This window comes from Malikia spinosa (assembly GCF_002980625.1).
GTDB classification, from domain to species: domain Bacteria; phylum Pseudomonadota; class Gammaproteobacteria; order Burkholderiales; family Burkholderiaceae_C; genus Malikia; species Malikia spinosa.
This window is the reverse complement of the sequence record NZ_PVLR01000028.1, coordinates 1-50,560: the sequence shown is the minus strand read 5'-3', so window position 1 is coordinate 50,560 and position 50,560 is coordinate 1. Positions and strand designations below refer to the sequence as shown.

Genomic DNA, 50,560 nt, shown 5'->3' with positions numbered 1-50,560 from the left:
TTCGAATTTCTCTTTTGCCATTGCTCAGCTCCGAATATGGAAATTGACTAAATTACAACGCACCGAATGATGGTGCCCATGGGCAGGATCGAACTGCCGACCTCCCCCTTACCAAGGGGGTGCTCTACCACTGAGCCACATGGGCATAATAGCCTGACGACTACTAAAAGATCACTCTACCGATACCGCACACATCATTGGAGCGGGAGACGGGAATCGAACCCGCGTCATCAGCTTGGAAGGCTGGGGTTCTACCATTGAACTACTCCCGCAACACGGCGACTGAGTTTTCACGCAGTCGCCGGTCAACAAGTATTTGGTGGAGGAGGCTGGATTCGAACCAGCGTAGGCGTAAGCCAACAGATTTACAGTCTGCCCCCTTTAGCCACTCGGGCACCCCTCCGTCAAGACCTGTATTATGCCCAACTTTCGTTGGTTCTTACAACCAGTGCAAATTTTTTTGCGCTTTTTTTTCGAGCCATTGCCGGGCCTGGCCGAAATGGCCGCAACCGATGAAGGGCCGGGGTGGCCGGCGCGCCGACAAGGGCGAGGGATGGTTGGCCTGCAGCACCAGATGGCGGCTGGCATCGATCAGGCCGAGCTTGGATTGCGCATGCGCGCCCCAGAGCAGGAACACCTTGGGCGACTCGTGGGCGCTGCAAGCGGCAATCAGCGCATCGGTCAACGTCTCCCAGCCCTGCTTGGCATGGCTGGCCGGGCTTCCCTGCTCCACCGTCAGGCAGGTGTTGAGCAGCAGCACGCCCTGTTGCGCCCAGCCCTGCAGGCTGCCACTGGCGGGCAGCACACCGCCGAGGTCGCGCGTGAGTTCCTGGAAGATGTTGCGCAGCGACGGCGGCAGCCTGACGCCGGCCGGCACCGAGAACGCCAGCCCCTCGGCCTGACCGGGGCCATGGTAGGGGTCCTGGCCCAGGATCACGACGCTGACTTCGGCCAGCGGCGTCAGTTCGAGCGCGCGCAGCGGTTGCGCCGGGTAGATCTCGGCGCCGGCCTGCAGGCGGGCCTGGACGAAGCGCGCCAGGCCCTGGCCGGCCGCGCTGGCCCAGAACGGCTGCAGCACGGGCTGCCAGTCGGCAGCTGCCGGCCAGCGCTCGGGCGCCCACTCGCGCAGCGCATTCATCAGGCCGGCAGCCCGAACAGCTCGGCCAGCGCCGCGCCCGGCTCCTTGGCGCGCATGAAGGCCTCGCCGACCAGGAAGGCGTTGACACCGTGGTCGCGCATCTTCTTGACATCGTCGCTGTTCAGGATACCGCTCTCGGTCACCAGCAGGCGATCGGCCGGCACATCGGCCAGCATGCCGAGCGTGGTGTCGAGGCTGACCTCGAAGCTGCGCAGGTTGCGGTTGTTGATGCCGACCAGCGGCGTCTTCAATTTCAGCGCACGCTCAAGCTCGGCCCGGTCATGCACCTCGACCAGCACCGCCATGTTCAGGCCGCGCGCGATTGCCTCGAGTTCGGCCATGCGGGCGTCGTCCAGGCAGGCAGCGATCAGCAGGATGCAGTCGGCGCCCATGGCACGGGCTTCGTAGACCTGGTACGGGTCGATCATGAAGTCCTTGCGCAGCACCGGCAGGTCGCAGGAGGCGCGCGCCTGCTTGAGGTAGTCGGAGCTGCCCTGGAAATACTGGCGATCGGTCAGCACCGACAGGCAGGCGGCGCCGTATTCGGCATAGCTCTGCGCGATGTCGGCCGGGATGAAGTCGGCACGGATCACGCCCTTGGACGGGCTGGCCTTCTTGACCTCGGCGATCACGGCCGGCAGGCCAGCGGCGATCTTGCGCCGCAGCGCGCCCTCGAAGTCGCGCGTCAGCAGGCGGCTTTCGGCGTCCTCGCGCATGACGGCCAGCGGGGTCTTCTGGAGTGCCAGCGCGATCTCCTCGCGTTTGGTCGCTACGATCTGGTTCAGGATGTCGCTCATGGAATGCTTTCGGTTCAGGCCGCGCTCAGCGCATGGGCCACGGTAACAAGTTGGCCGAGCTTGGCCTTGGCAGCACCCGAATCGATGGCCTGGCGCGCGCGCTCGATGCCGTCGGCGATGCTGGCTGCCACGTCAGCCGCATAGAGCGCGGCGCCGGCATTGAGCAGCACGATGTCGCGCGCCGGGCCGGTCTGGCCGTCGAGCACGCCCAGCAGCATGGCGCGCGAAGCCTCGGGGTTCTCGACCTGCAGCGCGCGGGTGCCGACCATCTGGAAGCCGAAGTCCTCGGGGTGGATCTCGTACTCGCGGATCACGCCGTCCTTCAATTCACCGACCAGGGTGGCGGCACCCAGGCTGATCTCGTCGAGGCCGTCCTTGCCATAGACCACCAGCGCATGCTCGGCGCCTAGGCTCTGCAGCGCGCGCACCAGGATGCCGACCAGGTCGGGATGGAACACGCCGAGCAGGATGTTGGGCGCGCCGGCCGGGTTGGTCAGCGGTCCCAGGATGTTGAAGAGGGTGCGCACGCCGAGCTCACGCCGCACCGGCGCGACGTTCTTCATCGCCGGGTGGTGGTTCGGCGCGAACATGAAGCCGATGCCGGTCTGCGCGATGCAGTCGGCGATCTGCGCCGGCTTGAGGTCGAGGTGGATGCCGAGCGCCTCGACCGCATCGGCGCTGCCCGACTTGCTGCTGACGCTGCGCCCGCCATGCTTGCTGACCTTGGCGCCCGCCGCCGCGGCCACGAACATGGCGCAGGTCGAGATGTTGAAGGTGTGCGCACCGTCACCGCCGGTACCGACGATGTCGACCAGGTGGGTCCGGTCGGCGACCTCGACCTTGACCGAGAACTCGCGCATGACCTGGGCCGCGGCGGTGATCTCGCCGATGGTTTCCTTCTTGGTGCGCAGGCCGGCGATCAGCGCGGCGGTCATGATCGGCGACAGCTCGCCGCTCATGATCAGGCGCATCAGGTGCAGCATCTCGTCCTGGAAGATCTCGCGGTGTTCGATGACGCGCTGCAGGGCTTGCTGGGGAGTGATGGACATGGTGTGACTCCTGTGTAAGGGGACTGGCTCGGTCGGTGCGGGATCAGTGGACGCCAGCGCTCGGCAGGGTCCGGACGAGCCGGCCGTGCGCGTGCCGGGCCAGGAAATCGCGCGTGCAGGCGATCGCGTGGTCGATGCCGGCCGCATCGACATCGAGGTGGGTCACGAAGCGCAGGCCGATCAGGCCAGTGGCGAGCACGCCGCAGGCCTGGAGATGGTCGAGCAGCGCCGGACCCTGGCCATCGGCCACGTCGACGAAGACGATATTGGTCTGCGCCGAGCGCACCGTGAGCCCTTCGATGCCAGCCAGCCCTTGCGCCAGACGCTGCGCCAGCGCGTGGTCGTCGGCCAGGCGCTCGACATGGTGGTCCAGCGCGTGCAGTGCCGCCGCTGCCAGCAGGCCGGCCTGGCGCAGGCCGCCACCGGCCATCTTGCGCACGCGCCTCGCCGCCGCGATCAGCTCGCCCGAGCCGCACAGCGCCGAGCCGACCGGCGCGCCCAGCCCCTTGCTGAAGCAGACCGACAAGCTGTCGAAGTGGTCGGCGATCTCGCGCAGGCGCGCCAGCGCCCCCTGCCCCGGCGCCGCGCTGGCGACCGCCGCGTTGAACACGCGCGCGCCGTCCAGGTGCGTGGCCAGACCGCGCAAGCGCGCCAGCGCAGTCGCTTCGGCCAGATAGGCCTCGGGCATGACATGGCCGTTCCAGGTGTTTTCCAGGCACAGCAGGCGCGAACGGGCGAAATGCGGATCGTCGGGCTTGATCGCTGCCGCGATGTCGGCGATTGCCATCCGCCCGGTCGCATCCTGGAGCAAGGGCTGCGGCTGCACGCTGCCAAACACGGCCGCGCCGCCGCCTTCATAGCGGTAGGTGTGGGCCAGCTGGCCGACGATGTACTCGTCGCCGCGCCCGCAATGCGCCAGGATGCCGCACAGATTGCTCTGCGTGCCCGAGGGCATGAAGAGCGCGGCCTCCTTGCCGGTCAGCTCGGCGATGCGCTGCTGCAGCGCGTTGACGGTCGGGTCGTCGCCGAAGACATCGTCGCCCAGCGGCGCTGCCAGCATCGCCTCGCGCATGGCCGGCGTCGGCCGGGTGACGGTGTCGCTGCGCAGGTCGACGGTCGTCATGCCTGGTCGAGGTAGTTCTTGAGCATGGCGTGGCCGTGCTCAGTCAGGATCGATTCGGGGTGGAACTGCACGCCCTGGATCGCGAGCTCGCGGTGGCGTACGCCCATGATCTCGCCGTCGTCGGTCCAGGCCGTGATCTCCAGGCAATCCGGGCAGCTGGCGCGCTCGATCGCCAGCGAGTGGTAGCGGTTGACCGTGAACTGTTTCGGCAGGTTCGCAAAGACGCCCTGCTGGGTGGTCGTGATCAGCGAAGTCTTGCCGTGCATGAGCTGCTGCGCACGCACGATCCTGCCGCCGAAGGCGGCGCCTATGCTCTGGTGCCCGAGGCAGACGCCCAGGATCGGTAGCTGGCCGGCGAAATGCTGGATCGCGGCGACCGAGATGCCGGCTTCGGCCGGCGAGCAGGGGCCGGGCGAGATCACGAGCCGGTCGGGATTGCGCGCGGCAATGCCTTCGAGCGTGATCTCGTCATTGCGGTAGACCTCGACCTCGGCACCGAGTTCGCCGAAATACTGCACGATGTTGTAGGTGAACGAATCGTAGTTGTCCACCATCAGGAGCTTGATGCGGCTCATTGCAGGCCCTCCTCGACCAGTTCGCTCGCGCGCAGGACGGCGCGGGCCTTGTGTTCGGTTTCCTTCCACTCGAGCTCGGGCACCGAGTCGGCGACTACGCCAGCGGCAGCGGCCACATGCAGCAGGCCGTCCTTGACCACGCCGGTGCGGATCGCGATCGCGACATCCATGTCGCCGGCATAGCTCAGGTAACCGCAGGCGCCGCCATAGACGCCGCGCTTGCTTAGCTCGAGCTGGTCGATCAGTTCCATCGCGTGCACCTTGGGCGCACCGCTCAGCGTGCCGGCCGGGAAGGCGGCCCTGAGCACGTCCATGCTCGACATGCCGTCCTTCAGCAGGCCCTCGACGTTGGAGACGATGTGCATCACATGGCTGTAACGCTCGATCTGGAACGCCTCGGTGACCTTGACGCTGCCGGTCTGGGCGATGCGGCCAATGTCGTTGCGCGCCAGGTCGATCAGCATCACATGCTCGGCGCGCTCCTTCGGGTCGGCCAGCAGGTCCTGCTCGGCGGCCTGATCGAGCTCGATCGTCGCGCCACGCGGACGGGTGCCGGCCAGCGGGCGGATCGTGACCTTGGTGCCCTCGGCCGTGCGCTCCTGGCGCACCAGGATCTCGGGCGAGGAACCCACCACCTGGGCGTCGTCCAGATGGTAGTAATACATATAGGGGCTCGGGTTGAGCGTGCGCAGCGCGCGGTACAGGCTCAGCGGGCTCTGGGTGTAGGGCTTGCTGATGCGCTGGCCCATCACGATCTGCATGAAGTCGCCACCCCGGATCAGGCCCTGGGCGCGCTCGACCGCGGCCAGGAAGTCGGCCTTGGCGTAGGGGCGGATCTCGGTGGCGTGCGGCTGGACCTGCACCGGCGGCACCTGGACCGGCACGTTGAGCCGCTCCTTGAGCTCGGCCAGGCGGGCCTGGGCACGGGCGTAGGCCTCGGGTTCGGCCGGATCGGCATAGACCATCAGGTGCAGCTTGCCGCTCAGGTTGTCGATCACCGCCAGCTCTTCGCAGTGCAGCAGGTGGATGTCGGGCATGCCGAGCGCGTCGGGTGGGCAGCTGCGCTCGAGCTTCTTCTCGATATGGCGCACCGTGTCGTAGCCGAAGTAGCCGGCCAGGCCGCCGCAGAAGCGCGGCATGCCGGGGCGCAACGCGACCTTGAAGCGGCGCTGATAGGCCTCGATGAAGTCGAGCGGGTTGCCGGGGGCAGTCTCGACCACGGCGCCATCGCACCAGACCTCGGTCTTGGCGTCGGCGCCAAAGCCGGTCGCCTTGAGCGCGACGCGCGCCGGCAGGCCGATGAAGCTGTAGCGGCCGAAGCGCTCGCCGCCAACGACGGATTCGAGCAGGAAGCTGTTGCGCCCCCCGTCCTGCACCGCCGCGAGCTTGAGGTAGAGCGAGAGCGGGGTCTCGAGGTCGGCAAAGGCTTGCGCCGTCAAGGGGATGCGGTTGTAGCCTTGCCGGGCCAGGTCCTGGAATTCGGTTTCGGTGATCACGATTGAGCCTCCTGCAGCCCAGTTCCCGCGCGGTGCGGGACGTTCATTCATGCCAGTGCCCTGTTTGGGGCGCGAGAGCGCGGCAGCCAGCTGGCCACGCGGTCGAGGGTGTAACGCGCAACTTATGGCTTGCGCCAAGGCCAAGCCCCCTGACCCGCTTGCGGGGCCAGGCAAGCGATGCTGCCGTTGCGAGGAATGAACATGATGAAAGCTAGTGTAGCAAACCCCCGTTTTGTTCCGGTGCGACCCGTGCAACAGCCCTGACTGGACTCGGGCAGCGGCACGCGCCTATCATGGCGGGTTGCCTGTGCCGGGCCTTGCCGCCCTCAGATTCGTGAACGATACCCAGCCCCGCCCCCTCTCCGACGCCGAATCCGCCACCGACCAGCCTGGCGCCTACCTGCGCGACGCCTGGCGCCGGCCCATGCTGAGCGTGCGCGGCGCACGTACCCACAACCTCAAGAACGTCGACCTCGACATCCCCAAGCATGCGCTGGTCGTGATCACCGGCCTGTCGGGCTCGGGCAAGTCGAGCCTGGCCTTCGACACGCTGTACGCCGAGGGACAGCGCCGCTATGTCGAGAGCCTGTCGGCCTACGCGCGCCAGTTCCTGCAACTGATGGACAAGCCCGATGTCGACCTGATCGAGGGCCTGAGCCCGGCGATCAGCATCGAGCAGAAGGCGACCAGCCACAACCCGCGCTCGACCGTCGGGACCGTGACCGAGATCCACGACTACCTGCGGCTGCTGTTCGCGCGCGCCGGCACGCCGCACTGCCCCGAGCATGGCCTGGCGCTGCAGGCGCAGACCGTCAGCCAGATGGTCGATCATGTGCTGAGGCTGCCCGAGGACAGCAAGCTGATGGTGCTGGCGCCGATCGCGCGCGAGCGCAAGGGCGAATTCGCCGACCAGCTGGCGGCAATGCAGGCGCAGGGCTATGTGCGCTTCCGGCTCAACGGCCAGGTGCTCGATGCCGAGGCCATGCCGGCACTGGCACGCCACGAGAAGCATGACCTCGATGTCGTGATCGACCGGCTCAAGGTGCGCGCCGATGCCCAGCAACGGCTGGCCGAGAGCTTCGAGGCCGCGTTGCGGCTGGCCGACGGCAAGGCGATCGCGCTCGAGATGGACAGCGGGGTCGAGCACCTGTTCAGCGCCCGCTTCGCCTGCCCGCTGTGCAGCTACGCGCTCAGCGAGATGGAGCCGCGGCTGTTCTCGTTCAACTCGCCGGTTGGCGCCTGCCCGTCCTGCGACGGCCTGGGCCAGAGCGATGTGTTCGATCCGGCGCGCGTGGTCGCCTTCCCGAGCTTGAGCCTGGCCAGCGGCGCGATCAAGGGCTGGGACCGGCGCAACGGCCAGTATTTCGCGCTGATCGAGAGCCTGGCGGCCCACTACGGCTTCGATGCCGAGTCGCCCTGGGAGAACCTGCCCGCTCCGGTGCAGCAGACCCTGCTGTATGGCTCGGGCACGGAGGAAATCGCCTTCCAGTACGCCATGGACGGCGGCCGCAAGATAGTCAAGCGCCATCCCTTCGAGGGCATCGTGCGCAACTTCGAGCGCCGCTGGCGCGAGACCGACAGCGCGACGGTACGCGAGGAGCTGGCGCGTTACCGCGCGACCCAATCCTGCCCCGCCTGCGAGGGTGCGCGCCTGCGCAAGGAGGCGCGCCATGTGCTGCTCGGCGAAGGCGATCAGCAGCGCAGCATCCACCAGATCGGACACGCGACGCTGGGCGAGGCGCTGGGCTATTTCAAGACCTTGCAGCTGCGCGGCGCCAAGGCCGAGATCGCCGACAAGGTGGTGCGCGAGATCGCCGCGCGGCTCAAGTTTCTCAACGATGTCGGGCTCAACTACCTGAGCCTGGACCGCAGCGCCGAGACGCTGTCGGGCGGCGAGGCGCAGCGCATCCGGCTGGCGTCGCAGATCGGCTCCGGGCTGACCGGGGTGATGTATGTGCTCGACGAGCCCAGCATCGGCCTGCACCAGCGCGACAACGACCGCCTGATCGAGACCCTGAAGCACCTGCGCGACCTCGGCAACAGCGTGCTGGTGGTCGAGCATGACGAGGACATGATCCGCGCCGCCGACCATGTGATCGACATGGGACCGGGCGCCGGCGTGCATGGCGGGCGCGTGGTGGCGCAGGGAACTTGCGCCGAGGTGCTGGCGAACCCGGACTCGCTGACCGGCCAGTATCTGACCGGCGTGCGCCAGATTGCGGTGCCGGCGCGGCGCACGCCCTGGCTGCCGGAAAAAGCCCCGGCAGCACCAGCCACAGCCAAGAAAGGCGCCAAGGCCAATGCCTGGACCCCGCGCGCCCAGCCGGCGCCCAGCGCCAGCGGCCTGCAGACGCTGCGCGTGGTCAAGGCCAGCGGCCACAGCCTGCGCGATGTGACGGTGGATTTCCCGGTCGGCCTGCTGACCTGCGTGACCGGCGTCAGCGGCTCGGGCAAGTCGACCCTGGTCAACGACACGCTGTACGCGGCGGTGGCACGGCATCTGTACCGCTCGCACGACGAACCCGAACCGCACGAGGCGATCGAGGGCATCGAGCATTTCGACAAGGTCATCAACGTCGACCAGAGCCCGATCGGGCGCACGCCGCGCAGCAACCCGGCGACCTACACCGGACTGTTCACCGGCATCCGCGAGCTGATGGCCGAGGTGCCGGCGGCGCGCGAACGCGGCTACGGGGCGGGACGGTTCTCGTTCAACGTCTCGTCAGCGGCCGGTGGCGGACGCTGCGAGGCCTGCCAGGGCGACGGCGTGGTCAAGGTCGAGATGCATTTCCTGCCCGATGTCTACGTGCCCTGCGACATCTGCAAGGGCCAGCGCTACAACCGCGAGACGCTGGAAGTGCTCTACAAGGGGCTCAACATCGCGCAGATCCTGGAGCTGACGGTCGAGCAGGCCTACGGCTTCTTCCAGGCCGTGCCGACGCTGCAGCGCAAGCTGCAGACCCTGCTCGACGTGGGCCTGAGCTATATCCGGCTCGGCCAGAGCGCGACCACGCTGTCGGGCGGCGAGGCGCAGCGGGTCAAGCTGGCGCAGGAGCTGTCCAAGCGCGACACCGGCCGCACGCTCTACATCCTCGACGAGCCGACCACCGGCCTGCATTTCGGCGACATCGAGCTGCTGCTGAAGGTGCTGCACCAGCTGCGCGACGCCGGCAACACGATTGTCGTGATCGAGCACAACCTCGACGTGATCAAGACCGCCGACTGGCTGATCGACATGGGGCCCGAGGGCGGCTCGGGCGGCGGCCAGGTGGTGGCAACCGGTACGCCCGAGGCGGTGGCGGCCAATCCGGCCAGCCACACCGGGCGCTACCTGGCCCGGCTGCTGGCCTGAAGCGGCGCGCTCAATAGCGGTAGGCGACACCCACGCTGGCGCCCCAGAGCTGGCGCTGCCCGACCACCGGGCTGCGCGCGGCATCGCCCAGCAGCCGCGACAGGCTCAGGCCGGCATAGCCGACCCAGTTGTGGTTGAGCGCCGTCGTGTAGCCCAGGCCCAGGCTCACGCCCTCGATGCCGCCGTCGAGCTGGTAGGGGGCGCGCAGCGTCGAGGCGGGAATGCCGTAATGACTGCGCATGTAGTCACGGTTGCCCCAGTTCGCCGAGAACGAGGTATCCCAGTAGGAGCGCTCGGACAGCGGCTGGCGGTAGCCCAGCGAGGCGGAATAGCGCCCACCCCCCTCATGCCCGAGCAGGTCATGGCTGCTGCTCAAGCCGAGCGACCAGCGCGGCGCGAAGGCATAGCCGACCGACAGCTTGCCGCGCAGCGTCGAGCGCAGGTCGGGCACCCCGGCCAGCAGCGGATCGTCACCCGAGTCGCGCCCGCCATCCCAGTTCAGCGAGGCGCCGAGCGACCAGTCCGACTTGCTCAACAGCGTCGTGCTGAGGCCGGGATCGACGACGGTCGCGCGCCCGACGTTCCAGAGCGAACTCGCGCGTCCGGTCGACAGGCGGTAGCGACCGACCCAGAAACCCAGGATAGGCTGCAGGCCGAGCTCGCGCTCGTCGGAGCCGACATGGCTCTGCGAGGAAGACAGCGCGGCACCGACCAGGTAGCGACGCACCGGTGCAGCCGACTCGGCGAGCGTCGCCTCCTGTGCCAGCAGTGGCAATGAAAACGATGCGGCCAGGGCAAGCAATGCCGCGCGGACTGAAATCTGATGGAGCATGGCAATCATCATAGGCAACAGGCCAAATCCTGGCTAGAGCGGGTGGGGGCAAAGCGCGTGACAATGGCGCTGGCAAGACAGAAAGGGCCATCTGATGAAACAATTCGACTTCGACCTGCTCGTGATCGGCGGCGGCAGCGGCGGCGTGCGCGCGGCCCGGATGGCGGCGCAGCGCGGTGTGCGCGTGGCGCTGGCCGAGGCGCAAGGCCTGGACGGCCTGGGCGGCACCTGTGTCAACCTGGGCTGCATCCCGAAAAAACTCTACAGCTACGCCGCGGACTACGCCACGGGTTTCGAGGAGTCGCGCGGCTTCGGCTGGGAGGGCGAGGCGCCGCGCCTGGACTGGGGCCGGCTCAAGTCGCGTCGCGCGGCGGAAATCAGCCGACTCAACGGCATCTACGCCAATCTGCTGCGCGGCTCCGGCGTGACGCTGCTCGAGGGCTATGCCAGGCTGACTGGCCCGCACGAGATCGAGCTCGCCACGCTCAACGCCGACGGCAGCGCAGGGCACCAGAGCTACAGCGCCGAGCGGCTGCTGATCGCCACCGGCGGCCAGCCCTACCTGCCGCATTTCCAGGGCCGCGAGCATGTCATCAGCTCGGACCAGGCCTTCGACCTCGACCCGTTCCCGCAGCGGCTGCTGGTGGTCGGCGGCGGCTACATCGCCTGCGAGTTCGCCTCGATCTTCAACGGCCTGGGCGCGCGCGTGACCCAGCTCTACCGCGGCGAGCAGATCCTGCGCGGCTTCGACGACGAGATCCGCCATTTCACTGCCGCCGAGATGCGCAAGGCCGGCGTCGACCTGAGGCTGGAGGCCGGCGTGCTGGCGATCACGCGCGAGGCCGACGGCCTGCATGTGGCGCTGGAGGACGGCAACCAGCTGGTGGTCGATGTCGCGCTCTATGCGACCGGACGGGTGCCGAATGTCGAGGGACTCGGACTCGATGGCGTGGGAATCGAACAGGGCGCCGAGGGCCGCATCCTGGTCGATGCCGACTTCCGCACCAACCTGCCCTCGGTCTACGCGCTGGGCGACGTGACCTCGCGCGTGCAGCTGACTCCGGCCGCGCTCGGCGAGGCAATGCAGCTGGTCGACCACCTGTACGGACCGGCGGCAGGCAAGCCGGCGCGACTGATGGACTACGAGCTGATCCCGACCGCCGTCTTCAGCCATCCCAATGTCGCGACCGTGGGCCTGACCGAGGCCCAGGCGCGCGAACGCTATGCCGAGGTGCTGGTGTTCCGCTCGGAATTCCGGGCGCTGCGCCACACGCTGAGCGGCAGCCAGGAGCGCACGCTGATGAAGCTGCTGGTAGATGGCGCCAGCGACCGGGTGGTGGGCCTGCACATGGTGGGCGCCGAGGCCGGCGAGATCGTGCAGGGCTTCGCGGTGGCGCTCAAGGCCGGCGCGACCAAGGCGGTATTCGATGCCACGCTGGGCATCCATCCGACCGCCGCCGAGGAGTTCGTGACCATGCGCGAGCCGGTGGCGGCGCGCGCGGCAGGCTGAAAACGGCAGGCCGATCCGGTCAGAGGTTCCAGGCCAGCAATGCCACGGCGACGGCGGTGTGGCCGAACACCCCGGGCGCCAGCCAGGCCAGGTAGCGCCAGCCGCCCGCGAACCAGGCGGTGGCCGACTTGCTAAAGGCATGGACCGAGATCGCCAGTATCGCGGCGCCCAGGGCCTTGCCGGCAGCATCCGGCGGCGCCGGCGCAAAGACGGCCGCCAGCGCGGAGTGCAGGTCGACCAGCGAGGCCAGCAGGACACCGGCCAGTGCGCCGCCCTGTCCCAGCCAGAGACCAAGGCCATAGACCAGGGCCTGCACGCCGGTCAGCAGGGCCGCCACCAGGGCCGCGTCGCGCAGGCTGAACATGCGATCGGCGTCCGGCGTGGCAGCGGCCAGCGCGCCCTCGCGGCCGGTCGTTGCCGCGCCGGCATCGACGGCAACCGGGCCTTCGGTCGGTGCACCCCGGACCAGCCACCAGCCCCAGGCCAGCGCCACCGCGGCGCCCGCCAGCGCGGGCAGGATCAGCAGGCGCAACCAGGCCGGCTGCACCGCCAGGGCCACCAGCAGGACCTGCAGCAAGGTGGCCACGCAGGACAGCAGCCCGGCACCCGCCATCAGCCGGGCATCGGAGCGGCCCTCGCGCACGGCGATGCCCATGCTCGCGACGGTCGCCGTGCTCGAGACAAAGCCCGACGCAATCGCCGACAGGGCCACTGCCTGGCGCGCATCGAGCAGGCGCCGGCTCAGGTGCGCCAGCGCCTGGATCAACAGCAGCAGCGTCAGCAACTGCGTGATCTGGTGCGGATTCAGCATCTGACCCCAGAACGGCCGGTCGGGCATCAGGGGCAGCGCGATCAGCGCCAGCGCCGCCAGCAGGATGCCGTCGCGCACCTCGGCCGGACGCAGCCAGTTGTTGGCGAAGGCGTGCAGGCGCTCGCGCGCAAACAGGATGCCGGTCTGGCCGACGGCAACGGCCGCCGCCAACGGCAGGCTCAGGATGCAGAGCACGCCGATCAGATAGGTCAGCACCAGGGCGATCTCGGTCGTGACGCCCGGGTCGTCGGTGCGCTCACGCGCCCGCGCCACCACGCACAGGGCGGCCAGGAAGATCACGCCGACCGCGACCAGGGTGGACTCGCCGGTCAGCATCGCGACCGCGCCCATGACGCAGGCGAGCGAGAAACTGCGCAGACCCGCCAGGGCGCGCGAGGGCCCGCGCCCCTTGTTGCGCTCGCGTTCGATACCGGTCAGCAGGCCGCAACCGAGTGCGGCGGCCAAGGCCTGGGCGGCATGCGCCATGCTGACCCCGTTGGGCAGCGTCGCCGAAGTGGCATCCCACATGATGTCTCCTTGGCGGAGCAGGCCCGGGGGCGCTCCGCACTGATGATGTTGACGCGATCGGCGCTCAGCGCGCAGCGGACGGGTTCGCGCGGGCGCCGAGCGCCCCCATCGACTGGCCCATGCGCACCGCCCCGCCCGCTGCCCAGCGGGGATCGAAGCTCAGCTGGCCCTGGGGGAACAGCAGCACGACCGTCGACCCGAGCAGGAAGCGCCCCATCTCCTCGCCGGCCTGCAGCGCGATCGGCAGGTCGCCATAGCGCCACTCGCGCACCTGGCCGGGACGCGGCGGGTTGACCTGGCCATGCCAGACCGTGGCCATGCTGCCGACGATGGTCGCCCCCACCAGCACCAGCACGAAGGGGCCGAAGCGGCCCTCGAACACGCAGACCACGCGCTCGTTGCGCGCGAACAAGCCCGGCACGCCGCGCGCCGTGGTCGGGTTGACCGAGAACAGCTCGCCCGGCACATGGATCATGCGCTGCAGCCGCCCGTAGCAGGGCATGTGGATGCGGTGGTAGTCGCGCGGGCTCAGGTAGAGGGTGGCGAACTCGCCGTCCTCGAACTTGGCCGCCAGCTCGGCATCGCCACCGACCAGCGCCTGGGTCGAGTAGCGGTGGCCCTTGGCCTGGAAGATCTGGTCGCCCTCGATGCGGCCGAACTGGCTGATCGCACCATCGACCGGACAGATGAAGTCGGCATCGGCCAGCGGACGCGCGCCCTCTTTGAGCGCGCGGGTGAAGAAGTCGTTGAAGGTCGCGTAGCACGCGATGTCGGGCTCGGCCGCCTCGCTCATGTCGACACCGTAACGGGCAACGAAGCGGCGGATGCTGGACTGGGTGAAGCCGCCGAGCGGACGGCGCGCCAAGGCGCCGGCCAGCTGGGTCAGGGCCCGTTTCGGGAGCAGGTATTGCGGCAATACCGCGAGACGGTCGGACAAGAGCTTACCCCTAGATGCGAAATCGGCCGATTTTAGCGATCCGCCCGCCAGCTGCCTTGACGACCCGCCCCCCGAGCCGCCAGACTGGGGGCGGATGCAAAAGTCCGGGAGGTTGCCATGATTGTAGGAACGCCCAAGGAGATCAAGAACCACGAGCACCGCGTGGGCCTGACGCCCGCGAGCGTGCGCGAGCTGACCGCCGCCGGCCAGCGGGTGCTGGTGCAGTCCGGCGCGGGAGCTGGTGCCGGCATGGACGATGCCCAGTACCGCGCGGCCGGCGCCGAGCTGGTCGACTCGGCGGCCGAACTGTTCGCACGCGCCGACCTGGTGGTCAAGGTCAAGGAGCCGCAAGCGCAGGAATGCGCGCTGCTGCGCCCGGGCCAGATCCTGTTCACCTATCTGCACCTGGCACCCGACCGGGCGCAGACCGAAGCGCTGCTGGCCTCGGGCTCGGTCTGCATCGCCTACGAGACCGTGACCGGCCCGGGCGGCGGGTTGCCACTGCTCGCGCCCATGAGCGAGGTCGCCGGCCGGATGTCGGTCCAGGTCGCGGCGCGCCTGCTTGAAAAATCCTATGGCGGCCAGGGCGTGCTGCTGTCGGGCGTGCCCGGCGTGCCGGCGGCCCGGCTCGTGATCCTGGGCGGCGGCGTGGTCGGCAGCCAGGCGCTGCAGATCGCCGCCGGCATGGGCGCGCAGGTCACGGTGCTGGACCGCAGCCTGGAGCGCCTGCGCCAGCTCGACCAGCGCTGGGGCAGCCGGATCACGACCCGGCATTCGACCCAGAGCGCGATCGAGGAGGAGCTGCTGGCCGCCGATGCGGTGATCGGCAGCGTGCTGGTGCCCGGCGCCGCAGCGCCCAAGCTGGTCAGCCGCGCCTTGGTTGCGCGCATGAAGCCCGGCAGCGTACTGGTCGACGTCGCAATCGACCAGGGCGGCTGCTTCGAGACCTCGCGCCCGACCACGCACACCAACCCGAGCTATCTGGTCGACGGCGTGCTGCACTACGCGGTGACGAACATGCCGGGCGCGGTGGCGCGCACCTCGACGCTGGCGCTCAACAACGCCACCCTGCCCCATGTGCTGACGCTGGCCCGGCAGGGCTGGCAGGGCGCGCTGCGCGCCGACTTGCACCTGCGTGCCGGACTCAATTGCTGCCAGGGCCAGGTCACGCATCCGGCCGTGGCCGAGGCCCTGGGCTACCCGCTGACCGCCGCCGAACGGCTGCTCGCATGATGCCGCGCGGAACTCAACCCATGACCCTGCCCGAAGCGCTGACGCCCGAAGTCCTCTACACCCGCTGCGACCCGGCCGCACTGGGCATCGCGAGCAGCGCCGAGCTGGCCGAACTCGACACCGCCCTGATTCACGAACGCGCGCTGGAAGCAATCCAGCTCGGACTCGACATCCGGCATGACGGCTACAACATCTACCTGCTGGGCGAGCCCGGCAGCGGCCGCCACGCGATCGTCAACCAGCTGCTCGAGAGCCAGCGCCGCACGGGCCAGCCGCCGTCGGACTGGTGCTATGTCAACAACTTCACCGATTCGAGCAAGCCCGAGCTGCTGCGCCTGCCCTGCGGTCGCGGCGCGCCGCTGCGCGACGACATGCAGCATTTGGTCGAGGAACTGACGCCGGCGATCAGCGCGGTGTTCGAGAGCGAGGAATACCGCAGCCGGGTCGAGGCGATGCAGGAGGAGGAAAAGCAGCGTGAGCTCGCCGCGGTGCAGGCGCTGGGCGACGAATCGGTGCAGCATGGCGTGGCGCTGCTCAAGACGCCGCACGGCTTCGCCTTCGTGCCGCTCAAGGAAGACCACGAGGCCACGCTGACGCAGGACGAGTTCGAGCAGCTGCCGCCCGAGCGCCAGGCCGAATTCGGCGCCCAGATCAAGGCGCTGCACGAGCGCATGCACAAGCTGATGGGCGAGTTCCCGCGCTGGCGGCGCGAACTGCAGGCCAGGCTCAAGCAGACCGGCAGCGAGGCGCTGCAGGTGACCGTGACCCACCTGATCGACGACCTGCGGCCGAAATACGCCGACCTGCCCGAGGTCTGTGCCTTCCTCGACGCGGTGCTGGCCGACATCGTCGCCAGCGGCGAATCGCTGCGCGAGTCGACGCACTCCGAGGGCGATATCGAGACCACCACCTATTCGAGCACGCTCGCGGTGCAGCGCTATCTGGTCAACCTGCTGGTCGAGCATCCGGCCGACGGTGCACGGCCGGTGATCTACGAGGACCATCCGACGCTGCAGAACCTGGTCGGTCGCGTCGAGCATGTGGCACACATGGGCACGCTGCTGAGCAACTTCACGCTGATCCGCGGCGGTGCGCTGCAGCGCGCCAACGGCGGCTTCCTGGTGCTCGACGCGCTCAAGGTGCTGAGCCAGCCCTATGCCTGGGAGGGGCTCAAGCGCTGCCTGAAGGCGGGCCGGGTCCGGATCGAGTCGCTGTACGACCTGATCGGGCTCAGCAGCACGGTACAGCTCGAACCCGAGCCGATGCCGCTCGAGCTCAAGATCGTGCTGATCGGCGAGCGCCAGGTCTACTACCTGCTGTGCCAGTACGACCCCGAGTTCGGCGCACTGTTCAAGATCAACGCCGATCTCGAGAGCGAGATCCGCCGCAGCCCGGACAACACCCAGGTCTACGCGCGCCTGATCGCCACGCTGGCGCGGCGCGAGGCGCTGCGCCCGCTGTCGGCAGCCGCCATCGCGCGGCTGATCGAGCATTCGGCGCGACTGGCCGACGATGCCGAACGCCTGACCGCGCGCACCCGGCCGCTGGCCGACCTGATGCGCGAGGCCGAGCATTTCGCCGGCCAGGCGCCATCACCCTGGATCGAACCGGCCCATGTCGAGGCGGCGCTGCAGGCCAGGCGGCGGCGCAACGAGCGACTGCGGCTGCGCTACCAGGAGGCGATGCTGCGCGGCCAGCTGCTGATCGACAGCAGCGGCAGCCAGGTCGGGCAGGTCAACGGACTGGCGGTGGTGCAGCTCGACGACAGCAGCTTTGGCCATCCGATGCGCATCACCGCGACGGTGCGTGCCGGCGAGGGCCAGGTGATCGACATCGAACGCGAGGTCAAGCTGGGCGGACCGATCCATTCCAAGGGGGTGCTGATCCTGTCGGCCTTCCTGGCGGCACGCTTTGGCGCGCGCGAGCCGCTATCACTCAAGGCCAGCCTGGTGTTCGAGCAGTCCTACGGCGGGGTCGAAGGCGACAGCGCCTCACTGGCCGAACTGTGCGCGCTGCTGTCGGCGCTGTCAGGGGTGCCGATCCGGCAGTCGCTGGCCATGACCGGCTCGGTCAACCAGCTCGGCGTGGTGCAGCCGATCGGCGGGGTCAACGAGAAGATCGAGGGCTTCTTCGACCTCTGTGCGGCGCGCGGCCTGAGCGGCGAGCAAGGCGTGCTGATCCCGCAGGCCAATGTCTGCCAACTGATGCTGCGCGCCGACGTGGTCATGGCGGTGCGCGCGGGCCGGTTCCGGATCTGGGCCGTCAGCGATGTCGACCAGGCGCTGGAACTGCTGACCGGCCACCCGGCCGGCCGACCCGACGCCCAGGGCCGGATGGCGGCCGGGTCGGTCAACGCCCTGGTCGCGACCCGGCTGGCAAGACTGGCGCCGAAACGCCGCGCGGCGGAAGCGGCGGCCGTCAGAAAACCAGCCCAGCCAAGCGGCAAGCCCTGATCTCCAGATCGTCGGGCCGCGAGATCGGCGCGCGGCCCAAGCCCAGGCATCAGTCCCTGAGCAGCGCGATCACCTCGTCGTCCTCGACCTGGTCGAAATGGCGGTAGAACTGGCCCACGGCCTGGAATGCGTCGGGCGCCGACAGACAGAAAACCTCATCGGCCAGCGGTCGTACACGCGCCAGCGCATCGGGCGCCGCCACCGGCACTGCGCAGATCAGCCAGGCGGGCTGGCGATGGCGCAGGCCGTGCAGCGCGGCGATCATGGTGGCGCCGGTCGCCAGGCCGTCGTCGACCACGATCACGATCCGGCCTGCCGGGTCGATCGGCGGGCGGATCGGCGTGTACTGGGCGCGGCGCGACTCGATGGTGCGCAGCTGCTCGTGCTTCTCGACGGCGATGTAGTCCTGATCGGCACCGAACGAGGCCGCATGGGGCGCGACATAGGTCCAGCCGCTCTCGTCGACCGAACCGACCGCGACTTCCGCCGCATAGGGTGAGCGCAGCTTGCGCACCAGCACGACATCGAAATCGCCGCCGAGCTCCTGCGCGATCAGGCGCGCCATCGGCACGGCGCCACGCGGGATCGCGAGCACCAGCGGATTACGCTCGCGGTAAGCCTCCAGCGCCTGGGCCAGCTGGCGCGCGGCATCGAGTCGGTCCTGGAACATCATGGAGGGCTCCTGGGATGAGACTCAAGCAGCACGCTGCGGCTGCAGCAATTCGATCCGGAAATCGGGCTCGTAAGGGGGCACATGGCATTCGACGATGCCGGCCGGCGCGATCTGCAGCCGCGCGCCGATCACATCGGCGTGAATAGGCAGGGTGGCGGCACAGCGGTCGGCCAGCACGGCGACGCGGATCTCGGCCGGCTGCTGGCGCACAAGGTAGTCCAGCACCCTGAGCAGCGAATGCCCGGTGTAGAGCACGTCGTCGACCAGCAGCAGCGTCCAGCCGGCCAGGTCGAGCGCCGCCTGCTGGGGCGGCTCGATCAGGCTGGTCTCGGGGTGCAGCAGGGTCAGGTCGTCGGCATAGCGCTTGACCTTGAGATCAAGCCGCAGCGGCTGCGCCAGCCCGTGCAAGCGCACCAGGCGCTCGCTGAGTCGGTCGGCCAGCGGTGCGCCACGGCGCAGGATGCCAATCACTGCGACCCGGCGCCGCCCCTGCAGCAGCTGGGCCGCCTGCAGGGCCATGGCGTCGAGCAGCGCCTCGAGCTCGGCCTCGTCGTAGAGGCAGCTTCGGCTGCCCGGCGTTGCATTCATCTCGCCCCCTTGGCCGGGGTCGAAGGCCCCGCTATTGGGCATTCTGGGCCGCGCGCCAGCGGCCGTCAATGGCCGCCAAGCGGGTGCGCGGCGGCGCCGGTCAGGCCGGCTCGGTGAGGCCGATGCGGTCCAGCGCCTCGGCCAGCTGCGCGACGCAGCGCTCGGGCTGGTGCAGCTTGTCGAGCCCGAACAGGCCGATGCGAAAGGTCGAGAAGCCGGCTGGCTCGTCGCACTGCAGCGGCACGCCGGATGCGACCTGCAGGCCCAGCGCGAGGAACTTGCTGCCGTTCTGGATGCCGGGGTCGTCGGTATAGCTCACCACCACGCCCGGGGCCTGGAAGCCGGGCGCCGCCACGCTGCGGATGCCGCGGCGCTCAAGCAGCGCGCGCACCTGGCGGCCCAGCTCGAGCTGCTCCTGGCGCACCCGTTCGAAGCCGTAGCCCTGCGTCTCCTGCATCACGTCGCGCAGCCGCAGCAGCGCATCGGTCGGCAGGGTGGCGTGGTAGGCATGGCCGCCGTTTTCATAGCTTTCCATGATCTGCAGCCATTTCTTGAGGTCGGCGGCAAAGCTGGTGCTACGGGTCGCGTCGATCGCGACGCGGGCGCGCTCGCTTAGCATCACCATGGCGCAGGCCGGCGAGCCGCTCCAGCCCTTCTGTGGCGCGCTGATCAGCAGGTCGATGCCGCAGGCCTGCATGTCGACCCAGAGCGTGCCCGACGCGATGCAGTCGAGCACGAACAGGCCGCCCGCCTCATGCACCGCGTCGGCCACCGCCTTCAGGTAGTCGTCGGGCAGGATCATGCCGGCCGAGGTCTCGACATGGGGCGCGAACACCACATCGGGCCGGAACTCGCGGATCGCGGCGACCACCTCGTCGATCGGACAGGGAATCCAGGGCGACTGCGGATCGTCGGACAGGCGGCGCGCCTTCAGCACGCGCGACTCGGCTGGAATCGAGCCGGCGTCGAAGATCTGGCTCCAGCGGTAGCTGAACCAGCCGTTGCGGATCACCAGCGCCTTCTTGCCGGTGGCGAACTGGCGCGCCACCGCCTCCATGCCATAGGTGCCGCCACCCGGGACCAGTGCCACCGAGCGGGCGCGGTAGACCTGCTTCAGCGTGGCCGAGATGTCCTGCATCACGCCCTGGAAGCGGCGCGACATGTGATTGAGCGAGCGATCGGTGTAGACGACGGAAAACTCGAGCAGACCGTCGGGATCGACGTCGGGCAGCAAGGCGGGCATGCAGGTCTCCTTTTGATGCTGGAAAAGCTTAGCATGCCACTGCCCGGCCTGTCGCCTGGGCGGGGCCGGCCTGACCTGACGACGGCTGGACGCTCAGGCGCCGAAGCGCTGCTGCAGCTCCTGCAGTCCGAGCTCGTCGAGCACCTGCTGCAGCCGCTCGCGTGCGCTGGCCTGGGCCTTGGCATTGCTGACCTTGCGCGCCAGGATCAGCTCGTTCTTCATCGAATGCTCCCAGCCGACCAGCTCGGTCACCGTGACCTGGTAGCCATGGGCCTCGAGCTCAAGGCAGCGCAGCACGTTGGTGATCTGGCTGCCGAACTCGCGCGTGTGCAGCGGGTGGCGCCAGAGCTCGCCCAGCGGCGTGCGCGACAGCGTCAGCGCCTTGTGCTTGCGCAGCACGCTGGCAACCTCGGCCTGGCAGCAGGGCACCAGCACCATGTAGCGCGCGTGGCGTGCCAGGCCGAAGGCGATCGCGTCGTCGGTCGCGGTGTCACAGGCGTGCAGCGCGGTGACGACATCGACCTCGGCCGGGATCTGGTCCGAGGTCATCGCCTCCTGCACCGTGGTCGCGACGAAGCGCATGCGATCGAAGCCCAGCCTAGCGGCCAGCTCGCGGGAGCGCTCGACCAGCTCGGCGCGGGTCTCGACGCCGTAGACCCAGCCGACCTCGCGCTGGGCGAAGAACAGGTCATAGAGCATGAAGCCCAGATACGACTTGCCGGCGCCATGATCGACCAGGCTGACGTCGCCGCGCGCCTCGAGCGCCTCCTGCAGCAGCGGCTCGATGAACTGCAGCAGGTGATTGACCTGCTTGAGCTTGCGCCGCGTGTCCTGGTTCAGCTTGCCCTCGCGCGTCAGGATATGCAGCTCCTGCAGCAAGGCGGTGGACTGGCCGGGGCGCAGCTCGGGCAGCTGTTCCTGGATGGATTTTTCGGGCGCGCGCCCGGCCCGGGACGGCTGGCGCTTCTGGTTCGACTTGATGGAGGCTGACATGCGCGGATGATAGACGCTCAGGCCAGCAGCGCGCGCAGGCGCTCGATCGCCTCGCGCAGCTGCGCCATCGAGCTCGCGGTCGAGAAGCGCAGCTGGGTGCCGGGATCGTCGGCACAGAAATCGCGCCCGGGCGTCGCGACCAGATGGGCTCGGTGCATCAGCCGCTCGACCAGCTCGGTGCTGTCGCGCACGCCCAGACGCGCGAACAGCGGGCTGGCGTCGGCCCAGACATAGAAGGCGCCGTCGGGCTGGACCGGAATGCCGAAGCCGAGCTCGCGCAGCGCCGGCAGGAAGAAGTCGCGCCGGGCGGCGAACTCGATGCGCCGGCGCTCGCACTCGGCAATCGATTCAGGCTCGAAGCAGGCCAGCGCCGCATGCTGCGCGATCGTGCTGGCGCAGATGAAGAAGTTCTGCTGCAGGCGCTCGACCGCTGGAATAGCGGACTCGGGCAGCACCATCCAGCCTAGCCGCCAGCCGGTCATGCCAAAGTATTTCGAGAAGCTGTTGAGGCTCACGATGGACTCATCGAGCGCGAGTGCGGTCTGGCCGTAGCGCGGATCGTGGCTGAGCCCGAGGTAGATCTCGTCGATGACCGTGACACCGCCGCGCGCCTTGACGACCGCGTGGATGCGGCGCAGCTCGTCGGGGTCGATCGAGGTGCCGGTCGGGTTCGACGGCGAAGCCAGCAGCACGCCGCGCGTGCGCGGGCCCCAGGCCTGCTCGACCTGCTCCGCGGTGAGCTGGTAGCGCTGCTGCGGTCCTGCCGGCAGCAGCCTGGCGCTGGCGCCGATGGCAGCCAGGATCTGGCGGTTGCAGGGATAGGACGGGTCGGGCATCAGCCACTCGTCACCGATGTCGAGCCAGGCCATGGCGGCGAGCTGCAGCGCGCCGGAAGCGCCAGCGGTGATGACGATGCGCGCGGCATCGACCTGGACGCCGAAGCGCTGTGCGTACCAGTCCGAGAGTCGCTGGCGCAGCGCATCGAGGCCGAGCGCGGGCGTGTACTGCGTCAGGCCGGCTTCGATCGCGGCGCGTGCGGCGGCCTGCACCGGCAGCGGCGCGACGAAGTCCGGCTCGCCGATGTTGAGGTAGATCATCGGCGGCTCGCCGGGCTCGAGCCTGCGCTCGATCTCGGCGGCCTGCTTGGCCACCTGCATGACATGGAAGGGTTCGACGGACTGGGCGCGAGCGGACAGCGGCATGGAAAAACGGGTTCGATAAAGACGAAGGGCCGATTGTGGCAGCGGCAACCGGCGGCAGGCGCAGCGACAATCGCTGCCATGCAAGCCTACGACCTGGAACCAGCCGAACACCCCTACGATGCCCTCACACCCGATGTCGTGCTCGACGCGCTCGACACCGTCGGGCTGCGCGGCGACGGCCGACTGCAAGGCCTGAGCTCCTACGAGAACCGGGTCTACCTGGCGCGGCTCGAAGATGGCAACGCGGTGGTGCTCAAGTTCTACCGCCCCGAACGCTGGAGCGAGGCCCAGATCGAGGAAGAACACGCCTTTGCCGAGGAGCTGGCCGCGGCCGAGGTGCCGATGGTGGCGCCGCTGCGGCTGCTGGGCCGGACCCTGCACCGGCACCACGACTTCCTGTTCAGCGTGAGCCCGGCGCGCGGCGGGCGCCGGCCCGAACTCGACGACCCCGAAGTGCTCGAGTGGATCGGTCGCCTGCTGGCGCGACTGCACCAGGTCGGTGCCGCCAGACCGTTCGAGCGGCGCCCGGCACTGGATGCAACGACTTTCGGCAGCGAGCCGCTGGCCTGGCTGCTTGAACAGGGCGACCTGCCGCCCGAGGCGGCTGGCCGCTGGCGCGAGATGGCACAGGCCGCGCTGACGCTGGCGACCGAGGCCATGACCGCCTGCGCCGCGCCAGGCCGGATCGCCACGCTGCGCCTGCACGGCGACTGCCATCCCGGCAACATCCTCTGGACGCCGGACCAGGGCCCGCATTTCGTCGACCTCGACGACAGCCGCAGCGGCCCGGCGGTGCAGGACCTCTGGATGCTGCTGAGCGGCGACCGGCAACAGCAGCAGCGCCAGCTCGGCGCCCTGCTCGACGGCTACGAGACGATGCGCGAGTTCGACCGGCGCGAACTGGCGTTGATCGAGCCGCTGCGCACGCTGCGCCTGCTGCACTACAGCGCCTGGCTGGCGCGGCGCTGGAGCGATCCGATCTTCCCGATCAACTTCCCCTGGTTCGGCAGCGCGGCCTACTGGCAGGAGCAGGCCGCCATCCTGTGGCAGCAGGTCGAGGCGATGCAGCAACGGCCGCTGGTGGCCTGAACCGGGCGGCTGGCTCAGTTGCGCGCATGCGTCAACTGCAGCCCGTCGACGCCCTCGATCCCGCGCAACAGGCGCGCGAGCGCGAACAGTGACACGGTGGGTGGCCGGGTCTGCAGCGCCACCAGCACGAACTGCCAGCTGACCTGACCATGCTGAAGCGTGATGTGCAACGAGCCCTCGGCCATCGCATAACCCCAGTCATGCATCAGCGCCTTGATCGCGTGATCGTCGGGCTCGTGTCCCGGCAGGAAACCCAGCGTGACGCCTGCGGCCTGCAGCGCCGGCAGGCGGGCCTCGACCCGCACCCCCCACATCATCAGCGAGGCGCACAGCAGCGCCAGCAGGATGGCGGCCGGATAGAAGCCGACGCCGACCAGCACGCCAATCGCTGCCGTGGCCCAGATCGAGGCCGCCGTGGTCAGGCCGCTGATGCTGAGACCGTCGCGCATGATGACGCCAGCCCCGAGAAAACCGATGCCGGTCACGATGCCCTGCACGACCCGGGTCGGATCGATCGGCCCCAGACGGGCGGCATCGGCCAGCCCCCACCAGTAGCCGGGATAACCCGCAAACACCGTCAGCGCGCAGGACGCCATGCAGACGATGCCGTAGGTACGCATGCCGGCGGCCCGGCTGTGGTAGCTGCGCTCGTAGCCGACGATCAGACCCAGCAGCAGCGCACCCGACAGGTTGGCGAACAGCAGCAGGTTGATCTCGACCACCGGCAGTGACCAGTAACCCGCCCAGAGCGCGGAGGCTGAACGCATGGCTTGACCCCAGAAAAAACCGCCGGCCCCGGGAATGGAGCGGCGGTTTCATCTTAGGGCCGAAGCGGCCCTGGCGTCAGGGGATCAGGCCAGCAAGGCGTTAACGCGCTTGACATAGGCCGCCGGGTCTTCCGGCAGGCCGCCCTCGGCCAGCAGCGCCTGGTCGAACAGGATATGCGCCAGGTCGTCGAAATGGGCCGAGCCTTCCAGCTTCTTGACCAGCGCATGCTCGGCGTTGACTTCGAGGATAGGCTTCATGTCCGGCACCGGCTGACCGGCCTGCTTGAGCATGCGCGCGAGCTGGGTGCTCATGCCATGGTCCTCGGCCACCAGGCAGGCCGGGGAATCGACCAGACGGGTCGTGACGCGCACGTCCTGCGCCTTGTCCTTCAGCGCTTCCTTGAGCTTTTCCAGCATCGGCTTGAAGGTTTCGGCGGCCTGCTCGGCGGCCTTCTTCTCTTCCTCGTCCTGCAGTTTGCCCAGGTCGACGCCACCCTTGGCGACCGACTGCAGCGGCGTGCCGTCGAACTGATTCAGGAAGGACAGCGCCCATTCGTCGACGCGGTCGCTCATCAGCAGCACCTCGATGCCCTTCTTCTTGAACACCTCGAGCTGCGGGCTGTTCTTGGCGGCGGCCAGGGTGTCGGCGGTGATGTAGTAGATCGCCTCCTGGCCTTCCTTCATGCGCGCCTTGTAGTCGGCGAAGCTGACTGCCACCGCGTCGTTCTGGGTCGAGGCGAAGCGCAGCAGCTTGGCGAGCTTGTCCTGGTTGGCGAAGTCCTCGCCCAGGCCTTCCTTCAGCACGGCGCCGAACTCGGCATAGAACTTCGAGTACTGGCCGGCGTCCTGCTCGGCCTGCTGCTTCTCGTCATCGGACAGCGCGTCCCAGTCCGCGCCGGTCGGCAGCACATCCTTGCGGGCCAGGTCTTCCAGCATCGCCAGCACGCGGCGCGTGTTGCCCTCGCGGATCGCCTTGACGTCACGGCTCTCCTGCAGCAGCTCGCGGCTGACGTTGAGCGGCAGGTCGGCCGAGTCGATCACGCCCTTGACCCAGCGCAGGTAGGTCGGCATCAGCGCCTCGGCCTCGTCCATGATGAAGACGCGCTTGACGTAGAGCTTGACGCCGGCCTTCTTGTCGCGGTTCCACAGGTCCATCGGCGCCTTGGCCGGCACGTAGAGCAGCTGGGTGTACTCGGTGCTGCCCTCGACGCGGTTGTGGCTCCAGGACAGCGGGGCTTCCTGGTCGTAGCTGATCGCCTGGTAGAAATCGGCGTACTGCTCGGGCGTGATGTCCTTCTTGGAACGGGTCCAGAGCGCGCTGGCCGAGTTGACGGCTTCCCACTCGTCCTGCAGCACCGACTCGCCCTTCTCGGCGTCCCACTCTTCCTTGCGCATCAGGATCGGCAGGCTGATGTGGTCGGAATACTTCGAGATGATGGTCTTGAGCTTCCAGCGGTTCAGGTACTCGGTCGCTTCGTCGCGCAGGTGCAGGATCACGCTGGTGCCGCGGGCGGCGCGCGTGATGGTCTCGGTCTCGAAGTCGCCGCTGCCGCCGCTGATCCAGCGCACGCCGTCCTCGGCTTTCAGACCGGCGCGGCGCGACTCGACCGTGATCTTGTCGGCGACGATGAAGCCCGAGTAGAAGCCGACGCCGAACTGGCCGATCAGCTGCGCGTCCCGCTTCTGGTCGCCCGACAGGCGGCCCATGAAGTCCTTGGTGCCGCTCTTGGCGATGGTGCCGAGGTGCGCGATGGCCTCGGACTCGCTCATGCCGATGCCGTTGTCGGTGATGGTCAGCGTCTTGGCCTCGGCGTCGAAGCTCACCCGTACTTCGAGGTTCGGGGCGTCCTCGTACAGCGTGGCGTCATCGAGTGCCTCGAAGCGCAGCTTGTCGCAGGCGTCCGAGGCGTTGGAGACCAGCTCGCGCAGGAAGATTTCCTGGTTCGAGTACAGCGAGTGGGTGACGAGATGCAGCAACTGGGCCACTTCGGCCTGGAAAGCGTGGGTATGTTTGCTCATGGTCTGGGCAGTAAAACTCGAGGTGGAATTCGGGTGCAGGCCGATCAGCCCCGCAGGCAGGAAGCGCGGGTGATTGACGACCACCAGATGCCAAATGGCGACAACGATACCGATTTCAAGTGCCGGGGCGGTCACCTGACGGCCGAGGAGAAGGTGGCATCAGTTGAGCCCCAGTCCTCGCCAGGGCCGTGCCGGGCGACGACTGGGGCTCGCGCCCTCAGCGCACCGTGAATCTGGTCAGGCCAAAGCCGCCGTTCTCGACCTTGGTCTTGATCCGCAAGGTACTGAAGCCCTGGGACAGGTTGATCGCGATCGGCGAGTTGTCGAGCTGAACACCAAACCCGCCGGCACGCAGCTCGAAGGCAGGCGCCACAGTCTTCGAGTTCACCATCACGTCGATCAGGTTGCCGCTGCGACCGGCTTCGGCCGTGATGACCAGCCCGTAGCTGCCGGCCTGGGGGGCGTAGATCAGGTAATCGACCGAGCTCTCAGGGTGGAGATACCTGACCTGGTCCTTGGATCGCTCGGTATAGGGCTCGAAGTTTTCCACATAGGCCAGTGCCTCGAAGCTGCCCGGCACCTGGTTGCGGGCCTTGACCGGCGGCAGCAGGCCGTTGCGAGTCTGGTCGATGCACTGGGTCTTGGGCGTGTCGGTCAGCGCGAGGTCAGTGGTCAGCCCCCAGGTGCCGTACTGCGTATCCCAGTTGCTGGCCCCGGCGGTGTACCACATCAGCATCTGACCACCTCCCGCATACCAGGTGCTCAGGTAGCGCTTGCAGAGGTCAAGCATGCGGGGATCGAAGCTGGCGGCTTTCTTCGCCGCGATGCTGCCCGGGCCGAAGGTATCGGCTCCCGCCTCGTAGGCGAAGAAAGGCAAGCCGTACCAGCTGGCGAAAGCGACGTTCTTCTCGAAATAGGCCTGCTTCGGCAACGCGGTCACCGAGTCGTCCAGGGCTTGCAGCACGGCGTCAGCGCTCAGGCCATCGACCTGCTGCAGACTGCCCAGGTTGAAATAGGGCGCACCGGCAAAGGCATAGAAATAGCGCGACGAAGGACCGTAGACGGCGTCGATGAAGGCCAGGCCGAGTTGGGCCACATAGGTCTGCACCACCTGGCTGGCGAACACCGGGCGCACCGTGGTCATCATCGCGGCATCGCCGTAGACGCTGCGGAAGATGTCGCTGATTTCCTTGCCGCGCTTGGCGATGCGCCGGTAGCCGATGACATCGACATGGGTCTTGCCGTCGTAGGCCAGCACCGATTTCGGGTTGTCGTAGAGCTCCTGGGTCGCGAGGTCGCGGTTGGTCCCGAACTGCTTGAACTGCGAATTCCAGAGTTCGTTGCTGTACTCGACGTAGATCTTGCTGCTGCCGTTCAGCGTCGATTTCAGCAGCCTGGCCAGCTGCAGCACATAGTCGTCATCGGCAGCCACCGGGATGTTGATCCAGATGTCCTTTTGCGTCTGGTTCGCGAGCGCGATCACATGCTCCCAAGGCACACCGGCAGCAGACATGTAGTGGCGGTTGAGTGGCGCGCGCGTGGCCCAGCTGGTGCTGAGATTGTTGTTGGTGCGCAGCCACTCCATGAAGCGCAGCACCTTGAAGCGCGCGATATGGTCGATGAACTCGTTCGTGAACAGCGGCGGGTTGAGGGCGTCGTAGCCTGGACGCACCACCTTCAGGTCCTTGATGCCAGTGCCCTTGGCGCTGGCAGCGCTGGGCTGGGTGTTCTTGAAGACCAACACCATATTGGTGGCGTCGGGATTGATGGCATTTGGGCCGCGCACCACGTCGAACGTGCTGCGGTTGAGCATCATGTCGTAGCGCAGGTTCTCGATTCTGGTGTTGTACGACCCGTTCTGACTGACGTCAGCCTTGCCGGTGAATGAGGCCTTGTAGGTGCCCTCCAGGCCGGGGACGGTCATCAGGAAGAGGCCGAAATCGCCTGTCGGCCAGCCGTCGCTGCCCACAGGCACGACATCGGTCGCTCCACCCCAGGGGTGATCGGTCGGACCGAAGGCACGCGCCTGCTTGACCAGATCGACGTAGACCGGTGTGTAGGCATAGTCGTTGATGTTCGGCAGGTTGGCGCCCAGGTAATCCGCGGGTACCGGCATGGAGGCCTGTGCCGCAACCGAAACCCGGTACTGCAACAGTCGCATGGCAGGCGTCTGCCCAGTGCATTGGGCGGCGACGGCGGCGCTGCGCTGAATGTATTCGGTGTGGGCGCCGGGCTCCGCAGGCGTGATGCCGAGCGTGAACTGGTCGCCCTTGACCGCCAGCACGGCGCCATCCTGCTGGACGCCGTTCTTGTACAGCAAGCCGCCGCTGACCGAGAAACACTGGCCGGCGTCATCGGCTCCGGCCACCCAGGCCGGCGACAGGCTTTCCTGGCCGAGCAGGACGTTGTCTCTGCTGTATTTGTAGCGGTCCAGCACCTGGTCGCTACCGCCCGAGCTGTCGACCCATTGCGCGAGGTCGGTCCGGCTGTACAGCTGCTTGCCGTAGAACTGGTTCAGGTTGGTCGCGACCTGGCTGAAGTTGACCGCCAACGCGGCCTGCTGCAACTGCTCGGTCACACTGCGGCCGAGCTTGATCGAGTTGTTGAGCTGGCCGTCGTCAGCGAGATCGGCGCCGAGCTCGCCCAGGAAGGCCGTGACGCCACCCTCGCTCTTTCGCAGGTTGCCGACATGGGACACCAGGCCGGAGATCGCCGCCAGCGCCTGGTCGGCCTGGCGCGCCTGGCTCAGGTCCAGCTCCATGAAGTTGCCCGGTGCGCTCGAGCTGCCCGACAGCAGTTCGGCGCCATTCGCAATGCCCAGGGCATTGAGCAGCTCGCGCTGCGCCTGGGCGCGCGCGGCGTTGAATGCCATCACGGGCCGGCCCGTGACCAGCTTGCGGATGCGCTCGGTCGTGACATCGCTGAGCACGTTGACGTTGACGGTCCGGTCGGCCCCGACCGAGAGATTGCTGAGCCCGCGCAGCGCCACCCACTGTTCGCTCTTGCCGGTGACCTCGTTGAAGTAATAGCCCTGGGCGGTCGTCTCGAGATAAGGACTGGTGAACTTGCTGGTCGGAAAGAAGGTGCCGTGATCGTCCCTCGTTTCGTAGGTGTAGCTCTTGCCATTGGGCGCCAGCGTGTTGACGGCGAGCTCGTTGAGCGTGACCACCGAGCCGCGGGCCAGCGGCCCTTTCTGTGCCAGGCCGCTGTCGACCAGATAACCGTCAGCAGTCTGCTGGACCTGCCCATCGCCACCACCGCCACAGCCCGCGAGCACGGCGGCAAGCGTCACCGCGAGCCCCATCTTCTGCTTCTTGCTTATCTGCATGCCAACCCTTTGATTTAGAAACGCTCGTTCTCACCGAGAAAACGCCACTGCCCCAGCGGCAGGTTGCCCAGCAAGACGCGGCCGATGCGGATCCGCTTCAGGCCCACCACATGCAGCCCGACCTGCTCGCACATGCGGCGGATCTGGCGCTTCTTGCCCTCCTTGAGCACGAAGCGCAATTGGTCCTCATTTTGCCACTCAACCTGTGCCGGCCGCAAGGGCTGATCGTCCAGGCTCAGTCCGTGGCGCAACAGCGCCAGCCGCTCGGGCGGAAACACCGCCTGTGGATTCTGCACCACGACCCCGGCGCCCTTGGGGCCGTTGGGCGCCCAGTGCACGCGCACCAGGTATTCCTTCTCGATCTCGGAGTCCTCGCCGATCAGCGTCTTGGCCACGCGACCGTCCTGGGTCAGGATCAGCAGTCCGGTCGAATCGATGTCGAGCCGGCCGGCCGGTGCCAGCCCGCGTGTGTGGCCGGCCTCGAAGCGGCGCGGCGTGCGGTCTTCCTGCCAGCGCGTGCGCGGCTGCACCAGCACGGCGGCGCTCTGGTGGCCGTCCTCGGGCAGGCCGCTGACATAGCCGATCGGCTTGTGCAGCAGGATGGTGACGCGCGCGCCCTGCTGGGCCGTGGCCTGCGGCGCGACCTCGATCTGATCGAGCGCCGTGACCTGCTGGCCCATCTGCGCGGTCTTGCCGTTGACCAGCACCCAGCCGCGCTCGATCCACTCGTCGCCCTCGCGGCGCGAGCACAGGCCCAGATCGGACAGGCGCTTGTTCAGGCGCACCGGCTCGCTGTCGGACAGCAAGCCCGAGCGCCGGGGCACGGCGGGCCGCTGCGACGCCGGCTGCGCACGCGCCGGCGCTGGCTGGGGACGGGGCGACAGCGGCTTCTGGGCGGGCGAGCGGGACGGCGCCGGGCGACCGGCAGCGGCCGTATCGCGCCAGTCGCGGGCAGCGGGGCGGGCGGCCTGGGTCGGCGCGGGGGTCGGTTTCTTGGGCAGGGACAGGGTCTTGGACATGGACGGCTCGCTGGTGCGTGAGGCTGAAATGTAGCAAGACCCGGCGCTTTCAGGCACGAACTCGTCGATCGGCAGCACATTGCGGGCTGCGACGGCGAGATTGGGCAGCAAGACATTCAGGTTCACGGGTGCTTTCCAGTCATCGGGACTTTTGCTCTACCATTGCCGGAGAACTAACTAGGAGATGACATGAAACGTCTGACCATACTCGCCCTTTCAATGCTGGCCGGCCTGGCCCAGGCCCAGAGCTTCCCGAGCAAGAACATCAGCATCGTCGTGCCCTTCGCGGCTGGCGGCCCGACCGACCGCGTCGCGCGCGACCTGGCCGAAGCCTTGCGCAAGCCGCTGGGCGCCACCATCGTGATCGAGAACGCGGCCGGTGCCGGCAGCACGATCGGCACCGCCAAGGTCGCGCGGGCCGCGGCTGATGGACACACCCTGCTGCTGACGCATATCGGCATGGCATCGGCACCGGGTCTGTACCGCAAGCTGGCCTACAAGCCGCTGGAGGACTTCGAGTACCTGGGCATCATCAACGACGTGCCGATGACGCTGATCGGCAAGCCGCAGCTGCCGGCGACCACCTACCGCGACTTCGAGAACTACATCCGGACCAACTCCGGCAAGCTCAACCTCGCGCATGCCGGCCTGGGATCGGCTTCGCACCTGTGCGGCCTGATGTGGCAGCACGCGATCAAGCTCAACACCGCGATGACCACCGTCCCGTTCGGCGGCACGGCGCCCGCCATGACGGCGCTGATGGGCGGCCAGGTCGACGTGATGTGCGATCAGACCACCAACACCACCAGCCAGATCGAGGCCGGCCGGGTCAAGGCCTTCGCGGTCACGACCGCCAAGCCGCTGAGCGGCCACAAGCTGCTGAAAGACTATCCGACGCTGGCCGAGATGGGGCTGAAGAACTTCAACCTGACGATCTGGCACGGTCTCTATGCGCCCAAGGGCACGCCAGCGGCCGTCACCAAGAAGATCAACGACGCACTGAAGGTGGCGCTCAAGGACCCCGAGTTCATCAAGCGCCAGGAAGCGCTGGGCGCCATCGTCGCGACCGACAAGCGGATCGAGCCGGCCGAGCACAAGGCCTTCGTTGCCGACCAGATCACCAAGCTCAAGACCGTGATCGACGCTGCCGGCCAGTACGCCGACTGATCAGACAGGCTTTGCTGAACGGAGCCCGCGCGGCTCCGACCAAGAACCAGCCCCGGCCTGTGCCGGGGTTTTTTCATGACCATCGACCGGGCTCAGACGCCCCAGATGATCTCGGTATGCTCGCGCAAGCTGTGCTGCAGCAGGTCGATGAAGGGCGCAACACGCACGCGCAGGGTGATGCGGTCCGGATCGGGCGTGTCCTCTTCGCGCGCGAGCGCCTCCTGGATCTCGCGCTGCAGCTCGGCTTCTTCCTCGAACACCGCATCCTGCAGGGTCTTGATCGCCGCCGGGATCTGCTCCGGCAGGATGATGCCCGGACCTGCGGGGTCCTTGCCCAGGATCTCGAGCAACTGCTTGCCGTTGGGCTGCAGCATCACGACATCGCCACTGGCCTTGGACTTGAAACGGTACAGCATGATCGCCTCTCCTTTTTTCGTTGCTATTGAGCTTGCCTGAGTCCATTGTGGCACTGTTGCCCCGCGCTGGGAAACGCTGGCAGGACCCGCAAACGCAGGGAGAACAAAGGTCCGAAAAACAAGCCGGCTTGGCTGATAGACGAAAAAAAACGGCCCGCCAGCCTGGGCTGGACGGGCCGTCCGGTCATGCCGGGTGGGCTCTTTGTATCGCTAGCTGGCGATCAGCGGTTGTAGGCGGTTTCGCCGTGGCTGCTGATGTCCAGGCCTTCGCGTTCGGACTCTTCGCTGACGCGCAGACCGACCAGCAGATCGACCACCTTGAAGGCGACCACCGAGACCACGCCCGACCAGAGAATGGTCAGCAGCACGGCCTTGGCCTGGATCCAGACCTGGGCAGCGATCGAGTAGTCGGCAGCGGTCACCATGGTCGCGGTGGACCAGTCGGCGACGAAGCCGGGGCCACCGAGGTCCGGGCTGTTGAAGACGCCGGTCAGCAGGGCACCCAGGATGCCGCAGACGCCGTGCACGCCGAACACGTCGAGCGAGTCGTCCGCGCCGAGCAGCTTCTTGAGGCCGTTGACGCCCCACAGGCCGGCAAAGCCGGACAGCAGGCCGATCACCAGCGCGCCACCGATGCCGACGTTGCCGGCAGCCGGGGTGATGGCCACCAGGCCGGCGACGGCACCGGAAGCGGCACCCAGCATCGAGGCCTTGCCACGCAGCAGGGCTTCACCCAGCGCCCAGGACAGCACGGCGGCGGCGGTGGCAGCGAAGGTGTTGATGAAGGCCAGGCCGGCAAAGCCGTTGGCTTCCAGTGCCGAGCCGGCGTTGAAGCCGAACCAGCCCACCCACAGCAGCGAGGCGCCGACCATGGTCAGGGTCAGGCTGTGCGGAGCCATCGACTCACGACCGTAGCCGATGCGCTTGCCGACCATGTAGGAGCCGACCAGGCCCGCGACAGCGGCGTTGATGTGCACCACGGTGCCGCCCGCGAAGTCGAGCGCACCCCACTGCCAGATCAGGCCGGCCTTGCTGGTCATCTCGTCAATCACTTCCTTGCTGCTGTAGGCGTCCGGGCCCATCCAGAACCAGACCATGTGCGCGACCGGCAGGTAGCTGAAGGTGAACCAGATCGCGGTGAACAGCAGCACGGCCGAGAACTTCATGCGCTCGGCGAAGGCGCCCACGATCAGCGCGCAGGTGATGCCGGCGAAAGTGGCCTGGAAGGCGGCGAACACGATCTCGGGGATCACGACGCCCTTGCTGAAGGTCGCAGCGTTGGCGAAGGTGCCAGCGGCGTTGTCCCAGATGCCCTTCATGAACAGACGGTCGAGGCCGCCGATGAAGCTGCTGCCCTCGGTGAAGGCCAGGCTGTAGCCGTAGATGAACCACAGCACGACTGCGAGCGAGAACACCACCATGACCTGCATCAGGATGCTCAGCATGTTCTTGCTGCGCACCAGGCCGCCGTAGAACAGGGCCAGGCCAGGCACGGTCATCAGGATCACCAGCAAGGTGGAGACCATCATCCAGGCGGTATCACCCTTGTTGGGCACCGGCACTTCCGCCACAGCGGCTGCGACGACTTCTGTCACCTGGGCAACGGCCGCACTGGCCGCACCGCCATCCTGCGCCAGGGCGGCGGTCGCCCCCAGCGCCAAACCTAGACTCAATAGCAACTTTTTCATGTCCATGATCTCCTGATGGAATAAAGATTCAGAGTGCCTCGGAGCCGGTCTCGCCGGTGCGGATGCGCACGACCTGCTCGATCGGGAAGACGAAGATCTTGCCGTCACCAATCTTGCCGGTGCGGGCAGCGCTCTCGATCGCCTCGATCACCTGTTCGACCAGCGCGTCGGTGACGGCCGCCTCGACCTTGACCTTGGGCAGGAAATCGACGACATACTCGGCGCCGCGATAGAGCTCGGTGTGGCCCTTCTGGCGCCCGAAGCCCTTGACTTCGGTCACGGTGATGCCCTGCACGCCGATCTGGGACAGCGCCTCGCGCACCTCGTCGAGCTTGAAGGGTTTGATGATGGCAGAAACCAGTTTCATGATCGGTCTTCCTGTTGGCGTTGATGCAATGCCCAAGCTATGCAGGGAACGTGCCAGCCTGGCCTGCCGCCAGTACAGCCGGTAAAAAATGCCCCGTCGGGCCTGCTGCCAGCTAAGATGAAACCATTGTCGCGTTGATTTCACCAATTTGGTGCACTCCGAGATCTTGCAACATAGGCAAGCCCGCGCAAACAGGGAGGAAGCCGAGATGAGTCTTGCTTTGGTGCAAAGCCGCACCCTGTTGGGGCTGCAGGCGCGGCCGGTGCAGGTCGAGGTGCATCTGGCCAACGGCCTGCCCAGCTTCACGCTGGTCGGACTGGCCGACACCGAAGTCAAGGAAGCGCGCGAGCGGGTGCGCTCGGCAATCCAGAACGCCGGGCTCGAGTTTCCGGGCAACAAGCGCATCACGGTCAACCTGGCGCCGGCCGACCTGCCCAAGGACTCGGGCCGCTTCGACCTGCCGATCGCGCTCGGCATCCTGGCCGCCAGCGGACAGATCGATGCCAGCCGGCTGGCCGGACATGAGTTCGCGGGTGAACTCTCGCTGGGCGGCGAGTTGCGCGCCATCCGCGGTGCACTGGCGATGGGACTGGCGCTGCGCCAGGCTGGTGCGGGTGCCGCCACCCGGCTGGTGCTGCCGCCCGACAGCGCCGAGGAAGCGGCCTTGGCCAGGGGCGCCCAGGTCTGGCGCGCACGCCATCTGCTCGATGTCGCGCGCCAGTTCGCACCGGCCGGCAGCGCACTGGCCGAAGCCGCCGCCGATGACGCGGGCTGGCACCGGGTCGAGGCCAAGACCCTGCAGCCCGCCGCTGCCGGACCCGACCTGGCCGATGTCCGGGGCCAGGCGGCGGCGCGACGCGCGCTCGAGATCGCCGCGGCTGGCGGCCACAGTCTGCTGCTGGTCGGCGCGCCCGGCTCGGGCAAGTCGATGCTGGCGCAACGCCTGGCCGGCCTGCTGCCACCACTGAGCGACGAACAGGCGCTGGAAACCGCCGCGGTGGCCTCGCTGGCGGGGCGCTTCGTCTTCGAGCACTGGGGATCGCGCCCGACCTGCGCGCCGCACCACAGCGCCAGCGCGGTCGCCCTGGTCGGTGGCGGCTCGCCGCCGCGCCCGGGCGAGATCTCGCTCGCACACCATGGCATCCTGTTCCTCGATGAGCTACCGGAATTCCCGCGCAACGCGCTCGAGGCCTTGCGCGAGCCGCTCGAGTCGGGCCTGATCCGGATCTCGCGCGCGGCGCGCCAGACCGAATTTCCGGCCCGCTTCCAGCTCGTCGCGGCCATGAACCCCTGCCCCTGCGGCTACCTGGGCTCGAGCGTGAGGGCCTGCCGCTGCACGCCGGATCAGGTCGCACGCTACCAGGGCAAGCTCAGTGGCCCGCTGCTCGATCGCATCGACCTGCAGGTCGAGGTACCCGCCCTGCCGGCACAGGATCTTCTCGGCGCTGCGCCTGGGGAAGCGAGCGCCCAGGTACGCGTTCGTGTGCTGGCCGCACGCGATCGCGCCGAACGCCGCCAGGGCCAGACCAACCAGCAGCTCGAAGGCAGCGCACTGGCGCAACATGCCGGACTCGATGACGCTGCGACCCAGTTCCTGCAGAAGGCGGCCAGCCGGCTCGGTTGGTCGGGCCGCGCGACCCACCGGGCGCTGCGCGTCGCGCGCACCATCGCCGACCTGGCCGGCTCGGAGCGGATCGAGGTCGCGCATCTGGCCGAGGCGATGCAGTACCGCCGCGGGCTGATCGGCAACGGCTGAAACGCCGACGGCCGGAGCAAGCCGGCCGTCTGGTCACAGTCAGTGGCGGGATAGCCCCGCCGATAACGACTTACAAGTTAGGCGCCAGCAGCCGCTCGAGCTCGGCTTCGCTCATGCCGCGGCGCTGTGCCATGTCCTGCAGCTGGTCACGGCCGATCTTGCCGACGTTGAAGTAACAGCTGTCGGGATGCGCGAGATAGAAGCCGCTGACGCTGGCCGCCGGCGTCATCGCCAGGCTGTCGGTCAGGCCCATGCCAATGTCCTCGCAATGCAGCAGTTCGAACATCGCGCGCTTGACCGAATGGTCCGGGCAGGCCGGGTAGCCGGGCGCCGGGCGTATGCCCTGGTACTGCTCGGCGATCAGCTGCTCGCGGCTCAGCGCCTCGTGCGACGCATAACCCCAGAGGTCGGTACGCACGCGCTGGTGCAGGCATTCGGCAAAGGCCTCGGCCAGGCGGTCGGCCAGCGCCTTGAGCATGATCGCGCTGTAGTCGTCCTGCACCGCCTCGAAGGCTTCGGCCCGCTTGTCGGCCCCGATGCCGGCCGTGACCGCAAACAGGCCGACGTAATCGGCCACGCCGCTGCCCTGGGGCGCGACGAAGTCGGACAGGCAGCGGCTAGGGCGCATCACCGGTTTGCCATCCGGACCGTCGATTTCCTGCTTCTCGGTCTGCTGGCGCATTCCATGCCAGGTCAGCGCGACCTGGGTACGGCTGTCGTCGGCATAGAGCTCGATGTCGTCGCCGACGCTGTTGGCCGGATACAGTCCCAGCACCGCGTTCGCCGTCAGCCAGCGGCCTTCGACGATCTTCTTCAGCATGGCCTGGGCGTCGGCGAAGACGCGCTTGGCCTGCTCGCCGACGATCTCGTCGTCCAGGATGGCGGGATAAGGCCCGGCCAGATCCCAGGTCTGGAAGAACGGCGCCCAGTCGATGTAGTTAGCCAGTTCGGCCAGGTCGAAGTTCTTGAACAGGCGCCGGCCGGTGAACTTGGGCGCCACCGGTGCGTAGTTGTCCCAGTCGATCGGCGCCTTGTTGGCGCGCGCCTTGGCCAGCGGCCAGAGCGGGGTCTGCTTCTTGTTGGCGTGCTGCTGGCGCACCTGGTCGTAGTCGGCGGCGAGTTCGGTCAGATAGGCGTCCTTGCCGTCACCGAGCAAGCCCTGCGCCACCGCGACGCTGCGCGAGGCATCGGGCACATAGACCACCGGGCCGCTGTAATGCGGCGCGATCTTGACCGCGGTGTGCACGCGCGAGCAGGTCGCGCCGCCAATCAGCAGCGGGATGCCGCGCTCGCGGAAATACGGGTCCTTCTCCATCTCGGCGGCGACATACTGCATTTCCTCGAGGCTGGGCGTGATCAGTCCCGACAGACCGACGATGTCGGCATTGACTTCCTTGGCCTTGGCCAGGATCTCGTGGCAGGGCACCATCACGCCCATGTTGACGACATCGAAGTTGTTGCACTGCAGGACGACGGTCACGATGTTCTTGCCGATGTCGTGCACGTCGCCCTTGACGGTCGCGATCACGATCTTGCCCTTGGACTTGACGTCGCCACCGGCGGCCTGCAGGCGCAGCTTTTCTTCCTCGATATAGGGCACGAGGTGCGCCACCGCCTGCTTCATGACGCGGGCCGACTTGACCACCTGGGGCAGGAACATCTTGCCCTGACCGAACAGGTCGCCGACCACGTTCATGCCGTCCATCAGCGGACCTTCGATCACATGCAGCGGCCGGCCACCGTCGGCCTTCAAGGCCTGCCACATCTCCTCGGTGTCCTCGGTGATGAACTCGTTCTGGCCATGCACCAGCGCATGCTTGAGGCGATCGCGCACCGGCAGCGCGCGCCAGGCGTACTTGGCGCTGTCGTCCTTGGCCGCACCCTTGACGCTCTCGGCGATCTCGAGCAGGCGCTCGGTCGAGTCCGGACGGCGATTCAGCACCACGTCCTCGACCCGTTCGCGCAGCTCGGCATCGAGCTCGTCGTAGACGCCGACCATGCCGGCGTTGACGATGCCCATGTCCATGCCGGCTGAAATGGCGTGGTACAGGAACACGGTGTGGATCGCCTCGCGCACCGGCTCGTTGCCGCGGAAGCTGAAACTCACGTTGGACACGCCGCCCGAGACCTTTGCACCGGGCAGGTTCTGCTTGATCCAGCGCGTGGCGTTGATGAAGTCGACCGCGTAGTTGTCATGCTCCTCGATGCCGGTGGCGATCGCGAAGATGTTGGGGTCGAAGATGATGTCCTCGGGCGGGAAACCGACCTCGTCGACCAACAGCCGATAGGCCCGCTCGCAGATCTCGATCTTGCGCTGATAGGTATCGGCCTGGCCTTTCTCGTCGAAGGCCATCACGACGGTGGCGGCGCCATAGCGCTGGATCAGCTTGGCCTGGCGCTTGAACTCCGCCACGCCCTCCTTCATGCTGATCGAGTTGACCACACCCTTGCCCTGCACGCAGCGCAGGCCGGCCTCGATCACGCTCCACTTGGAGCTGTCGATCATGACCGGCACGCGCGCAATGTCGGGCTCGCTCGCCATCAGGTTGAGGAAGCGCACCATCGCCGCCTGGCTGTCGAGCATGGCCTCGTCCATGTTGACGTCGACGATCTGGGCACCGTTCTCGACCTGCTGGCGCGCCACGACCAGCGCTTCCTCGTACTGGCCGTTGAGGATCATGCGCGCGAACGCCTTCGATCCGGTGACGTTGGTGCGCTCGCCGATGTTGACGAACAGGCTGCCCTCGCCGATCACGAGCGGCTCGAGGCCGGACAGCAGCATGGGCGGGACAGGAGGAGCAACCGCAGCGGCGGCCAGCGTGAATGGGTTCATGATGTGGGGCGCAACACCGACCTGGGCGACGAAAGCCAGCAGGTCAGCGCAATAAAAAGGGGAAACCCAGGTCTGATGTCACGATGGGCGGATTACCGACCAACGATAATTGAGCATTCCAGCGACTCTTGGGAAAGCGCAATTTTATTCGAGCTGGCCCGCAGCGATCAAAACCCCTTCGGCCGGCGAGTTCGCTGCTGCCGACAATTGGCATATCTCTGAGTCCCCATCTTTGGCATGAACCCCGCTCACCGCCACTCCACCCTCCAATGCCTGACCGCGATTGCCCAGCACCACGGCATCCAGGCCCTGCCCGAGCGGCTGGTGCATGAATACGCGCTCGACGCCAGCGAACCCGACGACCGGCTGCTGCTGCGCATGGCCACCGATCTGGGCTTCAAGGCACAGCGGGTCGACTCCAGCTGGAACGAACTGGTCGAGCTCAAGGACATCTTTCCGCTGCTGGCGCGTCGGCGTGACGGCAGCTCGGTCATCGTCGCCGGCGTGCAGCCAGGCGACAAGGGCCCGAAGCTGGCCGTGCTCGATCCGCTGGCCGGCAGCGGCCAGATCGGTCTGGTCGAGCAGGCCGATTTCCTGTCCAGCTGGTCCGGCACGCTGGTGCTGCTCAAGCGTCAGCACAAGCTGCTCGACGAGAACCAGCCGTTCGGACTGCGCTGGTTCATCCCCGAGATCCTGCGCCAGCGCAAGGCCTTCCGCGATATCGCGATCACCGCCATCATGCTGCAGCTGCTCGGCATGGGCATGCCGATCTTCTCGCAGCTGATCATCGACAAGGTGCTGGTGCACGAGAGCTACTCGACCCTGACCGTGCTGACGGTGGCCATCGTCGGCTTGCTGCTGTTCGAGGCCGGCTTCGGCTTCATGCGCCAGACCCTACTGCTGCATGCGACCAACGTGATCGACATCCGGCTGGCGCGACGCACCTTCGGCAAGCTGCTGTCGCTGCCAATCGAGTATTTCGAGAGCCACACCGCCGGCGTCATCGTGCGCCACATGCAGCAGGTGCAATCGATCCGGGGCTTCCTGACCGGGCAGCTGTTCTTCACCGCGCTCGACGCCATCGGCCTGATCCTGTTCATCCCGCTGCTGGTGTCCTACAGCGGCAAGCTCGCGGCCGTGGTGTTCGGTTTCTCGGCGCTGATGGCGCTGATCGTGGTGCTGCTGATCAAGCCCTTCAACACCCGGCTGCAGGCGCTCTACAACGCCGAGGGCACGCGCCAGTCGATGCTGGTCGAGACCATCCACGGCATGCGCACCGTCAAGTCGCTGGCGATCGAGCCCAAGCAGCGCAAGCTCTGGGACCAGTACTCGGCCACCAGCATCCAGATGCATTTCGGCGTCGGCCGCATGTCGATCGCCGCCAGCACCGTGACCCAGTTGCTGGAAAAGCTCATGATGGTCAGCGTGATCGCCATCGGCGCACTCGACGTCTTCAGCCTGGAGCTGACCGTCGGCGCGCTGATCGCATTCCAGATGATGTCGAACCGGGTGGTCGGCCCGCTGGTGCAGATCGTCGGCCTGGTGCACCAGTACCAGGAAACCGCGCTGTCGGTCAGGATGCTCGGCGAGGTCATGAACCACCCGCCCGAGCGCAGGTCCTCGGGCGGCCTGCGCCCGGCCTTCAAGGGCCAGATCGCGCTCGACGGCGTCACCTTCCGCTACCCCGGCGCCAGCACGACCGCGCTCGACCGCATCAACCTGAACATCGCGCCCGGCACCGTGGTCGGCGTGGTCGGACGCAGCGGCTCGGGCAAGACCACCTTCACCCGCCTGATCCAGGGCCTCTATCCGGTGCAGGAAGGCGTGGTGCGCTTCGACGGCGTCGACATCCGCGAAATCGACCTGGCCCACCTGCGCCGCAGCATCGGCGTGGTGCTGCAGGACAACTTCATGTTCCGCGGCAGCGTGCGCGAGAACATCGCGATGGCGCGCCCCGACGCCAGCTTCGAGCAGATCGTGGCCGCCGCCCAGGCCGCCGGTGCCGACGAGTTCATCGAGCGCCTGCCGCAGGGCTACGACACCCTGCTGGAAGAGAACGCCGGCAACCTGTCGGGCGGCCAGCGCCAGCGACTGGCGATCGCACGCGCGCTGCTGCCCTCGCCGCGCATCCTGATCCTCGACGAAGCCTCCAGCGCGCTCGACCCCGAGAGCGAGGCCATCTTCATCCGCAACCTCGGTCGCATTGCGGCCGGCCGCACGGTGATCATCGTCAGCCACCGCCTGTCCACCCTGGTCCATGCCGACCAGATCTTCGTCTTCGAGCGCGGTCATCTGGATGATGCCGGCCCCCACAGCGCCCTGCTGGGCCGCTGCGAGCCCTACACCGACCTATGGAACCAGCAAACCAGCCATCTGTGAAACCCGTCGAGTCGCGTGGCAAGACCAGCAGCTGGCGCACCGAGTTTCTGCCCGATGCGGACGCGCTCGAACGCAAGCCGCTGCCGGGCGGCCTGTCGGCCACCCTCTACCTGCTGGTCGGGCTGGTCGTCGCCACCCTGGTCTGGGCCAGCTGGTTCGAGGTCGACCAGGTCGTGACCGCGCGCGGCAAGCTGGTCACGGCCCAGCCCAACATCGTGCTGCAGCCGCTCGAAACCGCGCAGATCAGCGAGCTCAAGGTCCAGGCCGGCCAGATCGTCAGGAAAGGCCAGGTACTGGCCGTGCTCGACCCGACCTTCATCACCGCCGACCTGACCCAGGCCCAGGACCGGCTGAAAAGCCTGGACGCCGAGGTGCAACGCGTCGAGCAGGAACTGGCCGGCAAGACCACCACGTCGCAAGGCCGGAACCGGGACGAGCAGCTGCAGGCGCAACTGCAAGGCGAACGCCGCGCCAGCTACCAGGCCAGGCTGCTGCGCCTCGATGAAAGCATCGGGCGCAACAAGGCTGCCATCGTGACCAACAGCCAGGACATCCAGAGCCTGGAGGGACGCGTCAAGTCGCTGCTCGACATCGAGCGCATGAACGAGAAGCTGACGCAGCAGCAGTTCCAGTCAAACATGAAGCTGCTCGAAAGCCGCGAGCGGCGCCAGGAGGTCGAGCGCGAACTGATCAACGCGCGCAATCGCAGCGTCGAACTCAAGCGCCAGCTGGCCGAGGCCGAGGCCGAGAAAGCCAGCTTCAGCCGCGAGTGGCGCCAGAAATCAACCGAGGAACTGGTGGCCGTGCGGCGCGAGCGCGACAGCGTGGCCGAACAGGTCAAGAAGGCCGAGCGCCGCAGCCGCCTGATCGAACTGATTGCCCCGAGCGATGCCGTGGTGCTCGAGATCGCGGCACGCTCGACCGGCTCCATCATCCGCGAAGCCGAACCGCTGGTCACGCTGGTACCGCTGGGCGAAACCCTGGAAGCCGAGGTCCAGATCGAGGCCCAGGATGTCGGCTACGTCAAGCTCGACGACCCGGTGCGCCTCAAGATCGACGCCTTCCCGTTCCAGAAACATGGCCTGATCAAGGGCAAGCTGGAAAAGCTCGGGCGCGACGCCTTCACCCAGCAGGCCGGCAAGTCAGGCACCCCCTACTACCTGGGCCGCGCCAGGCTGGAGCAGAACGAACTGCGCAACCTGCCGCGCAACGCCCCGCTGATCCCCGGCATGACGCTGAGCGCCGAGATCGTGGTCGGCAAGCGCACGGTCATGTCCTATGTGATGTACCCGATCATGCGGGGGCTGAGCGAGGCGGCGAGGGAGCCGTGAGTCAGTCACTGCCAGCGAGCTTTACAGACCTTGTCACGAACATGACCGCCTCAGACTTCCCACCCATCCAGCTCTACCAGATCGCCTACTCGAAACAGACCCTCAATGAAATCGAACCGGGCTACCTCGTGCTCGACAACCTGGGGAACGAGAGGTCTGACTGGTATGAGTATTGGCCGATACGCCGATTCCTGCAAAGCCAGACGCTGAACGAGAGCACCTTCTACGGCTTCTTCTCAACTAAGTTCGGCAACAAGACCCAGCTCGCCTACCAGCAGGTGACTGACTTCATTCGCTCACATGCCGATGCAACAGATGTCTACCTGTTCTCGCCCCAGCCGGACATGGGAGCCTTCTTCCTCAACGTGTTCGAGCAGGGAGAAGTTTTCGATCCGGGCTTGATCGAGAGTTACGAGACGCTGCTCAAGCAAATCGGTCTTCAACTCGATTTACGCTCTCTGATCATGGACAGCCGGCAAATAGTATTCTCCAACTACTTCGTGGCGCGACCAGCCTTCTGGCGCGAATGGCTAGCCATCAATGAGTTGCTATTCGCCACCTGCGAAGGACCTGACAACCCGCTCAAGCATGCGCTGACCCAGACCACGACCTACCCCGGAGCAGCACAACGCAAGGTCTTCCTGATGGAGCGCGCCGCCTCGCTTCTGCTAACCATAAAACCCCAGTGGCGCACAAAGGCAGCGAATCCATTCACGATGGGTTGGTCGATGAGCAGATTACGGGAACACCCGATAGATGCCTATATCAGCGACGCATTGAAAATTGCACTGCGCGAACAAAGTTTCCCAGAATATCTAACAGCCCTCATCGATATCAGAAATCGATTTACATCATTCAAATAGACTTTTGTCAAAATATTTTCTAGAATAAAGAAAATATCGGTCCACAACCATTGAAGATGGTTACCGAATAATACAATTAAGCGCCTCCCTGAATTTACCGATAGAGAATTTTGATTGGTAAAATTTTCTTGACCTGACACTCAAATCACGATGATGATGTCTTGCATCAGAAATTACTTCAATTAATTCATCTACAGTAGCCCACCCCAACTCTTCGCTTGCATACATTGAATCAACCCTCATAATTTCCGGATTTGCTTCATCTTTAAAGTATAAAACCGGATAACCGCAGCCTTGAGCCTCTACAGCAGCCCGAATACCCCCCACCGGAGCCGATCCAATATAAAAATGTGCATCAAGGTTTAGTATCGTACTCCACAGTGACTCGACAGCCCCCAATGAAAAAAATCTATCTGGATTGACATTATTTTCAGCCAGATAGCATCTTATATCACTCAACCACTGCGGGTCAATAGGGCCAATATGAAAAAAATTACCTTCTATAAAATTCAAAACCCTCAAAGCAATAGACGCCAAAGATAAATCACCGTATCGCGCAAACTTAACACCAGTCCCAGACGTAACCACAGAAAAATTAATTTGATCAAATTCAGGGAAAATTTTCAAACCCGAATCTGAGACATAAAGCGGAAAAACCAAAGCCTCACGCTGCAATTTTTCCGAACAAATATGAGCTAACTCATCTGTGAAATCCACATGAGCCACCCCATCAAGCGTGTTTCCCAAGCTCGGCGTATGATCACAATGATGAATTAACGTCTTCCGAGAAGCTGAATAACCAAGCGTCCCCACAAATGGTATAGGATCTTGATGGTGTTGCATATATATAATATTACCTGGCTTGAGTCGATTCACCAAATTAAACAACTCTTGACACTTGAGCAACAATGTTGTTTGCTGCAAAACAATCACTGTATGGTTTTTAAATCTATCTAAAATCCAATTTAAATGATTCAAATTTTTTTTATAAGACCAAAACAAATCAGTAAGAACAATAATCGCGGACTCTACTTCATCGACTATATCCTCAACAACTCGGGAATGCCCTCCCACTTGGTAGAGTTCAGTCACAACAATCAAAACATTAGCTTGAGCACTCCGCTGGCAAGAAGACTGAAAAATTTTAGACATCTCCATCATCTGACTATCAAATTTTTGATAGTAAAGATGTTTATGCCTGAATTCTTCACTATTAAAGCTATTATGCACTCCAATAACGATATTTGCTAAGGCGTCATTATATTGTTTATTATTTATTAATTCATCAATATATAATTGAGTATCTTTTAATTCAACAAACATAATAAATTCCACTCAAAACATCAAAAAACATCGAGGCTCATCTGCAAAATTCACCAACGAAACACTTATTCATCAGATAGCCATAGCAGTGAAGGCTGAGTAAACGGCATCAATCACGATCCCGGTAGCCTCAGCGGTCTGGGCCGGCCCCATCGGAAGACTGAGCACATGATCGTGCAGGGCTTCAGAAACCGGGAAACTACCCCGGCTGAACCCTAGGGGGGCATATGCCGACTGCAGATGCGGAGGGATGGGATAGTGGATCATCGTAGCCACGCCTGCCTGGGCCAGGAGATGCTGCAAGGCGTCGCGTTCGCGGTGCCGGACTACATACAGATGCCACACCGGATCGGCCCATTCGGGCACATGCGGCAAAGTCAGGCCTGTCGCAGCCAAGCCTTCCTGGTACAAGCGCGCGATGGCGCCACGTCGGGCGTTCCAGTCATCCAGATGCGCGAGCTTGACACGCAAGATGGCGGCCTGGATCGGATCGAGACGGCTGTTGTAGCCCTGGACCTCGTTGACATACTTCACCCGGGAGCCGTAGTTGCGCAACACCCGGATACGATCGGCGATCCGCTCGTCATTGGTCGTCACAGCACCACCGTCCCCCATCGCCCCCAGGTTCTTGCCCGGGTAAAAGCTCCACGCGACGGCATCGCCGTGCGCTCCCAGCTTGCGGCCCTTGTAGCGCGCGCCATGGGCCTGGGCACCATCTTCCAGCACAAGCAATCCGTACTTGCGTGCAACCGCCAGAATCGGATCCATATCAGCCGACTGGCCGTACAGATGCACGGGCAGGATGACCTTGGTGCGCGGGGTAATGGCAGCCTCGATCAAGGCCGGATCGATGTTGCAGGTACGCTCATCGGGCTCCACCGGCACCGGGATGGCACCGCATTGACTCACCGCAAGCCAGGTGGCGATATAGGTGTTGGAAGGAACGATGACCTCGTCGCCCGGTCCTACCTCCATGGCCCGCAAGGCTAGGTTCAAGGCATCCAGACCATTGGCGACGCCTACCGCTTGGGCTGCACCGCAATATGCTGCATACGCCTCCTCAAACTGTTCCACCTCCACTCCGCCGATAAACCAGCCCGAACTCACTACGCGGGCAATGGCCTCGTCAAACTCTTGTTTTAGTTCCCGGTAAGGAGCCTTCAAGTCAAGAAATTGAATCATTTCAAAAATTCCTCGACATGGACACCATAAGGCAAGTATCTCCGATATCGATTAACGGACACTTCAATAGCCATATTCGATAAGTTATACTCGTATTCCACTTCGTTTTCAGCAGTGCGCTCAGCACCAAATCGTTCGTGAAACTTCCAAACACGCTCATTATCTTTTCTCACTTGAAAGTGAGCGCATCGAAACCCTAGTGATTCGAGAGCATAGGCGTAGACCATCAATGCCGACTCAATAGCCGCAGAAGATACGACACCCTCCAGGAGAATCCAACTTCCCCAGCAGAAACTTTCGCCCCGAGCATCGTACATCCTCACAGTACCTAGAGGAACTCCGTGAAAATCTTCAATAATGAAGTATGCTTCGGTGTCACGATTTTCATAACTACTGATCCAAGCCACCTGCTCCCCTAGATCATCAGAGACCTGAGACAGATGCCTAGACTTCTTCGGATCAGTTCGCAAAGACAGTATAAATGCTGCATCAGCAACAACGACATTACGCAACACAAGCGATTTTCCCTTAATAAAATCAGCTTTGCGAATTTTAATAGTACTCATTTCGACTTCACCATCTCAAGAAATTCGACATAATTTCTTATATAGTCGGCACGATCGTAATAGTGCGAAGCAAAGACAAGCAAAACCGCATCTGCAGAATACTTGTATTGAATACCCCAAACCATAGGCGACAGGTGAAGACCTAAATCCGGCTTATCGAGCTGAAATTCCTGATGGTTAGTCCCATCATCGGTCACTACGGCACAACTACCTCGGACACAAATCAGAAATTGATGGCATTCACGGTGCGCATGTTCGCCGCGCGTTTCCGCACTGGGCACATCGAAAACCATGAAATAGCGTTTAGCGGCAAACGGAATGCTTCGATCAAACTCGCCCACCGTCAGACTTCCGCGAATGTCAGGCACACGGGGCATATGGTGCAGCATGACACCCTTGACATGGGTTACGGATGAACCCACCACAGTCTTCGCCAGTTCTTCACTGGCATATTCTCCGTGCGTCGCATTCACATAACCGACGATTTTGGCTGGATTACCTTCAACCACGGCGTTGGGCGGTACGGAACGGGTGATCACGGCCCCGGCAGCTACCATGGCATTGCGGCCAATCTCCAGACCGGGTAGGATAACTGCGCCCGCACCGATCGAAGCGCCATCATGAATGGTAGTAATGAGGCATTTCTCTGGCCTGCGACGACTGCGCGGAAACCTGTCGTTGGCAAACGACGCATTGGGTCCGATGAAGACATCGTTGCCGACACGCAACCCATCCCAGAGCTGCACACCGCTCTTGACGGTCACACGGTCGCCGATGACCACATCGCCCTCGATCAGGCAATGGGCGGAGATGTTGCATTCCTTGCCTATCGCTGCCCCCGGCAGCAGCACGACATATTGCCAGACCCTGCTGCCGGCACCAATCAGTTTCGAGCTGACATCAGCCAGAGGGTGGATGAAATAATCGCTCAATTCCGCTCCTTCTTCATGGACGCTGCAAGGCATCGCTCAAGGCATGTTCCAGCTCGCGCACCAACTGCGGCATGTCGAACAACTCACTGTCTCGGCGATGTTCATCTAGGTACCGCTTGTGACTCGCTATCCGCTTCGGATTCCGTCCCAACTGCACCGCCTTGCACTCGTACTCCGCCAGGCTGAAGGTGATCAGGTCCGGCAGCCCCACCGCCGTCAACAGGCTACCGCACATGCGCGAGATATAGGTCTTCCCCGAGCAAGTCAGGATTGGCGTGCCCATCCACAGGATGTCGTTGGCAGTGGTGCCTGCGTTGTAAGGCAAGGTGTCGAGGAACAGGTCCGGCAAGGCCAGCCGCGCCATGTATTCGGCCGGGAATGCGCGGCCGGCAAAGATCAGTCGCGCCGGGTCGATACCTTGGACCTTGGCCTGGTCACGCAGGTTCTGTTCCGACCAGCGGTTGTCGGCCATCAGCCACAGCACGCTGTCGGGCACCTGGGTCAGGATGCGCATCCAGGTCGCGAATACCTCGGGTGTGATCTTGTAGTTGTTGTTGAACGCGGCAAAGACGAACTTGTCTTCCGGCAGACCGCAGCTCGCGCGCGTCAGCGGCGGACCCACATCGCGTTGGCGGTCGCTGACCTGGTAGCAGCGCGGCAGACGCAGCGGCTTCTCGGTCATGAACGGTTCGAGCTCGGGCGGGAACACGAAATCGTCAGCCACGATGTAATCGACCGTCGGCAGCGCCGAAGTGCCAGGCAGGCCCAGGTAGCTGATCTGCACCGCACCGGCCGGGCGCTGCATCAGGATGTTGGGTCGCGCGCCCGAGGTCAGTCCCTGCAGATCAACCAGGATGTCGATGCCACAGGCCTCGATCACCTGGGCGGCCTGTTCGTCACTCAGGTGCCCGATGCGGACATGGTGGTCGAAGGCCTTGATGAGGCGCTCGCGCAGCGGTGAACCGTCATCATTCGACCAGCAGAAGCCGAACACCTCGAAACGGCTGCGGTCGTGCAGCTCGAACAGTTCGACTGTCAGCAGGCCGACCGCGTGCATGCAGAGGTCGCCCGACAGGTAGCCGATGCGGATGCGCTCGCCAGCTTGGCGCACGCGGCGCGGCTTGCGCGGCACCGGCGCCTGCGTCTTCTCATGCACGAACTGGCGCGCGGCCAGCAATTGCAGCGCCGGGTCGTCATAGGCCGCCAGCATCGCCAGCGCCGAGGTGGACAGCAACTGGCGGTTGATCGTCACATCGCCTATCGGCTGATACACCGGCCACTTGCACTGCTTTTGCCGGATATGCACGTAATGCTGCAGCACCGCCGACTGGTCGGGCTCGACCTGCAGGCTGCGCACCATGTAGGCTTCGGCCTCGTCATAGCGCCTGGCCAACTCCAGCGCGCGCACGAGATTGTTGAGCGCATGCAACTGAAGCGCGATATCGGGCTTGGGCGAGATATCGAGTTCGCGTACCACCTGCTGCCACTGAAGCAGCGCCTCATCGAGCTGCCCCAGGAGCTCCAGTTGATGGCCCAGGTTGAGGCGCGCTTGCAGCAAACCCGGTTTGAGTTGTAGAGCTTCACGGTAGGCCGTTACGGCCTCCTGCGACTGCTTGGCAGCGCCGAGCAAGGTGCCATAGTTGAACAGCGCGACGAAGCGCATCGGATCCAGTTTGCACTGATCCAGCCAAGCGCGATACAGCTCGATCGCTGCCAGCATCTGTCCTTGCAGGGACAACTGCTCAGCCTGGTTCATCAGGTCGGGCAGGGACAAATGTCTGACGTCAGGGGGCTTGGCGCGCATAAGGCAGTTTTCAAAAAAACCGGACTCGGATATAAAAACTCCAAGCGTGCCGTGAGCATACGACAGGCTTGGAGCAGAATTTCAACCAGGTCCGCCTGGCGGCAGACCCGGGGCCAATTTACTTGGCCTTGGTGCCATCGCTGGCAGCCAGCAGCGCAGTGGCTGAAGGATTGTTCACACCCCCCGACAGCAGGCTGTTGACCGTGCTGGCGCCCTGAGCCACCGGGTTGGTACCCGTAGCGGCTTGCAGGCTGTAGTAGGACTCCAGCTGAACCGCCATAGCCAAGGCCGGGCTGGCCTGGTTAGCCAGGGTTGCCGGTGACAGCGAAGCCGTGGCGCCCGACTCAACGGCATCCGTTTCCAGATAGCTGCCCAGCGACTGGGTCAGCTCAGTCACCGAGTTACGCAGCGCATCCGGGTCGCCCTGGCGGAACCAGACGTCGACCATGTCGTGCGTGCCGCCGTCAGCCGATTCATACGACGACACCAGCCCCAGCAGGTTGCCGTTGTCCATGGCCGTAGAGGACTGTGCCGACAGGTTCAGTGCCACGACGCCGTTATCGCTCAGGCTCGACAGTTCGCCGGCATCGGTCATGCCGTCCTGGTCGGCATCCTTCCAGATCGCCAGTTCGGTGAACGCCGCGTCGGCTGCCGTCAGGCGGCCGTCCGCGTCACTGTCAAGCGCCCGCAGCGCGTTGAAACCATCACCTGCCGCCCGACCATCGACCTGGGTCGCCGAGCCGAACAGCTCGCGACCGTCGTTGATGACGCCATCCTGGTTCAGATCGCGCACCAGCAGACCATCGGTCGGCGCCACCCAGCCGGTCTGGCGCACCGCTCCGGTCGCAGCCAGGTCGAAGCTCACGCCCTGAGCGACCGACAGCGTGGAGACACCGTCGCCATTGAGGTCCAGGATGATCGGGGACAGGGCAGCCAGTGCGCTGATCTGAGCAGAGTCCATCGAACGGTAAGCCTCGACGCTAAAGGCATTTGCCTGCTCCATAGTGAAAACGGCAATGTCTGACGTCAATAGGGTGTCAACCTGAGCGGTGGTTATAGCCGTGATTTGAGCGACAGTGAATGCACGCAGCTGCGCTGTCGTGAGTGCTTCGAAGTCCTGCGACTCCAGCGCCCGCACCTGCGCCGTCGTCAATGCCGCCACCTGCGCACTCGTCAGGCCCGCCACGGTGGCCGCCGT

The 50,560-nt window shown here is 65.6% G+C and carries 38 protein-coding genes, 3 tRNA genes and 1 pseudogene; 10 read left to right on the top strand and 32 right to left on the bottom strand.

Translation table 11 applies throughout. The features are described 5' to 3' along the window. Window positions 1–70: 70 nt before the first annotated feature. The 9 genes from C6P61_RS10810 to trpE form a co-directional block, all read right to left on the bottom strand. Window positions 71–145 (bottom strand) — tRNA-Thr (locus tag C6P61_RS10810). Window positions 146–198: 53 nt separating this feature from the next. After that, a tRNA-Gly gene (locus C6P61_RS10805) sits at window positions 199–272 on the bottom strand. 45 nt (window positions 273–317) lie between these two features. Beyond that, window positions 318–403, bottom strand: a tRNA-Tyr gene (locus C6P61_RS10800). A gap of 36 nt (window positions 404–439) precedes the next feature. Then, window positions 440–1,138, bottom strand: a complete 699-nt coding sequence (locus C6P61_RS10795) for a uracil-DNA glycosylase (protein ID WP_105729941.1) — start codon at window positions 1,136–1,138, stop codon at window positions 440–442. Next, entirely contained in the window at window positions 1,138–1,935 is a 798-nt protein-coding gene (gene trpC / locus C6P61_RS10790) for an indole-3-glycerol phosphate synthase TrpC (RefSeq protein ID WP_105729940.1), read from the bottom strand. The genes C6P61_RS10795 and trpC overlap by 1 nt, the downstream gene beginning before the upstream one ends. Before the next feature lie 14 nt (window positions 1,936–1,949). Continuing rightward, a complete protein-coding gene (gene trpD / locus C6P61_RS10785; protein ID WP_105729939.1) occupies window positions 1,950–2,984 on the bottom strand; it encodes an anthranilate phosphoribosyltransferase in 1,035 nt (344 codons plus the stop codon). 43 nt (window positions 2,985–3,027) lie between these two features. Further along, the gene (gene ltaE, locus C6P61_RS10780) at window positions 3,028–4,107 is read right to left on the bottom strand and encodes a low-specificity L-threonine aldolase (RefSeq protein WP_105729938.1); all 1,080 of its coding nucleotides are present in this window, start codon (window positions 4,105–4,107) and stop codon (window positions 3,028–3,030) included. Then, window positions 4,104–4,682 carry an aminodeoxychorismate/anthranilate synthase component II gene (locus C6P61_RS10775; protein WP_105729937.1) on the bottom strand — a complete coding sequence of 193 codons (579 nt, stop codon included), beginning with the start codon at window positions 4,680–4,682 and terminating at the stop codon, window positions 4,104–4,106. The genes ltaE and C6P61_RS10775 overlap by 4 nt, the downstream gene beginning before the upstream one ends. Further along, complete coding sequence (trpE, locus tag C6P61_RS10770) at window positions 4,679–6,178, bottom strand: anthranilate synthase component I (RefSeq protein WP_105729936.1); 1,500 nt, start codon at window positions 6,176–6,178, stop codon at window positions 4,679–4,681. Before trpE ends, C6P61_RS10775 begins: the two co-directional genes overlap by 4 nt. A 424-nt stretch (window positions 6,179–6,602) precedes the next feature. Here trpE and uvrA point away from each other — a divergent pair, with 424 nt between their 5' ends. Next, the gene (gene uvrA, locus C6P61_RS10765; RefSeq protein WP_105729947.1) at window positions 6,603–9,530 is read left to right on the top strand and encodes an excinuclease ABC subunit UvrA; all 2,928 of its coding nucleotides are present in this window, start codon (window positions 6,603–6,605) and stop codon (window positions 9,528–9,530) included. 10 nt (window positions 9,531–9,540) lie between these two features. Here the strand turns inward: uvrA and C6P61_RS10760 are convergent, their stop codons facing one another. Then, window positions 9,541–10,362, bottom strand: coding sequence for a MipA/OmpV family protein (locus C6P61_RS10760; protein WP_170067376.1), 822 nt, complete (start codon window positions 10,360–10,362; stop codon window positions 9,541–9,543). A gap of 94 nt (window positions 10,363–10,456) precedes the next feature. Between C6P61_RS10760 and gorA the strand changes: the two genes are divergently transcribed. Then, window positions 10,457–11,872 (top strand): glutathione-disulfide reductase, encoded by a 1,416-nt coding sequence (gene gorA / locus C6P61_RS10755; RefSeq protein WP_105729934.1) that lies wholly within the window; start codon window positions 10,457–10,459, stop codon window positions 11,870–11,872. 19 nt (window positions 11,873–11,891) lie between these two features. On the opposite strand, the gene C6P61_RS10750 is transcribed toward gorA, so the two are convergent. Together C6P61_RS10750 and asd are read right to left on the bottom strand one after the other, a co-directional pair. Next, entirely contained in the window at window positions 11,892–13,211 is a 1,320-nt protein-coding gene (locus tag C6P61_RS10750) for an MgtC/SapB family protein (RefSeq protein ID WP_244908876.1), read from the bottom strand. A gap of 64 nt (window positions 13,212–13,275) precedes the next feature. Then, window positions 13,276–14,148, bottom strand: a complete 873-nt coding sequence (gene asd, locus C6P61_RS10745; protein ID WP_105729933.1) for an archaetidylserine decarboxylase — start codon at window positions 14,146–14,148, stop codon at window positions 13,276–13,278. 117 nt (window positions 14,149–14,265) lie between these two features. On the opposite strand from asd, the gene ald reads away from it, so the two are divergent. Both ald and C6P61_RS10735 read left to right on the top strand, forming a co-directional pair. Next, window positions 14,266–15,381: an alanine dehydrogenase gene (gene ald / locus C6P61_RS10740; protein WP_105729932.1), complete on the top strand. Its 1,116-nt coding sequence runs from the start codon at window positions 14,266–14,268 to the stop codon at window positions 15,379–15,381. A gap of 20 nt (window positions 15,382–15,401) precedes the next feature. Beyond that, window positions 15,402–17,834, top strand: a complete 2,433-nt coding sequence (locus tag C6P61_RS10735) for an ATP-binding protein (protein ID WP_105729931.1) — start codon at window positions 15,402–15,404, stop codon at window positions 17,832–17,834. Window positions 17,835–17,883: 49 nt separating this feature from the next. Here C6P61_RS10735 and C6P61_RS10730 read toward each other — a convergent pair whose 3' ends face one another. From C6P61_RS10730 to C6P61_RS10710, 5 genes are all read right to left on the bottom strand, one after another. Further along, window positions 17,884–18,507 carry a phosphoribosyltransferase gene (locus C6P61_RS10730; protein WP_105729930.1) on the bottom strand — a complete coding sequence of 208 codons (624 nt, stop codon included), beginning with the start codon at window positions 18,505–18,507 and terminating at the stop codon, window positions 17,884–17,886. A gap of 21 nt (window positions 18,508–18,528) precedes the next feature. Beyond that, complete coding sequence (locus tag C6P61_RS10725) at window positions 18,529–19,095, bottom strand: bifunctional pyr operon transcriptional regulator/uracil phosphoribosyltransferase PyrR (RefSeq protein ID WP_105729945.1); 567 nt, start codon at window positions 19,093–19,095, stop codon at window positions 18,529–18,531. Window positions 19,096–19,195: 100 nt separating this feature from the next. Continuing rightward, a complete protein-coding gene (locus tag C6P61_RS10720; RefSeq protein ID WP_105729929.1) occupies window positions 19,196–20,338 on the bottom strand; it encodes an aminotransferase class V-fold PLP-dependent enzyme in 1,143 nt (380 codons plus the stop codon). Window positions 20,339–20,431: 93 nt separating this feature from the next. Next, window positions 20,432–21,331 (bottom strand): class I SAM-dependent methyltransferase, encoded by a 900-nt coding sequence (locus C6P61_RS10715; protein ID WP_105729928.1) that lies wholly within the window; start codon window positions 21,329–21,331, stop codon window positions 20,432–20,434. A 17-nt stretch (window positions 21,332–21,348) separates the two neighbouring features. Then, window positions 21,349–22,533 carry a pyridoxal phosphate-dependent aminotransferase gene (locus tag C6P61_RS10710; protein WP_105729927.1) on the bottom strand — a complete coding sequence of 395 codons (1,185 nt, stop codon included), beginning with the start codon at window positions 22,531–22,533 and terminating at the stop codon, window positions 21,349–21,351. Between the two features lie 78 nt (window positions 22,534–22,611). Here C6P61_RS10710 and C6P61_RS10705 point away from each other — a divergent pair, with 78 nt between their 5' ends. Then, complete coding sequence (locus C6P61_RS10705) at window positions 22,612–23,622, top strand: serine/threonine protein kinase (protein ID WP_105729926.1); 1,011 nt, start codon at window positions 22,612–22,614, stop codon at window positions 23,620–23,622. A gap of 14 nt (window positions 23,623–23,636) precedes the next feature. Here C6P61_RS10705 and C6P61_RS10700 read toward each other — a convergent pair whose 3' ends face one another. From C6P61_RS10700 to C6P61_RS10685, 4 genes are all read right to left on the bottom strand, one after another. Then, window positions 23,637–24,389, bottom strand: a complete 753-nt coding sequence (locus C6P61_RS10700; protein ID WP_105729925.1) for an MgtC/SapB family protein — start codon at window positions 24,387–24,389, stop codon at window positions 23,637–23,639. An 84-nt stretch (window positions 24,390–24,473) separates the two neighbouring features. Continuing rightward, on the bottom strand, window positions 24,474–26,408 hold the full coding sequence (htpG, locus tag C6P61_RS10695) for a molecular chaperone HtpG (protein ID WP_105729944.1): 1,935 nt from the start codon (window positions 26,406–26,408) through the stop codon (window positions 24,474–24,476). 217 nt (window positions 26,409–26,625) lie between these two features. After that, window positions 26,626–29,736, bottom strand: coding sequence for a hypothetical protein (locus C6P61_RS10690; protein ID WP_105729924.1), 3,111 nt, complete (start codon window positions 29,734–29,736; stop codon window positions 26,626–26,628). 14 nt (window positions 29,737–29,750) lie between these two features. After that, window positions 29,751–30,881 carry a pseudouridine synthase gene (locus C6P61_RS10685; RefSeq protein WP_342352621.1) on the bottom strand — a complete coding sequence of 377 codons (1,131 nt, stop codon included), beginning with the start codon at window positions 30,879–30,881 and terminating at the stop codon, window positions 29,751–29,753. Window positions 30,882–30,944: 63 nt separating this feature from the next. On the opposite strand from C6P61_RS10685, the gene C6P61_RS10680 reads away from it, so the two are divergent. Next, window positions 30,945–31,922, top strand: a complete 978-nt coding sequence (locus tag C6P61_RS10680) for a tripartite tricarboxylate transporter substrate-binding protein (protein WP_105729923.1) — start codon at window positions 30,945–30,947, stop codon at window positions 31,920–31,922. A gap of 92 nt (window positions 31,923–32,014) precedes the next feature. Here C6P61_RS10680 and C6P61_RS10675 read toward each other — a convergent pair whose 3' ends face one another. From C6P61_RS10675 to C6P61_RS10665, 3 genes are all read right to left on the bottom strand, one after another. After that, entirely contained in the window at window positions 32,015–32,338 is a 324-nt protein-coding gene (locus tag C6P61_RS10675) for a DUF1840 domain-containing protein (RefSeq protein WP_105729922.1), read from the bottom strand. A gap of 221 nt (window positions 32,339–32,559) precedes the next feature. Then, a complete protein-coding gene (locus tag C6P61_RS10670; protein WP_105729942.1) occupies window positions 32,560–34,026 on the bottom strand; it encodes an ammonium transporter in 1,467 nt (488 codons plus the stop codon). A gap of 28 nt (window positions 34,027–34,054) precedes the next feature. After that, window positions 34,055–34,393 (bottom strand): P-II family nitrogen regulator, encoded by a 339-nt coding sequence (locus C6P61_RS10665; RefSeq protein WP_105729921.1) that lies wholly within the window; start codon window positions 34,391–34,393, stop codon window positions 34,055–34,057. Between the two features lie 208 nt (window positions 34,394–34,601). Here C6P61_RS10665 and C6P61_RS10660 point away from each other — a divergent pair, with 208 nt between their 5' ends. After that, window positions 34,602–36,149: a YifB family Mg chelatase-like AAA ATPase gene (locus tag C6P61_RS10660; protein ID WP_105729920.1), complete on the top strand. Its 1,548-nt coding sequence runs from the start codon at window positions 34,602–34,604 to the stop codon at window positions 36,147–36,149. A gap of 70 nt (window positions 36,150–36,219) precedes the next feature. On the opposite strand, the gene metH is transcribed toward C6P61_RS10660, so the two are convergent. Further along, entirely contained in the window at window positions 36,220–38,931 is a 2,712-nt protein-coding gene (gene metH / locus C6P61_RS10655; protein ID WP_105729919.1) for a methionine synthase, read from the bottom strand. A gap of 288 nt (window positions 38,932–39,219) precedes the next feature. On the opposite strand from metH, the gene C6P61_RS10650 reads away from it, so the two are divergent. Genes C6P61_RS10650 through C6P61_RS10640 form a run of 3 tightly spaced genes read left to right on the top strand, consistent with a single transcriptional unit; the run spans window position 39,220 to window position 43,555 of the window. Then, entirely contained in the window at window positions 39,220–41,361 is a 2,142-nt protein-coding gene (locus C6P61_RS10650; protein ID WP_105729918.1) for a peptidase domain-containing ABC transporter, read from the top strand. Further along, window positions 41,358–42,692 carry an HlyD family type I secretion periplasmic adaptor subunit gene (locus C6P61_RS10645; RefSeq protein WP_211296964.1) on the top strand — a complete coding sequence of 445 codons (1,335 nt, stop codon included), beginning with the start codon at window positions 41,358–41,360 and terminating at the stop codon, window positions 42,690–42,692. The genes C6P61_RS10650 and C6P61_RS10645 overlap by 4 nt, the downstream gene beginning before the upstream one ends. Window positions 42,693–42,733: 41 nt before the next feature. Next, entirely contained in the window at window positions 42,734–43,555 is an 822-nt protein-coding gene (locus C6P61_RS10640) for a hypothetical protein (protein WP_105729916.1), read from the top strand. Window positions 43,556–43,615: 60 nt separating this feature from the next. Here C6P61_RS10640 and C6P61_RS17720 read toward each other — a convergent pair whose 3' ends face one another. The 7 genes and pseudogenes from C6P61_RS17720 to C6P61_RS18375 all read right to left on the bottom strand — a co-directional run. Next, window positions 43,616–44,890, bottom strand: a complete 1,275-nt coding sequence (locus tag C6P61_RS17720) for a hypothetical protein (RefSeq protein WP_146115035.1) — start codon at window positions 44,888–44,890, stop codon at window positions 43,616–43,618. 60 nt (window positions 44,891–44,950) lie between these two features. After that, window positions 44,951–46,060, bottom strand: coding sequence for a DegT/DnrJ/EryC1/StrS family aminotransferase (locus tag C6P61_RS10635; RefSeq protein WP_105729915.1), 1,110 nt, complete (start codon window positions 46,058–46,060; stop codon window positions 44,951–44,953). Beyond that, complete coding sequence (locus C6P61_RS10630; protein WP_105729914.1) at window positions 46,057–46,626, bottom strand: GNAT family N-acetyltransferase; 570 nt, start codon at window positions 46,624–46,626, stop codon at window positions 46,057–46,059. Before C6P61_RS10630 ends, C6P61_RS10635 begins: the two co-directional genes overlap by 4 nt. After that, the gene (locus C6P61_RS10625; protein WP_105729913.1) at window positions 46,623–47,558 is read right to left on the bottom strand and encodes a WxcM-like domain-containing protein; all 936 of its coding nucleotides are present in this window, start codon (window positions 47,556–47,558) and stop codon (window positions 46,623–46,625) included. Before C6P61_RS10625 ends, C6P61_RS10630 begins: the two co-directional genes overlap by 4 nt. A 13-nt stretch (window positions 47,559–47,571) precedes the next feature. Continuing rightward, window positions 47,572–49,332: an O-linked N-acetylglucosamine transferase, SPINDLY family protein gene (locus C6P61_RS10620; RefSeq protein WP_244908874.1), complete on the bottom strand. Its 1,761-nt coding sequence runs from the start codon at window positions 49,330–49,332 to the stop codon at window positions 47,572–47,574. Between the two features lie 148 nt (window positions 49,333–49,480). Next, complete coding sequence (locus C6P61_RS10615; protein WP_146115034.1) at window positions 49,481–50,323, bottom strand: hypothetical protein; 843 nt, start codon at window positions 50,321–50,323, stop codon at window positions 49,481–49,483. 81 nt (window positions 50,324–50,404) lie between these two features. After that, window positions 50,405–50,500 (bottom strand): annotated as a pseudogene (locus C6P61_RS18375) (hypothetical protein); the annotation flags it as partial. Window positions 50,501–50,560: the final 60 nt, after the last annotated feature.

Bases quoted from the DNA above. Each gene is read 5' to 3' on its own strand.
- C6P61_RS10700 (WP_105729925.1), bottom strand. From the start codon at position 24,389: ATGCGTTCAGCCTCCGCGCTCTGGGCGGGTTACTGGTCACTGCCGGTG.
- C6P61_RS10730 (WP_105729930.1), bottom strand. From the start codon at position 18,507: ATGATGTTCCAGGACCGACTCGATGCCGCGCGCCAGCTGGCCCAGGCG.
- metH (WP_105729919.1), bottom strand. From the start codon at position 38,931: ATGCTGCTGTCCGGCCTCGAGCCGCTCGTGATCGGCGAGGGCAGCCTG.
- ald (WP_105729932.1), top strand. From the start codon at position 14,266: ATGATTGTAGGAACGCCCAAGGAGATCAAGAACCACGAGCACCGCGTG.
- C6P61_RS10630 (WP_105729914.1), bottom strand. From the start codon at position 46,626: ATGAGTACTATTAAAATTCGCAAAGCTGATTTTATTAAGGGAAAATCG.
- C6P61_RS10760 (WP_170067376.1), bottom strand. From the start codon at position 10,362: ATGCTCCATCAGATTTCAGTCCGCGCGGCATTGCTTGCCCTGGCCGCA.
- C6P61_RS10690 (WP_105729924.1), bottom strand. From the start codon at position 29,736: ATGCAGATAAGCAAGAAGCAGAAGATGGGGCTCGCGGTGACGCTTGCC.
- C6P61_RS10775 (WP_105729937.1), bottom strand. From the start codon at position 4,682: ATGAGCCGCATCAAGCTCCTGATGGTGGACAACTACGATTCGTTCACC.
- C6P61_RS10715 (WP_105729928.1), bottom strand. From the start codon at position 21,331: ATGTCAGCCTCCATCAAGTCGAACCAGAAGCGCCAGCCGTCCCGGGCC.
- trpC (WP_105729940.1), bottom strand. From the start codon at position 1,935: ATGAGCGACATCCTGAACCAGATCGTAGCGACCAAACGCGAGGAGATC.
- C6P61_RS10795 (WP_105729941.1), bottom strand. From the start codon at position 1,138: ATGAATGCGCTGCGCGAGTGGGCGCCCGAGCGCTGGCCGGCAGCTGCC.
- htpG (WP_105729944.1), bottom strand. From the start codon at position 26,408: ATGAGCAAACATACCCACGCTTTCCAGGCCGAAGTGGCCCAGTTGCTG.
- C6P61_RS10705 (WP_105729926.1), top strand. From the start codon at position 22,612: ATGCAAGCCTACGACCTGGAACCAGCCGAACACCCCTACGATGCCCTC.
- C6P61_RS10640 (WP_105729916.1), top strand. From the start codon at position 42,734: ATGACCGCCTCAGACTTCCCACCCATCCAGCTCTACCAGATCGCCTAC.
- C6P61_RS10735 (WP_105729931.1), top strand. From the start codon at position 15,402: ATGACCCTGCCCGAAGCGCTGACGCCCGAAGTCCTCTACACCCGCTGC.
- C6P61_RS10660 (WP_105729920.1), top strand. From the start codon at position 34,602: ATGAGTCTTGCTTTGGTGCAAAGCCGCACCCTGTTGGGGCTGCAGGCG.
- trpD (WP_105729939.1), bottom strand. From the start codon at position 2,984: ATGTCCATCACTCCCCAGCAAGCCCTGCAGCGCGTCATCGAACACCGC.
- ltaE (WP_105729938.1), bottom strand. From the start codon at position 4,107: ATGACGACCGTCGACCTGCGCAGCGACACCGTCACCCGGCCGACGCCG.
- uvrA (WP_105729947.1), top strand. From the start codon at position 6,603: ATGCTGAGCGTGCGCGGCGCACGTACCCACAACCTCAAGAACGTCGAC.
- C6P61_RS10675 (WP_105729922.1), bottom strand. From the start codon at position 32,338: ATGCTGTACCGTTTCAAGTCCAAGGCCAGTGGCGATGTCGTGATGCTG.
- C6P61_RS10615 (WP_146115034.1), bottom strand. From the start codon at position 50,323: ATGGACTCTGCTCAGATCAGCGCACTGGCTGCCCTGTCCCCGATCATC.
- C6P61_RS10670 (WP_105729942.1), bottom strand. From the start codon at position 34,026: ATGAAAAAGTTGCTATTGAGTCTAGGTTTGGCGCTGGGGGCGACCGCC.
- C6P61_RS10725 (WP_105729945.1), bottom strand. From the start codon at position 19,095: ATGAATGCAACGCCGGGCAGCCGAAGCTGCCTCTACGACGAGGCCGAG.
- C6P61_RS10650 (WP_105729918.1), top strand. From the start codon at position 39,220: ATGAACCCCGCTCACCGCCACTCCACCCTCCAATGCCTGACCGCGATT.
- C6P61_RS10635 (WP_105729915.1), bottom strand. From the start codon at position 46,060: ATGATTCAATTTCTTGACTTGAAGGCTCCTTACCGGGAACTAAAACAA.
- C6P61_RS10750 (WP_244908876.1), bottom strand. From the start codon at position 13,211: ATGTGGGATGCCACTTCGGCGACGCTGCCCAACGGGGTCAGCATGGCG.
- gorA (WP_105729934.1), top strand. From the start codon at position 10,457: ATGAAACAATTCGACTTCGACCTGCTCGTGATCGGCGGCGGCAGCGGC.
- C6P61_RS10665 (WP_105729921.1), bottom strand. From the start codon at position 34,393: ATGAAACTGGTTTCTGCCATCATCAAACCCTTCAAGCTCGACGAGGTG.
- C6P61_RS10710 (WP_105729927.1), bottom strand. From the start codon at position 22,533: ATGCCGCTGTCCGCTCGCGCCCAGTCCGTCGAACCCTTCCATGTCATG.
- C6P61_RS10720 (WP_105729929.1), bottom strand. From the start codon at position 20,338: ATGCCCGCCTTGCTGCCCGACGTCGATCCCGACGGTCTGCTCGAGTTT.
- C6P61_RS10680 (WP_105729923.1), top strand. From the start codon at position 30,945: ATGAAACGTCTGACCATACTCGCCCTTTCAATGCTGGCCGGCCTGGCC.